Source organism: Hyunsoonleella sp. 2307UL5-6, from assembly GCF_047345485.1.
GTDB lineage: Bacteria > Bacteroidota > Bacteroidia > Flavobacteriales > Flavobacteriaceae > Jejuia.
On record NZ_JBLFEN010000001.1, the window covers coordinates 126603 to 184273 of the forward strand.

At 30.4% G+C, this 57671-nt stretch carries 58 protein-coding genes and 1 other RNA gene (2 of these 59 cut by a window edge); 34 read left to right on the forward strand and 25 right to left on the reverse strand.

Translation table 11 applies throughout. The annotated features are described in order from the left end of the window. The 3 genes from ACKGJY_RS00570 to ACKGJY_RS00580 all read left to right on the forward strand — a co-directional run. Window positions 1-1502: the 3' end of a non-ribosomal peptide synthetase gene (locus ACKGJY_RS00570; protein WP_413971898.1), read on the forward strand. It extends 1621 nt beyond the left edge of the window; the window shows 1502 of its 3123 coding nt (coding positions 1622-3123); its start codon lies beyond the left edge, outside the window; its stop codon occupies window positions 1500-1502. Beyond that, a complete protein-coding gene (locus tag ACKGJY_RS00575) occupies window positions 1495-1962 on the forward strand; it encodes a hypothetical protein (protein ID WP_413971899.1) in 468 nt (155 codons plus the stop codon). The genes ACKGJY_RS00570 and ACKGJY_RS00575 overlap by 8 nt, the downstream gene beginning before the upstream one ends. 70 nt (window positions 1963-2032) lie before the next feature. Further along, window positions 2033-4270: a TonB-dependent receptor gene (locus ACKGJY_RS00580; RefSeq protein ID WP_413971900.1), complete on the forward strand. Its 2238-nt coding sequence runs from the start codon at window positions 2033-2035 to the stop codon at window positions 4268-4270. Window positions 4271-4327: 57 nt separating this feature from the next. Here the strand turns inward: ACKGJY_RS00580 and ACKGJY_RS00585 are convergent, their stop codons facing one another. Beyond that, window positions 4328-5362, reverse strand: coding sequence for a glutaminyl-peptide cyclotransferase (locus tag ACKGJY_RS00585; protein WP_413971901.1), 1035 nt, complete (start codon window positions 5360-5362; stop codon window positions 4328-4330). Between the two features lie 88 nt (window positions 5363-5450). Between ACKGJY_RS00585 and ffs the strand changes: the two genes are divergently transcribed. From ffs to fsa, 4 genes are all read left to right on the forward strand, one after another. Further along, window positions 5451-5549: signal recognition particle sRNA small type (gene ffs, locus ACKGJY_RS00590), an RNA gene on the forward strand. Between the two features lie 68 nt (window positions 5550-5617). Beyond that, the gene (locus tag ACKGJY_RS00595; RefSeq protein WP_413971902.1) at window positions 5618-6421 is read left to right on the forward strand and encodes an SDR family oxidoreductase; all 804 of its coding nucleotides are present in this window, start codon (window positions 5618-5620) and stop codon (window positions 6419-6421) included. 45 nt (window positions 6422-6466) lie between these two features. Then, window positions 6467-6886, forward strand: a complete 420-nt coding sequence (locus ACKGJY_RS00600) for a hypothetical protein (protein ID WP_413971903.1) — start codon at window positions 6467-6469, stop codon at window positions 6884-6886. Window positions 6887-7160: 274 nt separating this feature from the next. Continuing rightward, window positions 7161-7814, forward strand: a complete 654-nt coding sequence (gene fsa / locus ACKGJY_RS00605; protein WP_413971904.1) for a fructose-6-phosphate aldolase — start codon at window positions 7161-7163, stop codon at window positions 7812-7814. Window positions 7815-7889: 75 nt separating this feature from the next. On the opposite strand, the gene ACKGJY_RS00610 is transcribed toward fsa, so the two are convergent. Together ACKGJY_RS00610 and ACKGJY_RS00615 are read right to left on the reverse strand one after the other, a co-directional pair. Continuing rightward, window positions 7890-8507 carry a tRNA (guanine-N1)-methyltransferase gene (locus ACKGJY_RS00610; RefSeq protein WP_413971905.1) on the reverse strand — a complete coding sequence of 206 codons (618 nt, stop codon included), beginning with the start codon at window positions 8505-8507 and terminating at the stop codon, window positions 7890-7892. Window positions 8508-8810: 303 nt separating this feature from the next. Continuing rightward, window positions 8811-10220, reverse strand: coding sequence for a trypsin-like peptidase domain-containing protein (locus ACKGJY_RS00615; protein ID WP_413971906.1), 1410 nt, complete (start codon window positions 10218-10220; stop codon window positions 8811-8813). Window positions 10221-10346: 126 nt separating this feature from the next. Here ACKGJY_RS00615 and dapF point away from each other — a divergent pair, with 126 nt between their 5' ends. The 5 genes from dapF to ACKGJY_RS00640 all read left to right on the forward strand — a co-directional run bounded on the left by dapF (window position 10347) and on the right by ACKGJY_RS00640 (window position 14370). Then, on the forward strand, window positions 10347-11120 hold the full coding sequence (gene dapF, locus ACKGJY_RS00620) for a diaminopimelate epimerase (protein WP_413971907.1): 774 nt from the start codon (window positions 10347-10349) through the stop codon (window positions 11118-11120). Continuing rightward, window positions 11117-11641, forward strand: a complete 525-nt coding sequence (locus tag ACKGJY_RS00625) for a GNAT family N-acetyltransferase (RefSeq protein ID WP_413971908.1) — start codon at window positions 11117-11119, stop codon at window positions 11639-11641. The genes dapF and ACKGJY_RS00625 overlap by 4 nt, the downstream gene beginning before the upstream one ends. Then, window positions 11642-12685, forward strand: coding sequence for an endolytic transglycosylase MltG (gene mltG / locus ACKGJY_RS00630; RefSeq protein ID WP_413971909.1), 1044 nt, complete (start codon window positions 11642-11644; stop codon window positions 12683-12685). After that, a complete protein-coding gene (locus ACKGJY_RS00635) occupies window positions 12685-13590 on the forward strand; it encodes a DUF2279 domain-containing protein (RefSeq protein WP_413971910.1) in 906 nt (301 codons plus the stop codon). Before mltG ends, ACKGJY_RS00635 begins: the two co-directional genes overlap by 1 nt. 114 nt (window positions 13591-13704) lie before the next feature. After that, window positions 13705-14370 carry a peptidoglycan-binding protein LysM gene (locus ACKGJY_RS00640; protein WP_413971911.1) on the forward strand — a complete coding sequence of 222 codons (666 nt, stop codon included), beginning with the start codon at window positions 13705-13707 and terminating at the stop codon, window positions 14368-14370. 13 nt (window positions 14371-14383) lie between these two features. Here ACKGJY_RS00640 and ACKGJY_RS00645 read toward each other — a convergent pair whose 3' ends face one another. Genes ACKGJY_RS00645 through dnaA form a run of 3 tightly spaced genes read right to left on the reverse strand, consistent with a single transcriptional unit; the run spans window position 14384 to window position 17035 of the window. Continuing rightward, a complete protein-coding gene (locus ACKGJY_RS00645; protein ID WP_413971912.1) occupies window positions 14384-15100 on the reverse strand; it encodes an SAM-dependent methyltransferase in 717 nt (238 codons plus the stop codon). Between the two features lie 27 nt (window positions 15101-15127). Continuing rightward, window positions 15128-15595 carry a low molecular weight protein-tyrosine-phosphatase gene (locus tag ACKGJY_RS00650; RefSeq protein WP_413971913.1) on the reverse strand — a complete coding sequence of 156 codons (468 nt, stop codon included), beginning with the start codon at window positions 15593-15595 and terminating at the stop codon, window positions 15128-15130. A gap of 12 nt (window positions 15596-15607) precedes the next feature. Then, window positions 15608-17035 (reverse strand): chromosomal replication initiator protein DnaA, encoded by a 1428-nt coding sequence (dnaA, locus tag ACKGJY_RS00655; protein ID WP_413971914.1) that lies wholly within the window; start codon window positions 17033-17035, stop codon window positions 15608-15610. A gap of 192 nt (window positions 17036-17227) precedes the next feature. On the opposite strand from dnaA, the gene ACKGJY_RS00660 reads away from it, so the two are divergent. Then, window positions 17228-17623: an acyl-CoA thioesterase gene (locus ACKGJY_RS00660; RefSeq protein ID WP_413971915.1), complete on the forward strand. Its 396-nt coding sequence runs from the start codon at window positions 17228-17230 to the stop codon at window positions 17621-17623. Here the strand turns inward: ACKGJY_RS00660 and ACKGJY_RS00665 are convergent. From ACKGJY_RS00665 to ACKGJY_RS00680, 4 genes are read right to left on the reverse strand one after another with little or no spacing between them, the layout of a single operon-like run. Continuing rightward, entirely contained in the window at window positions 17620-18231 is a 612-nt protein-coding gene (locus tag ACKGJY_RS00665) for an IMPACT family protein (protein WP_413971916.1), read from the reverse strand. The two genes, ACKGJY_RS00660 and ACKGJY_RS00665, sit on opposite strands and share 4 nt — an antisense overlap. Window positions 18232-18234: 3 nt before the next feature. Further along, on the reverse strand, window positions 18235-18846 hold the full coding sequence (locus ACKGJY_RS00670; protein WP_413971917.1) for an HAD family hydrolase: 612 nt from the start codon (window positions 18844-18846) through the stop codon (window positions 18235-18237). After that, window positions 18839-19843, reverse strand: a complete 1005-nt coding sequence (ribD, locus tag ACKGJY_RS00675) for a bifunctional diaminohydroxyphosphoribosylaminopyrimidine deaminase/5-amino-6-(5-phosphoribosylamino)uracil reductase RibD (RefSeq protein ID WP_413971918.1) — start codon at window positions 19841-19843, stop codon at window positions 18839-18841. Before ribD ends, ACKGJY_RS00670 begins: the two co-directional genes overlap by 8 nt. Before the next feature lie 2 nt (window positions 19844-19845). Beyond that, a complete protein-coding gene (locus tag ACKGJY_RS00680; protein WP_413971919.1) occupies window positions 19846-20247 on the reverse strand; it encodes an LEA type 2 family protein in 402 nt (133 codons plus the stop codon). Window positions 20248-20352: 105 nt separating this feature from the next. Here ACKGJY_RS00680 and ACKGJY_RS00685 point away from each other — a divergent pair, with 105 nt between their 5' ends. From ACKGJY_RS00685 to ACKGJY_RS00700, 4 genes are all read left to right on the forward strand, one after another. After that, entirely contained in the window at window positions 20353-20844 is a 492-nt protein-coding gene (locus tag ACKGJY_RS00685) for a GNAT family N-acetyltransferase (RefSeq protein WP_413971920.1), read from the forward strand. Continuing rightward, the gene (prmC, locus tag ACKGJY_RS00690) at window positions 20841-21686 is read left to right on the forward strand and encodes a peptide chain release factor N(5)-glutamine methyltransferase (RefSeq protein ID WP_413971921.1); all 846 of its coding nucleotides are present in this window, start codon (window positions 20841-20843) and stop codon (window positions 21684-21686) included. The genes ACKGJY_RS00685 and prmC overlap by 4 nt, the downstream gene beginning before the upstream one ends. After that, a complete protein-coding gene (gene ligA / locus ACKGJY_RS00695; protein ID WP_413971922.1) occupies window positions 21686-23686 on the forward strand; it encodes an NAD-dependent DNA ligase LigA in 2001 nt (666 codons plus the stop codon). Before prmC ends, ligA begins: the two co-directional genes overlap by 1 nt. A gap of 309 nt (window positions 23687-23995) precedes the next feature. Further along, window positions 23996-24514, forward strand: a complete 519-nt coding sequence (locus tag ACKGJY_RS00700) for a hypothetical protein (protein ID WP_413971923.1) — start codon at window positions 23996-23998, stop codon at window positions 24512-24514. 2 nt (window positions 24515-24516) lie between these two features. On the opposite strand, the gene ACKGJY_RS00705 is transcribed toward ACKGJY_RS00700, so the two are convergent. The 3 genes from ACKGJY_RS00705 to ACKGJY_RS00715 all read right to left on the reverse strand — a co-directional run bounded on the left by ACKGJY_RS00705 (window position 24517) and on the right by ACKGJY_RS00715 (window position 26609). After that, the gene (locus tag ACKGJY_RS00705; RefSeq protein ID WP_413971924.1) at window positions 24517-24897 is read right to left on the reverse strand and encodes a DoxX family protein; all 381 of its coding nucleotides are present in this window, start codon (window positions 24895-24897) and stop codon (window positions 24517-24519) included. A 67-nt stretch (window positions 24898-24964) separates the two neighbouring features. Beyond that, the gene (locus tag ACKGJY_RS00710; RefSeq protein WP_413971925.1) at window positions 24965-25885 is read right to left on the reverse strand and encodes a metallophosphatase; all 921 of its coding nucleotides are present in this window, start codon (window positions 25883-25885) and stop codon (window positions 24965-24967) included. A 4-nt stretch (window positions 25886-25889) separates the two neighbouring features. After that, window positions 25890-26609 carry a 5'-nucleotidase C-terminal domain-containing protein gene (locus ACKGJY_RS00715; protein ID WP_413971926.1) on the reverse strand — a complete coding sequence of 240 codons (720 nt, stop codon included), beginning with the start codon at window positions 26607-26609 and terminating at the stop codon, window positions 25890-25892. A 108-nt stretch (window positions 26610-26717) separates the two neighbouring features. Here ACKGJY_RS00715 and ACKGJY_RS00720 point away from each other — a divergent pair, with 108 nt between their 5' ends. The 13 genes from ACKGJY_RS00720 to ACKGJY_RS00780 all read left to right on the forward strand — a co-directional run bounded on the left by ACKGJY_RS00720 (window position 26718) and on the right by ACKGJY_RS00780 (window position 39280). Next, the gene (locus tag ACKGJY_RS00720; RefSeq protein ID WP_413971927.1) at window positions 26718-27236 is read left to right on the forward strand and encodes a DUF6913 domain-containing protein; all 519 of its coding nucleotides are present in this window, start codon (window positions 26718-26720) and stop codon (window positions 27234-27236) included. Between the two features lies 1 nt (window position 27237). Continuing rightward, window positions 27238-28116 carry a 4-hydroxy-tetrahydrodipicolinate synthase gene (gene dapA / locus ACKGJY_RS00725; RefSeq protein ID WP_413971928.1) on the forward strand — a complete coding sequence of 293 codons (879 nt, stop codon included), beginning with the start codon at window positions 27238-27240 and terminating at the stop codon, window positions 28114-28116. Window positions 28117-28421: 305 nt separating this feature from the next. Then, entirely contained in the window at window positions 28422-29249 is an 828-nt protein-coding gene (locus ACKGJY_RS00730) for an outer membrane protein assembly factor BamD (RefSeq protein WP_413971929.1), read from the forward strand. A 7-nt stretch (window positions 29250-29256) separates the two neighbouring features. Next, the gene (locus tag ACKGJY_RS00735) at window positions 29257-29580 is read left to right on the forward strand and encodes a DNA-directed RNA polymerase subunit omega (RefSeq protein ID WP_413972455.1); all 324 of its coding nucleotides are present in this window, start codon (window positions 29257-29259) and stop codon (window positions 29578-29580) included. 10 nt (window positions 29581-29590) lie between these two features. Beyond that, window positions 29591-30802, forward strand: a complete 1212-nt coding sequence (gene coaBC / locus ACKGJY_RS00740) for a bifunctional phosphopantothenoylcysteine decarboxylase/phosphopantothenate--cysteine ligase CoaBC (RefSeq protein WP_413971930.1) — start codon at window positions 29591-29593, stop codon at window positions 30800-30802. Continuing rightward, window positions 30795-31682: a DUF4835 family protein gene (locus ACKGJY_RS00745; RefSeq protein WP_413971931.1), complete on the forward strand. Its 888-nt coding sequence runs from the start codon at window positions 30795-30797 to the stop codon at window positions 31680-31682. Before coaBC ends, ACKGJY_RS00745 begins: the two co-directional genes overlap by 8 nt. Before the next feature lie 50 nt (window positions 31683-31732). Beyond that, the gene (gene recN, locus ACKGJY_RS00750; protein ID WP_413971932.1) at window positions 31733-33385 is read left to right on the forward strand and encodes a DNA repair protein RecN; all 1653 of its coding nucleotides are present in this window, start codon (window positions 31733-31735) and stop codon (window positions 33383-33385) included. Between the two features lie 80 nt (window positions 33386-33465). Further along, window positions 33466-34284: an enoyl-ACP reductase gene (locus tag ACKGJY_RS00755; RefSeq protein ID WP_413971933.1), complete on the forward strand. Its 819-nt coding sequence runs from the start codon at window positions 33466-33468 to the stop codon at window positions 34282-34284. An 84-nt stretch (window positions 34285-34368) separates the two neighbouring features. Then, on the forward strand, window positions 34369-35376 hold the full coding sequence (locus ACKGJY_RS00760) for a glycosyltransferase (protein WP_413971934.1): 1008 nt from the start codon (window positions 34369-34371) through the stop codon (window positions 35374-35376). Further along, entirely contained in the window at window positions 35373-36338 is a 966-nt protein-coding gene (locus ACKGJY_RS00765; protein ID WP_413971935.1) for a CdaR family protein, read from the forward strand. The genes ACKGJY_RS00760 and ACKGJY_RS00765 overlap by 4 nt, the downstream gene beginning before the upstream one ends. Continuing rightward, complete coding sequence (gene coaE / locus ACKGJY_RS00770; protein WP_413971936.1) at window positions 36335-36925, forward strand: dephospho-CoA kinase; 591 nt, start codon at window positions 36335-36337, stop codon at window positions 36923-36925. Before ACKGJY_RS00765 ends, coaE begins: the two co-directional genes overlap by 4 nt. 77 nt (window positions 36926-37002) lie before the next feature. Then, entirely contained in the window at window positions 37003-38571 is a 1569-nt protein-coding gene (locus tag ACKGJY_RS00775; RefSeq protein WP_413971937.1) for a sensor histidine kinase, read from the forward strand. Between the two features lie 4 nt (window positions 38572-38575). Next, complete coding sequence (locus ACKGJY_RS00780) at window positions 38576-39280, forward strand: response regulator transcription factor (RefSeq protein WP_413971938.1); 705 nt, start codon at window positions 38576-38578, stop codon at window positions 39278-39280. Between the two features lie 67 nt (window positions 39281-39347). Here the strand turns inward: ACKGJY_RS00780 and ACKGJY_RS00785 are convergent, their stop codons facing one another. The 5 genes from ACKGJY_RS00785 to ACKGJY_RS00805 are packed head-to-tail and all read right to left on the reverse strand — an operon-like array spanning window position 39348 to window position 44575. After that, on the reverse strand, window positions 39348-40004 hold the full coding sequence (locus ACKGJY_RS00785) for an alpha/beta hydrolase (protein WP_413971939.1): 657 nt from the start codon (window positions 40002-40004) through the stop codon (window positions 39348-39350). After that, window positions 40005-40343, reverse strand: a complete 339-nt coding sequence (locus ACKGJY_RS00790) for a hypothetical protein (protein ID WP_413971940.1) — start codon at window positions 40341-40343, stop codon at window positions 40005-40007. Continuing rightward, window positions 40343-41596, reverse strand: coding sequence for a dihydroorotase (locus tag ACKGJY_RS00795; RefSeq protein WP_413971941.1), 1254 nt, complete (start codon window positions 41594-41596; stop codon window positions 40343-40345). The genes ACKGJY_RS00790 and ACKGJY_RS00795 overlap by 1 nt, the downstream gene beginning before the upstream one ends. Beyond that, window positions 41593-43515, reverse strand: coding sequence for a BatA domain-containing protein (locus tag ACKGJY_RS00800; RefSeq protein WP_413971942.1), 1923 nt, complete (start codon window positions 43513-43515; stop codon window positions 41593-41595). Before ACKGJY_RS00800 ends, ACKGJY_RS00795 begins: the two co-directional genes overlap by 4 nt. Window positions 43516-43567: 52 nt before the next feature. Beyond that, window positions 43568-44575: a glycosyltransferase family 2 protein gene (locus tag ACKGJY_RS00805; protein WP_413971943.1), complete on the reverse strand. Its 1008-nt coding sequence runs from the start codon at window positions 44573-44575 to the stop codon at window positions 43568-43570. 93 nt (window positions 44576-44668) lie between these two features. Between ACKGJY_RS00805 and ACKGJY_RS00810 the strand changes: the two genes are divergently transcribed. Beyond that, window positions 44669-46564, forward strand: a complete 1896-nt coding sequence (locus ACKGJY_RS00810; protein ID WP_413971944.1) for a peptidase M61 — start codon at window positions 44669-44671, stop codon at window positions 46562-46564. A gap of 72 nt (window positions 46565-46636) precedes the next feature. On the opposite strand, the gene trmD is transcribed toward ACKGJY_RS00810, so the two are convergent. From trmD to ACKGJY_RS00825, 3 genes are all read right to left on the reverse strand, one after another. After that, window positions 46637-47314, reverse strand: a complete 678-nt coding sequence (gene trmD / locus ACKGJY_RS00815; protein WP_413971945.1) for a tRNA (guanosine(37)-N1)-methyltransferase TrmD — start codon at window positions 47312-47314, stop codon at window positions 46637-46639. Window positions 47315-47417: 103 nt separating this feature from the next. Next, complete coding sequence (locus ACKGJY_RS00820; protein ID WP_413971946.1) at window positions 47418-47603, reverse strand: hypothetical protein; 186 nt, start codon at window positions 47601-47603, stop codon at window positions 47418-47420. Between the two features lie 99 nt (window positions 47604-47702). Further along, the gene (locus tag ACKGJY_RS00825; protein ID WP_413971947.1) at window positions 47703-49112 is read right to left on the reverse strand and encodes a TlpA family protein disulfide reductase; all 1410 of its coding nucleotides are present in this window, start codon (window positions 49110-49112) and stop codon (window positions 47703-47705) included. 185 nt (window positions 49113-49297) lie between these two features. On the opposite strand from ACKGJY_RS00825, the gene ACKGJY_RS00830 reads away from it, so the two are divergent. Further along, the gene (locus ACKGJY_RS00830; protein WP_413971948.1) at window positions 49298-50923 is read left to right on the forward strand and encodes an ABC-F family ATP-binding cassette domain-containing protein; all 1626 of its coding nucleotides are present in this window, start codon (window positions 49298-49300) and stop codon (window positions 50921-50923) included. Here the strand turns inward: ACKGJY_RS00830 and ACKGJY_RS00835 are convergent, their stop codons facing one another. The 3 genes from ACKGJY_RS00835 to pheT are packed head-to-tail and all read right to left on the reverse strand — an operon-like array spanning window position 50924 to window position 54530. After that, a complete protein-coding gene (locus ACKGJY_RS00835) occupies window positions 50924-51154 on the reverse strand; it encodes a putative signal transducing protein (protein WP_413971949.1) in 231 nt (76 codons plus the stop codon). A gap of 60 nt (window positions 51155-51214) precedes the next feature. Continuing rightward, window positions 51215-52117 (reverse strand): phosphatase PAP2 family protein, encoded by a 903-nt coding sequence (locus ACKGJY_RS00840; protein WP_413971950.1) that lies wholly within the window; start codon window positions 52115-52117, stop codon window positions 51215-51217. Beyond that, window positions 52101-54530, reverse strand: a complete 2430-nt coding sequence (gene pheT / locus ACKGJY_RS00845) for a phenylalanine--tRNA ligase subunit beta (RefSeq protein WP_413971951.1) — start codon at window positions 54528-54530, stop codon at window positions 52101-52103. Before pheT ends, ACKGJY_RS00840 begins: the two co-directional genes overlap by 17 nt. A gap of 144 nt (window positions 54531-54674) precedes the next feature. On the opposite strand from pheT, the gene ACKGJY_RS00850 reads away from it, so the two are divergent. Further along, complete coding sequence (locus ACKGJY_RS00850) at window positions 54675-55889, forward strand: peroxiredoxin family protein (protein WP_413971952.1); 1215 nt, start codon at window positions 54675-54677, stop codon at window positions 55887-55889. Between the two features lie 290 nt (window positions 55890-56179). Then, window positions 56180-56962, forward strand: coding sequence for a hypothetical protein (locus ACKGJY_RS00855; protein WP_413971953.1), 783 nt, complete (start codon window positions 56180-56182; stop codon window positions 56960-56962). Window positions 56963-56976: 14 nt separating this feature from the next. Here ACKGJY_RS00855 and ACKGJY_RS00860 read toward each other — a convergent pair whose 3' ends face one another. Continuing rightward, a protein-coding gene (locus tag ACKGJY_RS00860) for an AraC family transcriptional regulator (protein ID WP_413971954.1) crosses the window boundary here: on the reverse strand, window positions 56977-57671 show its 3' portion. 172 nt of this gene lie beyond the right edge of the window; 695 of the gene's 867 nt are visible here — the last part of the coding sequence; the start codon falls outside the window, past its right edge; its stop codon occupies window positions 56977-56979.

Here is a 57671-nt window from a genome sequence, read left to right on the forward strand (position 1 = left end):
CAAAAGAAAGGTTACGTTTTATTTTGAATGATGCCAATGTTAAAGTTTTGTTTTATAATCACCAAATAGATGATACTGATTTAGAGATAACTGAAAGTTTTGATATTACTAAAATTGAAAGTGAAATTAAAGCACTTAGTAGTAATACACCACTTGTAAATATAAGTTCAAACGACTTAGCTTATGTAATTTATACCTCGGGTAGTACTGGGAAACCTAAAGGTGTAAAATGCCACCACGAAGGGATTTGTAATCGTCTAAATTGGATGAATTCTGATTTTACAATCCATAAAAAAGATACTGTTTTACAAAAAACACCAATTACTTTTGATGTATCACTTTGGGAATTATTCTGGCCATTACAACAAGGCGCACAATTGGTAATAGAAGTACCAAACGGACATAAAAACCCGGAACAACTTATAAGCACTATTAAGAAACATCAAATAACTTACATACATTTTGTACCATCTATGTTAAACGTTTTTCTTCAAACAGAAGGTGTTGAAACATGTACAAGTATTAATCAAATATTTTCTAGTGGAGAAGCACTATCTACAGCTACAGTAAAAAATGTATACAATAAATTAGATGTAGAATTATATAATTTTTATGGGCCAACAGAGGCATCTGTTGAGGTTACAAGTTGGCATTGTGAAAAGGCAGATTTAGACAACGAAATCCCGATAGGTAAACCCGTAGCTAATACGCAACTTTATATTTTAGATAAATATTTAAACCAATTACCAATTGGTTTAGTAGGTGAACTCCATATAGCAGGAAAACAAGTAGCTAAGGGCTATTTAAATAGGGAGACTTTAACAAATGAGCGTTTTATAAAAGATATGTTTTCTGATGATAAAAATGCTAAAATGTACAAAACTGGCGATTTAGCTAGATATAGAGCAGATGGTGCCATAGAATATTTAGGTAGAACTGATAACCAAATAAAATTAAGAGGCCTTAGAATTGAACTTGGAGAAATAGAAAAATGCATAGTAAATATAGAAGGGATTACGCAAGCTGTAGTTGCAGTTAATGAACACACTAACCTTTTAGCTTATTATACAGGAGAAGTTGTTGATGATTTTTTATTTATTAGTGAGTTGGAACAAAAATTACCAGAATATATGATTCCAAGATTATATGTTCATTTAGATGACTTTGAATTCCTTTCTAGCGGAAAAGTGGATAGAAAAAAACTACCTAAGCCAAATTTACGTAAACATATACCTAAACAAGAACATAAAATTGCTCCTGAAACAGAAATTGAAGAAATAGTACATAATGTTTGGGTATCCGTTTTAGAAATAGCACAAATAGGTGTAAACGAAAATTTTATAAGAATAGGGGGTAATTCATTAGATGGAATTTCTATAACCTCTCGTTTAAAGGCTCTTTTAGAGTTAGAAGTTTCAATTACAGATGTTTTTAATTATCCTACTATACGTAGTTATTCAAAACATATAGAAAATGTAATTACAGAATTATTGAATGAATAGTAATAGTAAAAAAGGCTTAAAGCCATTTGTTATTAAAATTATCGCTGTTGCGATGAGTTTTTGCTATTTATTAGGACCATCTCATCAAGAAGTTAAAACGTTTTTACACGCTGTAATCCATAATTTAGAAATGCCCGACAACATAATGGGGCATACATCAATATTAACGGAAACTACAATACATACCAATCACGATATTGTAAATGTGAAGCGTGCACATCATCACAGTTTAATTGATGCTATTTCTTCTGTAATAGAATCTTTTGATAATGAGAAGAATACCGAAACCCCAAGAGTGCCTATTAAAAAAATTGATAAGCATGTGAGATCCTACAAAGATTTCAAACAAAAAATACCATCTATAACTGTAATTATAGAACAAGAATTTGAAGTTGTTATTAAACAAACACAAAATGGATTTTTAAATTTTTTAGACCAACCTCCACAAGATTTTTCTTAATTAAATCGTGTATTACTTAAGTTAAAATACGATTGAGCTGTTATGCTTAATTGTCTAAAAAATATTAAAAATGAAAAAATATATACTATCAATAGTAGTGTGTGTTTTAGGTATGTCTTATACCTATGCACACGAGCTAAACGGAACAGTATTTTCCGAAGAAAATGAAAAACCAATACAAGGTGTTGGCGTTTATAACAAAAGTACAGGCGCTTATACATATACTAATGTATCTGGCTATTTTGAAATTGATGATATATCGTTAGGAGACGTTATATCTTTTTATCAACTAGGTTATAAAAATTACGAGTTAACTATAGATGAGTCTAACTTAGATGGTACCGTTAAGGTAATCATGGAAATATCATCTGCTTCATTAGATCAAGTATTAATTGTATCTAAAGTAAATGTGTTGAGTAATTTTGTTAACGTAGATTTAAAAACCAATCCTGTAAAATCCTCGCAAGAAATTTTACGTAAAATCCCTGGTTTAATTATAGGGCAACATGCAGGTGGTGGTAAAGCAGAACAAATATTTTTAAGAGGTTTTGATATAGATCACGGTACCGATATTGCCATAGATGTTGATGGAATGCCAGTAAACATGGTATCTCACGCACACGGGCAAGGGTACGCCGATATGCACTTTATTATACCAGAAACCATTGATAATTTAGATTTTGGAAAAGGATCTTACTATGCAGATAAAGGTAATTTTAATACTGCCGGATATGTTGATATTCGAACAAAAAATACGATAGATAAAAATCTTATTTCGGTAGAAGCAGGACAGTTTAATACAGTTCGCGCTTTAAGTATGCTAAAAATTTGGGATGGTGAAAATAGTAATGCTTACGTAGCAAGTGAAATGAATTTAACCGATGGTGTTTTTGAGTCTCCTCAAAACTTTAATCGTCTTAATATAATGGCTAAGTATAACTATAATAATTATGACGATCAAGAGTTTAATTTGTCGCTTTCTCATTTTCAAAGTAAATGGGATGCCTCAGGGCAAATACCACAACGTGCTGTAGATCAAGGTTTAATTAGTAGGTTTGGCGCTATTGATGATACAGAAGGCGGTAATACAAGTAGAACTAACATATGGATGAATCACATTAAGCACTTAGATGAGCATTCTAGTATAACATCGTCAGCTTATGTTACACAATATGATTTTGAATTATTTTCGAATTTTACATTCTTTTTAGAAGATCCTGTAAATGCAGATCAAATTCGTCAGTTCGAAGATAGAACTATCATAGGGGGAAAAAGTATATATGAGAAATCATTTCATTTAGACGATCACGATCAGCAATTAAAATATCGTGTTGGTATTGGGTTTCGTTATGATGATGTTAACGATGTACAGTTATCTAGAACAAAAAACAGACAAGAGTTACTAGAGCGATTAGCATTTGGTAATGTAGATGAATTGAATGCATTTTCTTTTGCAGATCTTAATTATAAGATTGATAAATGGACTATTAATCCTGGTTTAAGATTAGATTATTTTACATTTGATTATCAAGATTTATTATCTGAAACATACGATAGTAAAAGTGAAAATAAAACATTATTAAGTCCAAAATTAAACTTCATATATTCTGCCTCACCAAATACACAATTGTTTTTAAAGACAGGTTTAGGGTATCACTCAAATGATACACGTGTTGTAACCGCCCAAAGTGGAGAGCAAATTTTACCAACAGCTTTTAGTACAGATATAGGAACTGTTTTAAAACCTAATGATAAGTTAGTGATTAATGCAGCATTATGGTCTTTATTTTTACAACAAGAATTTGTGTATGTTGGAGATGCAGCTATTGTAGAGCCTAGTGGAAAAACAGCGCGATACGGTGTAGATTTAGGATTGCGTTACCAAATTGCAGACTGGTTGTATTTTAATACTGATATTAACTATACTTATGCAAGAAGTACGGAAGAGCCAGACGGACAAGATTTTATACCGCTTGCACCAGATTTAACATCTGCTGGAGGGTTTACGGTTAATAATTTAGGCAATTTTTCAGGTGGTATTAGTTATAGATATATTAAGGATAGGCCAGCAAATGAGGATAACTCTATAGTAGCTGAAGGTTATTTTGTTACAGATTTTAATCTTAATTATAACCACAAGAACTGGACGTTTGGTTTAATTGTAGAAAATTTACTAGATACCGAGTGGAACGAAACACAATTTGCTACAGAAAGTAGGTTATTTAATGAAGCAAACCCTGTAGAAGAAATTCATTTTACACCAGGAGCACCTTTCTTTTTAAGAGGAAAAGTTTCAGTAAGATTTTAAATTTCTTTAAATTATTAAAAAATAATAAAGGGACCTAGTTGCTAGAGGTCTCTTTTTTTATTTTATAATTTCTACTTCAAATAATTTATCCCAACGTTTTCCTGTTACAAAAATGGTTTTAGTCTCTGGGTTATATGCTATACCATTAAGTACATCTAATTTGTCGTGCTGTGTTACTTTATTTTTAAGCGGTGTAAAATCTATAACACCTTCAACAGCACCATTTTTAGGATTAATAATAGCTACACCATTACGTTGGTATCTATTAGTATAAATTTTGCCATTAATCCATTCCATTTCATTAATATCGGTAATTTTACCTTTATTGGTGTATACTTGTATGTTACTTTCCTCAATTAGTGTTTCTGGGTTTAGTAACCATATATTTTCACTACCATCGCTTTTATAAATATGTGTATCGTTATGTGTTAAGCCCCAGCCTTCAACGCTTTTTCCATAACTAAAACTGCTTTCTTTTTTAAACGTGTCAACATTATAAACAAAACCTGTTTTGGCTTTCCAGGTTAGTAAATAAATTTTATCATTTAATATCGTAATACCTTCAGCAAAATACGCATCAGCTAAATTGATGTTTTTTTCAATCTCACCCGTTTTATAATTAACCTGTCTAAGTTTAGATTCCTTGTATTGGCCAGTACTTTCGTAAAGTTTACCATTATAAAACTCTAAGCCTTGAGTATAACTTGTAATATCGTGCGGGTACTCATTAATAATTTTGAATTTATAAATATTAGGCGACTTGTTATTTAATATAGTGATTGATGAGGTTGCTGTTTGCGTTTCTCCACCATTAAAATACACAATAGCTTCAATAGGGTGTTTACCTAATTTATGTTGCTTTAAGTTGGTTTTTTCAGAAATAGTTTTACCGTTAAGCTTGTATATTACAGAGTCTATACTATGATTCTTTTTGTTTTCTACGGAAAGTTTTAGTGATTCATCAATAGAGATATTGCCTTTTTTAGCGTTAGTAGTTATGCTAAAAAAGTTTTTCTTTTGATTAGAGTTTGAACCACAAGAAACAATAATTAACAATAAAGATATGAAAGTGAGTAGTTTATATATTTTCATTAGTACGCTTATATTTTAGTCGAATATATTTATTAAAAATCGGTTTAAAAAATCATTGTGAAAATTTTAAAAGATTGTATCTTTGCCGCGGCAAGTCCTACACAACTAGCTCCTGTAGAATCCTCCAGGGCGGGAACGCAGCAAAGGTATATGGTTGTAGCAGTGTGATGTAGGTAGCTTGCCTTTTTTTGTACCCTAAATTTAAATTTTATATTCACTTCTCGATGTTGTAATTTGGCATTTTAAATCAAAAATATGTCTAAAGTAGTTTTAATTACTGGAGCATCTTCTGGAATTGGAAAATCTATTGGAGAATTTCTTCATCACAAAGGGTATACGGTATATGGCACCAGTAGAGACCCTAAAAATTACCCAGACAGTTTATTTGCATTACTTGCTTTAGATGTAAAAAATATAGCTACTATTAATGAAGCTGTAGGTAAAGTAATTGCTAATGAAGATAAGCTAGATGTACTTATAAATAACGCTGGCGCAGGCATTACAGGCCCTATTGAAGAAATTCCTGAAACAGAAATTAAAGCAAATTTTGATATTAATTTTTTTGGTCCTATAAATGTTATAAAAGCTGTTTTGCCACAAATGCGTAAGCAAAATTCGGGTTTAATACTAAACATTACATCTATAGCAGGCTATATGGGTTTGCCATATCGCGGTATTTATAGCGCTAGTAAAGGCGCCTTAGAACTACTTACCGAGGCGTTTAGAATGGAACTAAAACCTTTTAATATTAGTATGGCCAATATAGCTCCAGGGGATTTTGCTACTAACATTGCAGCAGGACGTTATCATGCGCCATTGTTAAAAGATTCGCCATATAATGAGAGTTATGGGAAGTCGTTAAACTTAATGGATGCTCATGTTGATGCTGGTAGCGATCCCGAAATGATGGCTAAAGCTGTATATAAAATTATTACTACAAATACACCAAAAATTCATTACAAAGTAGGGGAGTTTATGCAAAAATTCTCCATAGTATTAAAACGTATTTTACCAGATAAGGTTTATGAAAAATTATTAATGCATCATTATAAGTTATAAGCTTTGGTATGCTATTTGTGTTCTGTTTGCACAAATGTAGCCAATATGTACAAGAGAATTATTTCCCTAAGTGTTTTTATATTATTTTTTAGTATTACAGGTTGCCAAGATATCCTGGAATGTGTTATTAATAGAAAACCTATTTTGTCTGATAATACTTTAAGTGCAGCTTTTGTTAATCAAAATTATTCTGAATTAATAACTGCTGAAATACAAAATGAACCTAGAGATAATGCTTATTATTATGACTATTTTTTAACTGGCGATTTACCTCCAGGAATAGATGTGTTTTTTGATTTTAGAGATGTTATTATTGAAGGTATACCTCTAGAACGAGGGCGTTACAGGTTTACAATACATTTAAGTGTTGAACAAATTGATAATTATTGTGAAAATGATTTGAATGATTGTGATGGCCTTTGTGAAGAACGTACAGCTAGAACTTATATTTTAACGGTAAATTAATCTATTTCTTTTTATTTAAAAAATTACTCCGAAAACTTTTAGCAACTTGTTAATAGATTTTAGGCAAAGGTAATTAAGTAACAGCCATAATATTGTAAATTCGCTGCGTTAGGGATAGAAGCGGCATCCTTTTTTGATATTTCTTCAAAAAAGATATAGCGGATAGCCCGACCCTTTAGGGTAACGCCCAAAATAGTACTATAACGAAATATGTTGACTTTAGAGTTACCTAAATGAGATAAAAATTAAGTAAAATCTATATAATTTAATATACATGAAATTTTTTATTGATACTGCAAACTTAGACCAGATAAAAGAAGCTCAAGATATGGGTGTTTTAGATGGCGTTACTACAAACCCATCGTTAATGGCAAAAGAGGGTATTACTGGGCATGACAATATTATGAAACACTATGTTGATATTTGTAATATTGTGGATGGCGATGTAAGTGCTGAAGTAATTTCTACAGACGTGGACGGGATGATTAAAGAAGGAGAAGCTTTGGCAGAATTACACGAGCAAATTGTTGTAAAACTACCTATGATTAAAGATGGTGTTAAGGCGTGTAAATACTTTTCTAGTAAGGGTATAAAAACTAACGTAACTTTGGTGTTTTCTGCAGGACAAGCTTTGTTGGCGGCTAAGGCTGGGGCTACATATGTGTCTCCTTTTATTGGACGTTTGGATGATATTTCTACGGACGGTTTAAATTTAATTTCTGAAATACGCCATATTTACGATAACTATGGTTTTGAAACTCAAATTTTAGCCGCTTCTGTGCGCCATACTATGCATGTGCTTGATTGTGCAAAAATAGGATCGGATGTGATGACTGGGCCATTAAGCTCTATTGAAGGTTTGTTAAAACATCCTTTAACCGATAGTGGTTTGGCTAAATTTTTAGCTGACTATAAAAAAGGTAACTAATTAGTTTAGTTTAAAGCATAAAAAAAGCGCAATATTAAAATTTTAATATTGCGCTTTTTTTATGCTTAATAGTTACTATTTCTTTTGTTTATTAATTTCGTCTTGCAATTGGCGTCTTACTTTTTGTTCACGCTCTAAAGCTGTTTTTCTATGTTCATCAAACTCTTCTTCTATTTCTGATAAACTGTGTTTTGCTTTTTTTGTTACAGCATTACTATTTTTAAATTTGAAGATAAAGAATACCAATAATGCTAATAAACCAGCTATAATTGACCATAGTAAGGTGTTGTATCCGGCTTTACTCATTTGCAATCCAAATAGAGACATACTATCTTTTTCTGAATTGGTAGTATCTAAATCTGTTTGTGTTTTTGTAAGATTACTTTTTAATTCAGTAATTTCTTTGGCTTGAGTTTTTACAATTGCTTTTGTGCTATTTAAATCTTTTCTAACTTCTTTTAAAGAATCTTTTACATGGTTTCTTAGCATTAGTAACCAAGCAGTTTTTACGGCTTCGTAAGGTTGCCCATTTGTACCCTTAAAATTTCCAGATTTTCTAAAAATAAATTCGAATTGGCTATCTATAGTACCGTTGTTTAACGATAATGTTTCTGGTTGAGAGGTGGTTTGTGCAAATGATGTATTGAAAATAAATGCACATAATATAGTCATGAAATACTTTGAGGAATTCATTTGATTGTTTTTAAATAGGTTAACTAATTGGCACGAAAATATAAAATAAAGTTTAAAAACACAGTTATTTATTAAATACCCTATAAATAAAGAGTTTATTCGGTTAGATTTACGATAAATAAAAAGATTTAGATGTTTTTACAGTAGTACGTAAAATGTTTAATGTAGCTTTTATGTATTGCTAATTTAGATACTATTTAACTTATATGGTCTGTTAATTATTAAATACTGTACTTTTATAAAATATTTAATAAAAAAAATAGCATCCACTTTGGATGCTATTTTTTATAATTTTATGGACGTTTATCTAAAGTAATGACTCTCTTTTTCACCATTAGAATTTATAAGTTCTAGTACGAGAGGCTCATTAGATGATTTATTTTTTACGGCTTTTATAGCTTCATCAACGTTAGTTATTTTTATCCCGTTTATTTTTGTAATTATTGAACCCTCATCAACACCATTTTGTTTCCAGTAATTAGCAATTTGGGCATTACTATCTAATTGTACAATTTTAACTCCATTTTTGGCTTTGTACTTTTTTAAATCTTCTGGTTTTGCATTTTTAATCATTCCAACTAAAGGAAGAACAGCTGTGGAGTTTCTAACTAGTGTAACTGGCACTACATTTAGTTCTCCATTTCGAGAATATTCTACATTAACAATATCCCCAGGACTTTTAGTTTTTAAATGTCCAGTTAAATCAGCAAACTTAGAAATTTGCATATTGTCAACTTTTTTAATGATATCGCCTTTTTTTAAGCCTGCTTTTTCAGCACCAGAATCTTCAGTAACACTATCTATATAAAAGCCTTGCGTATCCTCAATATCTAGAGTTTTTGCACTTTTACTGTTTAATGCTCCACCTAAAACGCCTAAGATACCGTTTTGAACATTTCCAAATTCTATAATATCATTAACAACTTTTCTAGCAATATTACTAGGTACAGCAAACGAGTAGCCAACATAAGAGCCTGTTTGAGAAGTAATAGCTGTATTTATACCAATAAGTTCCCCATTAGTATTCACTAATGCACCACCAGAGTTACCAGGATTTACAGCAGCATCGGTTTGTATAAAAGATTGAGATGCGTTACCCGATAAATCACGTGCTTTTGCACTTATGATACCTGCGGTAACTGTTGATGTTAGACTAAAAGGGTTACCAACAGCTAATACCCATTCGCCAATTTTAGCGGTATCAGAATCTCCAAAAGTTACTACAGGAAGTTCTTCATCTGCTTCAATTTTTAAAAGTGCAATATCTGTTTTAGGATCAGTTCCTACTACTACAGCTTCGTAAGTTTTATTATTATTAAGGGTAACAGTAAGTTCTTGAGACTTATCAATTACATGATTGTTGGTAATAATGTATCCATCAGGAGTAATAATTACACCAGAACCTGTACCTAATTGGGCACGTTGTGGGCGTCTTCCAAAGAATAAATCATCAAAAGACATTTGTCCTGTACTAATAGTAACATTTTTTACATGCACAACCGCATTTACAGTATTTTCTGCTGCTAAAGTAAAGTCTGGGGTCTCATATAGTTTATTTGCTGTATGAGATACCGTTGTTGGAATTAATGATGGTTGCTCTTTAATAGAATCGGCCATTAAGGTTTTTTCTTCTTCAATAAACATTTTATAAGCTCCTAGTGTTAGCATACCTCCAAGAGCTGAAACCAAAACGAGAGTTAAAATCTTCTTCATAATTTATAATTTAAATATATAGTAATAACGTTTAAAATTAAATATTTATTGAATTCTAAATTCAACTTTAACTATGATTTAACAATCAAAAAAACAGTATAATATTCATATATTTGCAACCTAATTATGCTACAGAAATTTTATAAATATCAGGGAACAGGGAATGATTTTGTAATGATAGATAATCGATTACAAACATTTGAAAAAAATAACACAGAACGTATAGCACAACTTTGTGATAGACGTTTTGGTATAGGAGGCGATGGCTTAATTCTTCTTGAAAATCACGATACTTACGATTTTAAAATGGTGTATTACAATGCTGATGGTAATGAGAGTACCATGTGCGGTAACGGTGGTAGGTGTTTAGTGGCTTTTGCTAAACAATTAAACGTTATTTCTAATACATGTGTTTTTGAAGCTATTGATGGTTTACATCATGCAGAAATTACTAATGATATTGTAAAGTTACAAATGCAAGATGTTGCAACTATTGATGTAAAACCTAACCATGTGTTTTTAGATACAGGCTCTCCCCATCATGTTCAATTTGAAGATGCTATTGCCGATTTTGATATTAAAACAAAAGGTGCTGAGATTAGATATGGTGCACCCTATAATGAAGCAGGCTCTAATGTTAATTTTGTAAAAAAAATATCAGATAGTGCATTTAGAGTTAGAACTTATGAGCGTGGGGTAGAAGATGAAACACTATCATGCGGTACTGGTGTAACTGCTGTAGCTATTGCTATGCATTCGTTAAAAGAAACTTCAAACACTAGTATAGATTTAAAGGTTGAAGGTGGCGATTTGCAGGTAAGCTTTGAAGTTGAAAACGATATTTACAAGAATGTTTGGCTCATTGGTCCAGCAAAACTTGTTTTTGAAGGTGCCATATGAAAACATTAACAGGAGAGCATATTATACTTAGGGCATTAGAACCTGAAGATTTAGAATTTGTTCTTAACATTGAAAATAATGAAAGTATTTGGCACTTAAGTAATACACAAACGCCATTTTCACGTTTTGTGATTAAGCAGTATTTAGAAAATGCACACAAAGATATTTTTGAAGTAAAGCAATTACGGTTAGTTATTTGTGATAAAGCAGGATTATCATTGGGTTTAATAGATTTGTTCGATTTTGATTTTAAAAATAAAAGAGCAGGTGTTGGCATTATAATAAAAGATGCACTAAATAGAGATAAAGGTTATGGTTTAGAGGCCTTAAAGTTAACCATAAACTATAGTTTTAAATTTTTAGGCTTACATCAATTATATTGTAATATTTCAGAAGAAAATAGTACAAGTCTCAATTTATTTAAAAAAATTGGGTTTGAAACTATTGGATTAAAAAAGGACTGGAATTTTAATAATAACATGTTTAGTAATGAATATGTATTACAACTTATAAAAAAATAAATGTACATTAAAAAGATACTTTGGGCGATAGCTATTATAGGGTTGGTTGCAGTAGCTATTTTTGCATACTACGTATATGGTGCCATGTTAGCACCAAATACAAGTTTTAATAACAAAGAGGCTTATATTTATATTAAGACAACAGATGGTTACAATGATGTAAGAGCGCAACTAAAACCTTTATTAAAAAGCATTGATAAATTTGATGTATTAGCAAAACAAAAAAAGTATACCAGTAACATTAAACCTGGTAAATATGTTATTAAAAAGGATATGAATAATAATGATATTATTAATTCTATACGAAGTAACAATATACCAGTAAAAGTATCTTTTAACAATCAAAATTCTTTAGAAAAATTAGCAGGAAGAGTAGCAAATCAATTTGAAGTTGATAGTGTATCATTATATAAAGTGATGACAGATACTGCATTTTTAAAAGAACATAAATTTAATACTGAAACAGCCTTAGGAATGTATTTGCCTAATAGCTACGAAATATATTGGAATACAACTGCCGAAGATTTTCGAAATCGTATGCTAAAAGAATACAAACGATTTTGGAATGATAAGCGTGTAGCTAAAGCAAATAAAATAGGTTTGTCTCAAAATCAAGTGATAGCTCTAGCATCGATAGTTTATGAGGAATCTAAAGAACATACAGAACAACCTAGAATTGCAGGCGTTTATATGAATAGACTAAGAATAGGTATGCCGCTTCAAGCAGATCCTACCTTAAAGTTTGCAGCTTATAAACTTCCTAAATATAAAAATACTGTTATCAAACGAGTTTTAAATATTCACAAAGAAATAGTATCTCCGTACAACACCTATAAAAACCGAGGATTACCTCCTGGGCTCATTGCAATGCCAGATATTTCTGCTATTGATGCGGTTTTAAATTATGAGACTCATAATTATCTTTATTTTGCCGCAGATGCTAAGCGTAACGGCTTTCATAAGTTTGCAAAAACCTTAGCGCAACACAACGTTAATGCTAGAGCGTATCAACGCCATTTATCTTTACAAGGCATTACCAAGTAATGCTCAACAAATCTATCCATATTATATGTCTGTTATGTGTTTCGTTATCAGGTATTTCACAATCAGCTATATCTCAATTTTTAACTCCCAGTGACACATTACAGGTTAAGCGAAGAAATGCCGTAGTTATTTCTGAAGTAGCGTTATCTAGTGCTGCATTACTTGGTTTAAACGAACTATGGTATGCAGATTTTGAGCGTTCTAAATTTAAAACTATTAATGATAATGCGGAATGGCTTCAAATGGACAAAGTGGGGCATGTGTTTTCTGCATATCAAATAGGTAGGCAAGGGGCCAATCTTTTAAAATGGAGTGGTGTAAAAAAGCAGGACCAATTAATTTATGGCGCTACACTAGGTTTTGGGTTTTTAACAGCAGTAGAAGTTTTAGATGGGTATTCTTCTGAATGGGGGTTTTCGTGGGGCGATGTTGGCGCGAATGCCTTAGGAACAGGACTCTATATTTCGCAAGAATTAGTGTGGAATCAGCAGCGAATTGACGTAAAATTTAGTTTTCAGCAATCACGCTTCGCCTCGCAGCGTCCAGATAAATTAGGAGCCTCTTTTATAGAACAGGTTTTAAAAGATTATAACGGACAAACGTATTGGCTTAGTTTTAATTTACATTCTTTTTTTAAAGATAGTAAAATACCTAGTTGGTTAAACGTTGCTCTAGGTTATGGAGGTGAAGGTATGTTGTCTGGAATTGAAGTTGCTGACAATCAATTGTTAACAAATAATCAACGCTACAGACAGTATTTTATAAGTTTAGATGTAAATTTGACAAAGATTAGAACTAATTCGGCACTGTTAAAATCAATTTTTAGTGTGTTTAATATGATAAAAATACCGTTCCCCTCCCTAGAAATCAATAAAAAAGGAGCTGTTTTTCATATATTGTATTAAACAAAATTACACTTAAACGATTAATTTTGATATAATTAAAAATATGTGTAATTTTGCGCGCTCAAATTTTCAAGCATTTTTACTTTGTAATTTTGTTGAAGAAAGTTATAATTTATGGTTAAAAATATTGCAAGTTATCTAGTAGTAGTTCTTACAATATGTGTACTAATACAAGTTTCGTTTTTTAATAAAGAGACGGTAGACTTAAGTAAGTATTCCACTAACGGTTTAGTATATAACTATACGGTAAGTCCTAATTCAAGTATTATTGAAGGTATAGATGTATCAAACGATGATTACAAATGTTTTTCTCCGTTTTTAGGAAAATCATTTGTAGGTTTTAAAGAAGCAATTGCTTTCAAAGAGTCTGGAGGTAATTATGCAACCATTAATACATACGGTTATTTAGGTAAATATCAGTTTGGTAAAGAAACTTTAAAACTTATCGGTGTAAGAAATGTAAAAATGTTCTTAGACAACCCAAAACTTCAAGAAAAAGCTTTTATTGCTAATGCGCAGCGTAACAAGTGGATTTTAAGAAGAGATATTAATAGATTTGTTGGAAAGCGAGTTAATGGCGTTTTAGTTACAGAATCTGGAATTTTAGCTGCAGCACATTTAGCTGGTGCAGGTAGCGTAAAAAAATATTTAAGAAGTTATGGCTTAGATAATTTTGCTGATGGTTATGGTACAACAATTTCTAATTACATGAAGCGATTTTCCGGATATGATACTTCTTTTTTAAAACCCAATAAGAAAGCAAAAGTTAATACACTATAAGTTTTTTTAGCATTTAACTTTTATGAATAATAAATATAGTAGGTCTCTTATGGAGATCTACTTTTTTTTTGCTCCAAAATTTTGCAGGTAACGTTTTAATAAATTCAGACGGCAACGTAATATCACATGCAACGCAAACAGAAGTATTCGGGGTTACGGTATTACAAATATCCTCTAGCATTTTATTATTTCTGTATGGTGTTTCTATAAATATTTGAGATTGGTTTTGATCAAACGATACACGTTCTAAACGTTTTATTTCTTTTTTTCTATCATTCTTATCAATTGGTAAATACCCATTAAAAGTAAAGCTTTGTCCGTTTAAACCAGAACTCATAATTGCCATTAATATTGATGAAGGCCCAACAAGCGGTACTACTTGTATATCTTTATCATGAGCTAATTTAACAACATCTGCTCCAGGGTCTGCAACCCCAGGGCAACCAGCTTCAGATAGTAAACCAACGTCTTTTCCTTTTAAGCATGGATCTATAAACTCTGGAAGTTCTATAGGTTGTGTAAATTTATTGACAATAAATATTTCTAACGATGGTTGTGATTTATTCGGACTAATTTTTTTAATGAACCTACGTGCAGATTTTTCGTTTTCAACTATAAATACTGAAACGTCTTCTATCACTTTTTTTACCGACATAGGTAATACTTCATGAGGCGCATTGTCACCTAAAGTAGTTGGTATTAAGTATAATTTACCTTTATTATTCATCATTTAATAAATATAAAAAATATAGGTAATTTAACTATAAGTTTTTGAATTTAGTTTGGATACTATATTATTGCATGACTGATCTAACAATTTATACACATTTTCAAACCCTGCGTTTCCGCCATAATAAGGATCTGGAACACTTAAATTTTCATTGGGAGTCATCTCGTTCAGAATGAGTTTTACTTTTGATTTTTCGTCTTCTGTTTTAGCAATTTTTAAAATGTTATGATAATTTGATTCATCCATTGCAAAAATCAAATCAAAGTCATTAAAATCATTTCTACTAAATTGTCGCCCTCGTATATCAGTAATATCTATGCCATATTTTTTGGCTACAGCGATAGAACGAACATCTGGTTTACTATCAATATGATAAGCAGCAGTACCAGCAGAATCTATAATAAATTTATCTTTAGGAAGTTTTGATTTTAAGATACCCTCGGCTAATGGTGATCGGCAAATATTGCCCAAGCATACCATTAAAATTCTAGTCATTCGAAATTGAATTTATACTGAGAGTTTTTTAGAAATATCTTCTACGTATTTTCTAAATTGTTTATCAGTAGAGGATAGGTTGTCCACAGTTTTACACGCGTGAAGCACAGTAGCATGATCACGTTTACCTATTTGAGACCCAATGCTGGCTAGAGAAGCTTTTGTCATTTTTTTTGCAAAAAACATAGCTAACTGTCTTGCCTGTACAATGTGTCGTTTACGTGTTTTAGATTGCAGTGTATCTACATCCATTTGAAAATAGTCGGATACAACTTTTTGTATATAATCAATAGAAACTTCTCGTTTTGTATTCTTAACAAATTTTTCAACAATTTGTTTTGCAAGATCTATCGTAATTTCTTTTCTATTGAAAGATGATTGCGCAATTAAAGAAATAATGGCACCTTCTAATTCCCTAACGTTTGTTTTTATATGCTTAGCAACATAATCTACAATATCATCAGGCATTTCAACACCATCACGGTATAGTTTATTTTTTAATATAGATACTCTAGTTTCAAAATCAGGATGTTGTAATTCAGCTGATAAACCCCACTTAAATCGAGATAATAAACGTTGCTCTATATCTTGCATATCAACAGGTGCTTTATCACTAGTTAAAACTACCTGTTTTCCATTTTGATGTAAATGATTAAAAATATGAAAAAATACATCTTGAGTTCCAGATTTACCTGATAAAAATTGCACATCATCAATAATTAATACATCAATAATTTGATAAAAATGTATAAAATCGTTTCTGTTATTCTTTTTAACAGAATCTATATACTGTTGTGTGAATTTTTCAGCAGAAATATAAAGCACTGTTTTTTCAGGATACTTGTCTTTTATATCAACCCCAATTGCATGTGCTAAATGTGTTTTACCTAAGCCTACACCACCAAAAATTAATAAAGGATTAAATGATGTACCACCAGGTTTTGCAGCAACAGCTAATCCTGCGCTTCTAGCTAATCTGTTAGAATCGCCTTCTAAAAAGTTCTCGAAACTATAATTTGGGTTTAATTGCGACTCAATTTTTACATTTCTAATTCCTGGTATAACAAAAGGATTTTTTAACTCAGGGCTTTTATTGTTTAAAGGAATGTCTACTTCTTGAGATTTTACTGGTGATCTATTAGAACTTGGTATTTTTTCAGTAAAAGGTTGTTTGTTGCCATAAGTGTTTTCCATTTTAATAATGTAAACCAGTTTGGCAGTTTCACCTAACTCTTTTGTTAAAGCAACTTTTAAAATTTTAACATAATGCTCTTCAAGCCACTCGTAAAAAAACTTACTAGGCACTTGAATACTCAAGGCATTTTCTTGAAGCTTTACTGCAATTATAGGCTCAAACCATGTTTTGTAAGCTTGCGGTTGGATATTATCCTCTATAAAGTTAAGACAGTTGTTCCAAACCGATTGCGCAGTTGTAGCCATTTAGTTAAAATGTTTGGTTTTATAGTTAGTATATGTTTTAAAGAGAAGTGTCTCTTTAAATCCCCCTTTTATTCTGTGGCAAATATGTGAACAAAATTCTAAAAAAAAAAATGAATTTGTATTGAATTTCTAGAATTTTTTCCTCATGTTTAAGCTCTAGCCGAATCTACAAAAAAATATTGATATAAAGTTATGAAAATCGATGAAATACAAATTAGAGTGAGGTATGGTGAAACAGACCAAATGGGGGTGGTATACCATGGTAACTATGCATTATATCTAGAAATGGGACGAATTGAGTGGTTGAGAAAGCTAGGTGTTTCTTACAAAAAAATGGAGGCGGACGGTATTATGTTACCTGTAGTTTCTTTACATGTAAATTATAAAAAACCAGCAGGTTATGACGACCTAATTAATGTAAAAACTCAACTAAAAAACAAACCCACAGCAAAGATTGAATTTGAGTATGAAATTACTAATGAAAATGGAGAAGTTTTAACAACTGCAAGTACAACTTTAGTTTTTGTTGATATGAAAACTAACAGGCCAACTCGTGCACCCGAATATATTTTAGATGCAATTGGTTAGAGTTTTTTTATGCTAACACCATAGATGTTTTTAAAAGTCTCATAGATATTTTCTGCTATACTTTTTCTAACTAAAATGCTGATAGCACAACTTAATTCTAATTGCTGATTAATAATTTTAAGTTGTTTTTCTTTTACAATACGCATTACTTTATTCATGTTTTTGTATTCAAATAAAATTAAAAACTTAGTATTTATAGTTTTTTCAATTATTTTACAACTTTCTAAAGTTTGTTTTGCAGTTGTTTTGTACGCTTGTATTAACCCACCAACACCAAGTTTTATACCTCCAAAATAACGCACAACTATTACAAGAATATTGGTAACTTCAAAGGCTTGTATTTGTCCATAAATAGGCATTCCAGCTGAATTGTTTGGCTCGCCATCATCATTAACTCTAAAGGTAGTGGTTTCGGCACCAATTTGGTATGCGTAGCACCAGTGTCTTGCAGAATGATGCTCTTTTTTTACATGTTCTAAATATGTTTTAATGTGTTCTTCATTAGTAACATGGTACGCATATCCTAAAAACTTACTGCTTTTTTCTTTGAATAGACTATTCTCTACTGGGTTTATTATGGTTTTATATATGTCGTTAGTAGTTTCCAAATTTTAAAATAACTCTTTTTTGGTAGAAAATAAATTTACAACATCTTCTTTATAAGGTGTAATATGCCATGTATTAATATTTAAATGTTTTGCTGTTTCAATATTATCTGCATTATCATCAATAAACAAACAGTTTTTAGGGTTTAGATTATGAGTGTTTAACACAAACTCAAAAATATCAGTATTCGGTTTTCTTAAGTGTATTTCATGAGAAAGATAGAATGCATCAAAACAATTTTTAAAATCTTCATAAAAAGTAATATTAGCTTTAATCCAATCAATGTGTAGCGCGTTTGTATTACTTAGTAAAATCAGCTTATATTTATTTTGTGCTTTTAAAGCTTTTAAAAAATTTAAACGATATTCTGGAAAATCTTTAAGGATTATATTCCATAAGTCAATCAATTGGAATTTGGTTAAGTGTGGAAATTTATCGGTATAAAACTTAATAAAATCATCTGTTGAAATTGCGCCAATTTCGTAAGCGTCATTAGTAGCAATAATAGCTTTAGTAATCTCTTTAATTTTAAATATTTTTAAAGCGTAATCGTATGCCTTTTCTATATTTAGATTGATAAAAACATTACCAAAATCAAAAATAATAGTGTCAATCATTCGTATAGATTTTTAAAGTGTCATTTATGATGTTTTTTTCTAACTTTAATCTGCCTTTAAAAGTGGGTGCTGTTATACCTTCATTGAAATTAGAATTTCCAGTAAATACTCTCGCTTCATCCCATAGATTTTCATTAATAAACGTTTGTAATGTTTTTGCTCCTCCTTCAATAATTATTGATGTTATTTGTTTTTTAAATAAAATAGAACAGGTCTGTATGGCTATTGGTTTGCTAAAATCTATACTGTGATTATCGATAATTAAAGTTTCACTTTTGTTATTAAAAACCTCTAATTTTTTGGGTAATGTATTTAATTTGTCAATAACAATTCTAATAGGGTTTGTACCAGTCCAATCTCTCACTGTTAAACTAGGGTTGTCTTCTAAAACAGTATTTTTACCTACTAAAATAGCTTGTTCTTCTGCACGCCATTTATGTACTATTTGTCTAGAATAAGTAGTTGTAATCCAAACGGGCGCTTTTTTGTTTTTAGTTTTTGGTGCAATAAATCCGTCTTGTGTTTGGGCCCATTTTAATATAATATATGGACGTTGTTTATTGTGAAAAGTAAAAAAGCGTTTGTGATGTAATTTACATTTATTCTCTAAAACACCAACAGTTACATTAATACCAGCATTAATCAGTCTTTTTATACCCTTACCAGCTACCTGTTCGTTATCGTCAATGCATCCTATAACAACATTTGGGATATTATTTTTAATAATTAAATCGCTACAAGGTGGTGTTTTTCCATAATGCGAACAGGGTTCTAGGGTTACATATAATGTGGCTTGTTTTAAAATGGACTTATCGGTCACTTTATTTATAGCATTAACTTCTGCGTGGTTACCACCATAGGCACTTGTATAACCTTCGCTAATAATTTTGTTATTTACAACAATAATACAACCAACCATGGGGTTTGGTCTTGTTACGCCTAAACCATTTTTAGCTATTTCTAAACAGCGTTTTATATAAAATTCTTGACGAGTCACAGTTACAACTTAAATTTTACATCTTCGGTTTCATCAACATCATATCTGTATGAAAATCCTAAAGTTTTATAAATGATATCGCCTTTGTATTGCACTTTAATTTTTTTACTAAATAAACTTCCAATAAGTCCTCCTATATTTTTGTTACTAATTATGCTATCAATTGGTATAGTTGCTTTTAGCGGAATAGTAAATTCTTTTTTAGCTGGTACTTCAAAACGCTCTGTTGATACATAACCTACTTCATTATCATTCACATAAATTTTAATTTCATCGGTTTGTAAGGCACCACCAATATCATTAGGGTTCATAAAAAGTGCGCTTGCTGATAGTATTATGTTTTTAGAATTAGACTCTACTACTTTAATATTTTCAACATTTATAAAAAGTGGTTTTTCATTCACTTTACAGTTAAAAAAAGAAGTTAATATTGTTAATAATAATAAAACATGTGTGATTACCTTTTTTAAGAATTGCTGTATCTTCACTTTAAAAATATATTTATTTAAATGGATAAAGATACTACAGTTATTCGAGAAATTAAGTTGCAAGATAATAGTGCATTAGAGGCTGTAATTCGTGAGTGTTTCCATGAGTTTAAAATTCCTTTAGAAGGCACTGCGTATACAGACCCTGAAACTAAAGCGATGTTTGAGGCTTACCAAAACACAAACGACATTTATTATATAGTTGATAGAAATGGTGAAGTATTAGGAGGTGCAGGTATTAAGCCACTCAACGATTTTGAAGGTAATATATGCGAATTACAAAAAATGTATTTTTCTTCTAAAATTCGTGGAAAAGGTTATGGTAAATTATTGTTTGATACTTGTTTGAAAGCTGCTAAAAAATTGGGATATGAAAAGTGTTATTTAGAATCGGCACCGCAATTGAAAACTGCAATACATATTTATGAAAGTTTTGGATTTAAACATTTGGAAGGCCCTTTAGGAAATACAGGGCATTTTTCGTGTGGTATTTGGATGATTAAAGAATTATGAAGCTAAAAGAAGTACAATATACATTTCGGGAAACGTTAAATGTAAAATACGACGTAGCAGAAATTGATACATTCTTTTTTCTCCTTACGGATTACTTATATGATAAAAAACGTATTGACGTAGCAATGCAACCTGATATTGATATAGAAGATACTAAAGCGCTATTTGAAGCGCTAATGCAGCTTAAAGCAGATAAACCCATACAATATATTATTGGAGAAACTGAGTTTTTTGGTTTGCCATTTAAAGTGAATAAAAATGTGTTGATTCCACGACCAGAAACAGAAGAGTTAGTATCTTGGATTATAGATAGTGTAGATAAACATAAACCACTAAAAATTTTAGATATTGGTACAGGCAGTGGATGTATAGCTATCTCATTAGCAAAACATTTAAAAAATGCTGAAATACATGCTTTAGATGTAAGCACTAAAGCGCTAGATGTTGCAAAAATGAATGCAGTGTTACATAAAGCTAAAGTAAATTTTATAAATCACAATATTTTATCCGATACTTTTGATACAGCTCTAAAATTTGATATTATTGTTTCTAATCCGCCATACGTACGAGAACTAGAAAAACAATTAATGAAGCCAAATGTACTGGCGAATGAACCCCATATTGCACTTTTTGTAGCAGATGGTAATCCGCTACAATTTTATAAAGCAATAGTGCAATTTTGTAAAACGGCGCTACTAGAAAGCGGACACTTATATTTTGAAATTAATGAGTTTCTTGGTGAAGAAACTGTAAATATGATGATTTCAACTCATTTTAAAACTATTGAATTAAAACAGGATATCTTTGGAAAAGATAGAATGGTGAAAGGCAAAAAAATATAATGGATAGCATTAAACAAACTATAACAAATTTAAGAAACGAGCTAAGAGCGCATAATTACAATTATTATGTATTAGATACCCCTACAATATCAGATTACGATTTTGATACTAAGCTAAAAACGCTTCAAGAACTTGAAGAGAAGCATCCAGAATTTTTTGACGCAAATTCACCAACACAACGCGTAGGAGGAGAGATTACCAAAAATTTTGAGACTGTTAAACATAATTTTAGAATGTATTCTTTAGATAATTCGTATTCTAAAGACGATCTTTTAGATTGGGAAAAGCGTATTAAAAAAATGGTTGATGGCCCTGTAGAATATACTTGCGAACTTAAGTATGATGGTGCTTCTATAAGCTTAACATATGAAAATGGAAACCTTAAACGAGCAGTAACTAGGGGAGACGGTTTTCAAGGTGATAATGTAACTGCTAATGTAAAAACCATTAAGTCTGTACCACTAAAATTAAAGGGTGACTATCCAGAAGTATTTGAAATTCGTGGTGAAATTGTATTGCCTTTTGAAGGATTTAATAAAATGAATGAAGTTAGAATTGCCAACGGCGAAGAACCTTATCGAAATCCAAGAAATACTGCATCGGGGAGTTTAAAATTACAAGATAGTAGTGAGGTAGCTAAACGCCCATTAGAATGTTTATTATATAATTTAACAGGCACTAATTTAGGCGTTACAACACAATTTGAAAGTTTAGAAAAGGCAAGGTCTTGGGGTTTTAAAGTGCCAGAAGTTGCTGTACTAGCAAAATCTGTAGACGATGTATTAGAGTTTGTAAACTATTGGGATACCAAACGCCACGAACTGCCCTATGAAACAGATGGTATTGTAATAAAGGTAAATAATTTACAACAACAAGAAGAGTTAGGCTATACAGCAAAAGCACCGCGTTGGGCAATGGCCTATAAGTTTAAAGCAGAACAAGTCTCTACTTTATTAAATGAAATTACATATCAAGTAGGACGTACAGGAGCCATAACGCCAGTGGCTAATTTAGAACCTGTGGAGTTGGCAGGCACAACTGTAAAACGCGCTTCTATTCATAATGCAGATCAAATAGCAAAGTTAGATATAAGAGAACGCGATGTGGTTTTTGTTGAAAAAGGAGGAGAAATTATTCCTAAAATTATAGGTGTAGACGTATCTCAAAGACCCTTAGATTCAGAGCCTACAAAGTATATTTCAGAATGTCCAGAGTGTAATACGGTTTTAGTAAGAACAGAGGGTGATGCTAAGCATTATTGCCCTAATTATAATGGTTGTAATCCACAAATTATTGGGCGTATACAACATTATATTTCTAGAAAAGCCATGGATATTGAAGGTTTAGGTGGAGAAACGGTAGCACTTTTGGTAAATGAAGGTTTAATTTCTAATTATTCTGATTTATATGAATTAACAAAAAGCCAAGTTATTCCATTAGAACGGATGGCTGAAAAAAGTGCTGTGAATTTAGTTAACGGTATAAAAGCTTCTACAGCTATTCCTTTTGAAAGAGTTTTATATGCTATTGGGATTCGTTATGTAGGTGAAACTGTTGCAAAAAAACTTGCAAAACACTATAAATCTATTGATAACTTAATAAAAGCATCTCAAGAAGATTTAGAACAAGTTGATGAAATTGGTGTAAAAATTGCAGAGAGTGTAACACTTTTCTTCTCATCTGAAGAAAATCTAGTAATTATAGATAGATTGAAAGAATATGGTGTACAATTAAGTATAACAGATGAAGAGTTAGAAGGGCAAACAGATATATTAAAAGGGCAATCTATCGTTGTTTCGGGTGTATTTGAGCATGTTTCCAGAACAGAACTAAAAAAACTCATTGAAAATAATGGTGGTAAGGTGAGTAGCTCAATCTCTTCAAAAACCAGTTTAGTTGTTGCTGGTGATAAAATGGGACCAAGTAAAAAAGAGAAAGCAGAAGCGCTAGGTATTTCATTAATTAACGAAAGTGATTTCTTACTAAAATTAAAATTATAAATATTATTTATTGATTAAATGCATTTTTAAACGATTAAGTGTAAATTTTATGTATATTTGTATGATAAACACGTAATTATTTTTATGTACAAATCAAAAGTTCTTAAAGGACTAACTCTTTTATGTTATGTTTTGTATGCCGTTTTTGCGTTTAGTGGTGAACAATTTTTGTCAAACACCTTCAATTCCTGTATAGTTTTGCTTGTTTTGCTCTTGTACGTATTATGCGCTAAGCAAAAAAATAAATTTTTATTATTATTTTTAATATTTTATTCTCTAGCAGATGTATCTTCTTTTGTTTTAAGCATTGTGTCAGAACGTTTTGTTTCACAAAAATTTTACGATTTTGAGTATTATTTTACTAATGGATTGTATATATTGGCATACGTATTTTTAATTATTAAGATTATTGGTCATCTTAAATTCTCTACTGTTTTAAAGCATTTTAAAGTATATTCAGTAGTTTTAATTGCTTTAAACACCTATTTATTATATACATTACATTCCGTAATAAGCCCTCATTTGGTTATTCCAAGTGATTATTTTTTGGAATTAATTTATAATTTTGTGGTGCTAGTTCTACTTTCTTTAGCATTACTCAACTATTTTTATAGAGACAACAAAAAAGCGTTATACCTATTTTTAGGAACTCTATTTATAGTTTTTTCAGAAGTATTTTTAATAGCAAATATTTATGTTTACGTAGATAATATTTTGCTTAATTTTATTGGAACTACATTTGCCGTTATTGCTTTTTACTTTATTTATCAGCAGTCCAAATTATTAAGTTTTGTAAATACTAATGGAAATTTTGTTGTTAATAAATAGCCTTATGCTTTACTTAAAAATGGAATATCTTTTCTGTATATATATGCAATAATTGCAGAGAGTATAAATGTTATTACTGCCATACCAAATAGTAAACCACCATCGCCTTTAATATCTATTCCTAATTGAGTTAGGTGCATTATTATAGCGCCACCAATAATACCAATAGTTAGTAATGCGCCAGCCCACGCAGTCTTTTTAATAAGTAATAAAATACCCGCTATAAGTTCTAAAATGCCAATGCCTATTCTACCATAAGGTTCTAACCCTACAGTTTCAAAAATATAAACACTATCTGGGTGTGCTAAAAATTTAAATCTCAAAGTTTGTATCAAAATTAAAGCTACAATAATTCGCAATGCTAAAGGCAAATATTTTTTCATGTTATTGAGGTTTGATAACATTTTAGACGCAATTAAACATTAAACTTATCAGACTTAAAAAAAAAGGTTATACAACTATAGAAGTTCCGTTTGCTGTTATACTCTTGTTTACGTCAAAATAAAAATCAATTTGGCCAAGATATAGCCCATAACATCCCACTTGATTTACTAGTACATTTCTATCTTCACTATTTTTTAAAATGGTAGGTTTAGATAAAAACGTATGCGTGTGTCCACCAATTATTAAATCAATATCCTTTGTTTTTTCAGCAAGTTTTACATCACATATTTTATCAGGATTATTTCTATAGTTATACCCTAAATGCGATAAACATATTATTAAATCGCATTTTTCGTCTTGCTTTAAAATCCTTGTCATGTCTTGTGTAATTTCAAGAGGGTCAAGATATTTAGTTTCCTTATATAGTTTTTTTTCAACCAACCCATTAAGTGCTATACCTAATCCAAAAACTCCAATTTTAATACCGTCTTTTATAAAAATACGATATGGTTTTACATGTGTATCCATTACTGTATTAGAAAAATCATAATTTGCAGATACAAATCCAAAATTAGCATGTGGTAATTGGCTGTATAATCCATTTATGCCATTATCAAAATCATGATTACCAATGGTAGCTAAGTCATATTTTAATTTACTCATTAGTTTAAGTTCTAATTCACCTCCATAATAATTAAAGTAGGGTGTGCCTTGAAAAATATCGCCAGCATCTAATAAAAGGGTATTTTTATTTTGATATCTAATAGCTTCAATTAATGATGCGCGTCGTGCCACGCCTCCTTTATTTGCATTTCTACCCTCATCTGCACCAAATGTATCAATATGGCTATGTACATCATTAGTATGCAGTATAGTTATTTTTGTGGTTGTTGGTTTTAAGGCGAAAGACTGTAAACCAAAACTACCAATAGCAGCTAATGCAGTTGTTCCAACAGATACTTTTTGAATAAAATCTCTTCTTTTCATCTTTCTATTGTATTATAAACCTATTATCAATCACAGGGTTAATAGTATCAGTTTTTTTAAAATAATCAATCATGGCGTTCCTTATCTTGTAATCCAAGTCATAAACACTTTCGTTAGGTTGAAAAAACGTCATATCATCACCTCGATTGTATAAATAATCGCTAGTAGCAACATAATAGATAAGGTCATCATTAATAGGTGTATTATTAACTAAAGCTTTTATAAGCTTGTAATCGGTATCAAGTATAATTTTTAATCCTGAAAAAGGATGCGCACGTTTTGCATCTGCTAAAAACGATACTATACGTTTTATTTCACTACCCTTTAAAGCCACAACAACAATTGAATTTTCAAAAGGCATAACGCTGTAAGCAGTTCTAGCACTTAAAGGGCCTTTATGTATTTCTGCTCTAATACCTCCATGGTTTAAAATTACTACATCAATATTTTTACCTGTTCTTTTATTAAATATTGGGTTGCCCTCGCTTAAAATAATATCTGCCATTAAATTTCCAATGGCAGTATTTAATTCACCATCGTTTTTAGAATATGTATCAACCGCATAGGCTAAAACACTATCTAAATCACTTTCAATACGGTTTTTATAAGGTGCTATAAATGCTTCAATATCAGCACTTGGTGTTAGTTGTGTATTAATATCTAAACGTTGAGCTTCAATTTTATTTAAATTAAGTTTCTTTGTTTTACAGCTTATGCATATCATAAAGATAAATACAATTAAACCTAGTTTGTAAGTGGTAGAATTTACCATATTAAAAATGATTAAATTTTGAATGTACTTTTGCTACCTTTGCGCAAAGTGTAAATTTAAATGATTTTAAAAGCTTTTAGGGAAAAATCGAATAAAAAGTATTTGAATAAATTGTTATCTAAACGTAAGGTAAATGTTGATGATAGTAAAATTAAAAGCTTAGGTGTTCTTTTGAATTTTGATGAGATTGAAGATTTTAATGCATTTAATGTATTGGCCTCTCGTTTAAAAATACATACCAATAAAATTAAGGTAATAGCTTTTACTACTGATGTTAAAAGCCATGGCAATTCTTGGGACGCCTGTTTTAACCCAAAAGATTTGGGTTGGGGTGGCGAAGTTAAAAATGTAGAATTACAACGGTTTTTAAACGAATCTTTTGATGTTTTAGTCAGTTATTATACAAAAGAACATTTAGAACTAAAATTATTAACAGCATTATCTAAATCTCAATTTAAAATCGGAATTTTGCAAAGCGACATCAGACTAAACGATTTAATTATAAAAACAGGTATGAAGGAGATTGATGTGTTTGCTGAAGAAGTTGTAAAATATTTAACAGTATTAAATAAAATTTAAAATGAATAATAAGTTTCTTGGAACAGGAGTGGCTTTAGTAACGCCTTTTAAAAGTGATTTAAGTGTAGACTATGATGCACTTAAAAAGATAGTGGAATTTAATATAAAAAATGGTGTAGAGTATTTGGTTATATCTGGTACAACAGCCGAAAGTGTTACTATTACCAAACAAGAAAAAAAGGCTATTACCGAAGCTATTGTTGAAATAAATAACGGGCGTGTGCCTTTAGTTTTGGGTATTGGTGGGAGTAATACAGCACTGGTTATAGAGGAAATAAAAAACACAGATTTAAGTGCTATAGATGCTATACTTTCAGTTTCTCCTTATTACACTAAGCCTACACAAGAAGGTGTTTATCAGCATTTTAAGGCTATATCAGCCGTATGCCCAATAGACATCATATTATATAACGTGCCAGGGCGAACTTCAAAAAATATAGAACCAGATACTATTATTCGTTTAGCTAATGAATTTGAGAATATAGTTGGCGTTAAAGAAGCAGGAAATAGTACTTACCAATATTTGCAATTATTAAAAAACAAACCAGAAGATTTTTTGGTAATATCAGGTGATGATGATTTAGCTTTGGGGGTTACACTTGCTGGTGGCTCTGGCGTTATTTCTGTTATAGGGCAAGCATTCCCAAAGGAATTTTCAAAAATGATACGCTTAGGCCTAAAAGGAGATGCTAAACAAGCCTATAAATTTCATTACCGTTTAATGGATGGAATAGATTATATTTTTGAAGAAAATAATCCAGCTGGTATAAAAGCAGTTTTTGAGGCTTTAAATTTATGTTCTTCTGCTGTGCGCTTACCATTAGTAACTGCTTCTGAAGCATTAAAATCTAAAATATCAGATTTTATAAAGGCATTTTAAATCGGGCAAAAAAATAAAAAACCTGAAATTCTTCATACTAAATAAAATTAAAAATCAATTTTAAATTTTTGAAACCTATTATTATAATTTAAATGGGCAAGCGACATTAGATCATATACTTTTTACAACATAAAATTTATAAAAAGTTAAATATAACTTAAACCTTATGGCTACTGTATTTGAAGATTTATTTTAGCTATAAAATATTATTTTTAAATTACGTTAAATAAATGTAGTTTTGCACCTTGTTTAAAACCTACATAATTAAAATAGTATTTGGTGATAAACACAATTCAAAAAAATACATGAAACACCTTTTTGCCATACTATTATTTGCTTGCGCTTTAACATCATGTAGCGAATATCAAAAAGTTTTAAAATCCGAAGACATCGCTCTTAAATTTAAAGTTGGTGATTCCTTATTTCAGCAAGGTAAATATGAAAAAGCAAACAGATTGTTTGCACAAATTGTACCTAAATATAAAGGGAAACCTCAGGCTCAAAAGTTGATGTATTTGTATTCTAAATCTTTTTTTGAAATGAAAGATTATTACGTGTCTGGTTATCAATTTGAAAGATTTGTAGCTAGTTATCCAAAAAGTGAGAAAAAAGAAGAGGCTGCGTTTTTGAGTGCTAAGAGTTATTACATGTTATCGCCCAGATATTCTAAAGATCAAAAAGAGACAAGAGATGCTATTGGTAAGCTACAAGATTTCATCAATTTATATCCTAACTCTCAGTATTTAAGTGAAACTAATAAGCTTATTAAAGAGCTTGATTATAAATTAGAGAAAAAGGCGTTTGAAATAGCAAAGCAATACGATCATATTTCAGATTATAAAGCATCCATAAAATCATTCGATAATTTTATTTATGAATTTCCAGGATCTGCATTACGTGAAGACGCATTATTTTTTAGGCTAGATGCTGCTTACAAATTAGCCATAAATAGTGTGGAATTAAAGAGAACTAACGCTGGTATTGTTAAATTAAAAAAAGTAAGATTATTACAAGCAAAAGAATATTTTGATGTCTTTAAGAAGGCATATGCAAATTCTAAGTATATTGCAGATGCAGAAGACATGTTTGAAACAATAAATAAAGAATTAGAAACATATAGCGTTAAAAGTTAATAAAATGATGGATTTAAAAAAGACCACTGCTCCCGTAAATACGGTAACTTATGATAGAAATCAAGTAGATGAACCAACAGAGAATATCTACGAAGCTATATCTATTATATCGAGAAGAGCTGAACAAATTAACACAGAGATTAAAAAGGAACTTATCGATAAATTGGAAGAGTTTGCAACTTACAATGATAGTTTAGAAGAAATCTTTGAAAATAAAGAACAAATTGAGGTCTCTAAATTTTATGAAAAATTACCAAAACCTCACGCTTTAGCTGTTCAAGAATGGCTTACCGATAAAATTTATTTTAGACATACTGAAGAAGACGTTTAGTAATTTAAATATGAGTATACTAAGCGGCAAAAACGTTCTGTTAGGCATTACTGCAGGTATTGCCGCTTATAAAACTGCGGCATTAGTGCGCTTATTTATAAAATCTGGAGCACAGGTTAAAGTCGTGATGACGCCAGCTTCAAAAGATTTTATAACACCTCTTACACTTTCAACACTTTCTAAAAACCCAGTACTTTCTTCTTTTACTAATGAAGATGATACTGATGCGGTATGGAATAACCATGTAGATTTAGGACTTTGGGCTGATATTTTCGTAATAGCACCAGCTACTGCAAATACAATGTCTAAAATGGCTAATGGGTCTTCAGATAATCTGTTGTTAGCCACATATTTATCGGCCAAATGCCCTGTGTATTTTGCACCAGCAATGGATTTAGATATGTATAAGCATAACTCCACAAAAGCTTCATTTGATAAATTACAATCCTTTGGCAATGTTATGATTCCTGCAACTAGTGGAGAGTTAGCAAGTGGCTTAGTAGGAGAAGGCAGAATGGCAGAACCTGAAGATATTATTACTTTTTTAGAAAATGATATTTTAGGTAAGTTGCCATTAAAAGGCAAAAAAGTTTTAATAACCGCAGGACCAACCTATGAAGCTATAGATCCTGTACGCTTTATAGGAAATCATTCTAGTGGTAAAATGGGTTTTGAAATCGCAAAAGCATCTGCAAATTTAGGTGCGGAGGTTATCTTAATAACTGGACCAACTCATCAAAAGATATCACATAGCCTTATAAATGTAGTACCTGTAACTAGTGCAGAAGACATGTACCAACAAGTACATAAGTATTTTGATACTGTTGCTATCGCAATTTTGTCTGCAGCAGTAGCAGATTTCACACCAAAAGAGGTTTCAGCAAAAAAAATCAAAAAAACATCCGATACTTTAAAATTAGAGCTAAAACGAACAAAAGACATATTAGCATCAATAGGAGAAACTAAGAAAAATCAGTTTTTAGTTGGGTTTGCTTTAGAAACGCATAACGAATTAGAAAATGCCATTGGGAAATTAAAAAAGAAAAACTTAAATTTAATTGTTTTAAATTCGTTACAAGATAAAGGTGCAGGTTTTAAAGGCGATACTAATAAAGTAACGTTTATAGATAATAAAAGTACTGTAACAGAGTTTCAATTAAAATCTAAAGCTGAAGTAGCGGAAGATTTATTAAATGAAATTGTAAAACAAACCCATGCGTAAATTTTTAATCATTTTACTTTGTAGTTATAGCTTATTGAGTTTTGCTCAAGAGCTTAACTGTACTGTTGTTGTTAATGCACAACAAACTGGTAACGAGAACCTGCAAATATTTAAAACCTTAGAAAAACAACTTACAGAACTTATTAATAATACTAAATGGACCGATAGAACTTTTCAACCTCAAGAGCTTGTTAACTGTAGTATGAATATCATAGTTTCAGAATATAGTGGAGAGTTTTTTAATGCTACAATTCAGGTGCAATCATCACGCCCTATATATGGCTCTTCATACAGCTCGCCCATTTATAATTTTAACGATAAAGATTTTTCATTTAGATATACAGAGTTTCAAAATTTAATTTATAATCCAACTCAATACACCTCAAATTTAATTTCAGTATTAGCATTTCATATACATATGGCTTTAGCCTTAGACGCAGACTCTTATGAGCAAAATGGAGGTGAAGATTATTATAAGCAAGCGCAAACTATATTAAATTATTCTCAACAAGAAAACTTTAGAGGTTGGAAATTAGAAGATGGTTTACAAACCAGATTTATTTTAATTGATAATGCTTTATCTACTACATTTAAAGAGTTTAGAAATGTAATTTACGAGTATCATAGATTAGGTTTAGATGAAATGAGTAATGACTTAAAAAGTGGGAAACAGCAGATAGCTTCAAGCTTATCTAAGTTTAAAGCTATGAATAGTAGACGACCAAATTCTTTTCTACTTAGAACATTTTTTGATGCTAAAGTTGATGAAATTGAACAAATTTTTACTGATGGTCCTCAAATTAAAATTGCAGACCTTAAAGATATACTAATAAAAGTAGCGCCAATTCATTCTGCTAAATGGCAGAACATTACTTTTTAATTAAAGCACAGTATATTGAGTACTAAAAACTGAATGCACAATACTTAACTATGCTATCATCACTAACCATAAAAAACTACGCTTTAATAGATCACCTTCAGGTAGATTTTAATAATGGTTTTACAATTATTACAGGTGAAACCGGTGCAGGAAAATCTATTTTATTGGGTGGATTATCTTTAATTCTTGGAAAACGTGCTGATTTAAATAGCCTTAAAACAAAAGATGTTAAATGTGTAATTGAAGCTGTTTTTAATATTTCTAATTATAATTTACAGTCTCTTTTTAAAGCTAATGATTTAGATTATGAAGCGCAAACTATTATAAGAAGAGAAATTTTACCATCTGGCAAATCTAGAGCATTTGTAAATGATTCTCCGGTAAATCTTAACAGTTTACAACTATTAGGAGAGCAACTTATAGATGTACATTCGCAACACCAAACCTTACAGTTAACCCATAACGAATTTCAGTTTCAAGTTATTGATGCCTTAGGAAAAAATGAAGCTAGTTTAAATTCATACCATAAATTATTGCAACAGTATAAAAAATTAAAGCAAGAACTAACAGCGCTTCAAAATTTAAAATCTGATGCTATAAAAGAATATGACTATAATTCGTTTTTATTAAGCGAATTGGTAGATGCTAATTTGGTGGACGGAGAACTAGAAGCTTTAGAAAAAGAATATGATACCTTAAATAATGTTGAAGCTATAAAAGAGCGTTTGTCTGAGGCATATCAGTTATTAAATGATGATCAAATAGGCGCTATTACTACAATTACGAATTTAAAAAATAGCTTTCAAAAACTAAGTGATGTTTCTTCTAAATATAAAGATTTATTCCAACGTATAAATAGCTGTTTAATAGAAGTAGATGATATTTATAATGAAGTAGATATGCTACAAGGTGAAGTAGAGGCAGACCCAAATAGATTAGACACTGTAAATTCTAAACTTCAAATAATAAATAACTTATTACAAAAACATCAGGTTGCTACAGTTTCTGAACTACTAGAAATTAGAGAAACACTTACCCAAAAAGTTGAAGTAACAGAAAATTTAGATAGCACTATTCAAAATAAAGAAGAAGCCGTTTTAAAAGCAGCTACATCACTTGATAAAATTGCAAGCACATTACATGAAAAGCGAAGTAAAGCTATTCCTGTTTTAATTCATAAGCTTCAGCATATTTTAACAGATTTAGGAATGCCCAACGCGCAGTTTAATATTGAATTATCAAATTCTGACACGTATTTTTCTAATGGAAAAGACGAATTATCGTTTCTGTTTTCAGCAAATAAAGGAGGTAATTTTAACGAATTGAAAAAAGCCGCTTCTGGAGGAGAATTATCTAGAATTATGTTGGCCATAAAGCTCGTACTCTCAAACTATACACAGCTACCTACAATAATGTTTGATGAAATTGATACAGGTGTTTCTGGTGAAATTTCTAATAAAATGGGCGATATTATGCTGCAAATGAGCAAAAATATGCAAGTATTTTCTATAACACATTTACCACAGGTTGCGGCCAAAGGACATTCGCATTTTAAAGTTTATAAAGCGGATGTGGATAACGTAACTCAAACTAATTTAATTAGTTTAAATCGTGATGATAGAATTGTAGAAATTGCTCAAATGCTTGGAGGTTCAGAATTATCAACTTCTGCAATAGCACACGCTAAAGAATTACTTAATTAAAAAACAATTTAATTTAACGTTGAAAGTTTAGTACTTTTGACACGTTAAAGTGAATAAAAAACAATAACTGACATAATAGTATGGCTTATAATTTATTAAAAGGAAAAAAAGGAATCATTTTTGGAGCATTAGATGCAAATTCTATAGCTTGGAAAACCGCAGAACGTGTGCATGAAGAAGGTGGGCAATTTGTATTAACAAATGCTCCTGTGGCAATGCGTATGGGGCAAATAGATGAATTGGCTAAAAAAACAGGCTCTGAGATTATTCCAGCTGATGCAACTTCAGTAGAAGATTTACAAAATTTAGTTGAAAAATCTATGGAGATTCTAGGTGGAAAAATTGATTTTGTATTACATTCCATAGGTATGTCTATTAACGTTAGAAAAGGAAAACACTATACAGATCAAAATTATGCGTGGACACAAAAAGGTACAGATGTATCTGCAATGTCTTTTCATAAAGTAATGCAAACACTTTATAAAGCTGATGCTATGAATGAATGGGGAAGTATTGTTGCTTTAACCTATATGGCTGCACAACGCGTTTTTCCAGATTATAATGATATGGCAGACAATAAAGCGTATTTAGAAAGTATTGCCCGTAGTTTTGGATATTTCTTTGGAAGAGATAAAAAAGTACGTGTTAACACGATTTCACAATCACCTACACCAACAACAGCTGGTAGTGGTGTAAAAGGGTTTGATGGATTTATTTCTTATGCTGAAAAAATGTCGCCACTAGGCAATGCCACAGCAATGGATTGTGCTAATTATACCGTTACATTATTCAGTGATTTAACTAAACGCGTAACATTACAAAACCTTTATAATGATGGCGGTTTTAGTAATATGGGTGTAAGCGATGCTGTTATGAGCACTTTTACAGGCGAAGAGTAAATAAACGAATATTATATATTTTAGACCTGTCAGGTTTTTAAAACCTGACAGGTCTTTTTTGTTAGGAATAGTTATTTTTGTGTTATGCAATTACAATATTCATTTATTATTCCTGTATATAACCGTCCAGATGAAGTGTATGAGTTATTGTCTAGTTTTAAGGCTATGGACACCAACTTGGATTATGAGATTGTTATTGTAGAAGATGGCTCTACTGAAACTTCACAAGCGGTTATAGAACGCTATACTAAAGATTTAAATATCTCCTATTTTTTTAAAGAAAATTCAGGTCCTGGAGATTCTAGAAATTATGGTATGCAGCGGGCTAAAGGCAATTATTTCATCATTTTAGATAGCGATGTAATTATGCCTAATAATTATTTAAGTGAAGTTGATAAAAGTCTTAAAACTGAATATGTTGACTGTTTTGGCGGACCAGATGCTGCACACGACTCTTTTAGTGATTTACAAAAAGCGATTAATTTTGCAATGACTTCGTTTATAACAACGGGAGGTATTAGAGGTCATAAAAATGCTGTAGATAAATTTCAACCTAGAAGTTTTAATATGGGGCTTTCTAAAAATGCTTTTTTGGCTTCAAAAGGCTTTGGTAGAATTCATCCTGGTGAAGATCCCGATTTGTCTATCCGTTTATGGAATCTAGGGTTTAAAACAAAACTAATACCTAATGCTATTGTTTATCATAAACGTCGTATTTCTTGGCTTAAATTTCAGCAACAAGTACGTAAATTTGGCTTAGTACGACCTATTTTAAATAAATGGCATCCAAGTACTAAAAAATTAACCTATTGGTTTCCTAGCTTATTTAGTATAGGTTTTTGTATATCAATTTTAATGGCTGTATTTGGATATATTTGGTTTATAAGTATATATGTCTTGTATTTTGTTCTAGCTTTTATTTTAGCATTTTACACAACAAAAAGTAGTAAAGTAGCAGTTATGGCGCTTTGGGCTATTGGTGTTCAGTTTTTAGGCTATGGTTTGGGGTTTATTCAATCTACTTTTGCCGTTAATATTCAAAATAAAAACCCCGAAACACATTTTCCTAAATTATTTTTTAAACTAAAATGATACGAAAGCTAAAATCAGAATTAGTAACCTCCATTAAGAATAAGCGGCTTAATGTGTTTTTGTTATTTCTATTCTCAGCTTTTATTATTTTAATTTTCACTAAACTTTCAAAGGATTATACAAGTACTTTAAACTTTGCTATTAAAAAAGTAAACGTACCACGAGATAAAGTCATTTTAAACGATTCTTCACATAAGCTACAAGTTACGCTTAAAACACACGGCTTTAAATGGTTAAAATATTATTTTACCGAACCTGATATTAGTATAGATTTTTCAAATGAAGTTTATAAAAAACAAAATACGTATGTTTATACTAAGTCAGTATCTTATTTAAATGAGAAGAAACCATTTAGAAGCGAAGTAAAATTATTAAATATTAATCCAGATACACTTGTTTTTAGATACGACACTAACTTGGTTAAAAAAGTTGCTGTAAACATAGAAACAGACATATCATTTTTTCCAGGGTTTGATATAGTTGACGATTACAAAATAACCCCAGATTCTGTAACTATAATTGGACCAGAAGAGTTAGTTAATGCTATTAACGTAGTTAATACAGAAAAGATTATACTAACTGAAATTAAGAGCAATATTTCTATTAAAGCAAAACTTAATTTACCTAAGAATACTGCTGATTTAAAGTTTTCTGATAATGATGTTCAATTTACTGCCAATGTTGAGAAATTTACAGAAGGTGTAGTTACTATACCTATTCAAGTTATCAATTTACCTCAAGATGTTTCTATAAAATATTTTCCAAAAGAAGTAAAAGTATCTTATTATACAAGTTTAAAAAACTTTAATAGTATTAGTGCCAAAGATTTTAAAGTGAAGTGCGATTTTAATAAAGTAGATACAAAGCAATCTGTTCTTATTCCAGAATTAGTAAAGTTGCCCAGTAATGTAAAGCACATTAAACTAAATCAAAAACGAATAGAGTTTATAATTTTAAAATGATAGTAGTTGGATTAACAGGAGGTATTGGTAGTGGTAAAACTACAGTTGCTAAGGCATTTAAAGCCTTAGGTATTCCTATTTACATAGCAGATATAGAAGCAAAAAAATTAATGAATCGCTCTAAAGTTATCAAACGAAAGTTAAAGTTACTTTTAGGCGAAGCAGCATATACTGATGCTGGTAAGCTAAACAAACCTTACATAGCAAATATAATTTTTAATGATGAAAGTTATTTAAAAAAAATGAATGCTATTGTACACCCAAAAGTAGCTAAACATTTTAAAAAATGGACAGAAAAACAAAGTGCACCATATGTGATAAAAGAAGTAGCTGTTTTGTTTGAAAATGGAGGGAATACAGCATGTGATTTTGTAATTACTGTAACAGCCCCAAAAGCATTACGTATAGAGCGATTATTAAAACGAGATAATACTTCAACAGAAAAAATAGAAGCTATTATAAAAAACCAATGGAGTGATAGCGAAAAAATAAAGCTATCAGATTACACTATAATTAATAAAACTCTAGAATACACCATACTTCAAGCTAAAAAAGTACACAAAAAAATACTTTGTCAAATACAATAAATATTGAGTATTAACATTTTTGTTAATGTAAGGTTAAATGACTGCTTAACTAAATGTTAAAATGTTAATTTTGAATAATGAGCAAAAAAGTATTCGTACTATCAATAGTATTAATGAGTCTATCGTTAATAGGAATTATTTTTGTTCAGGCTTACTTTATAAATGACTCTTATGAGAATCAAAAACAGCGATTTTCATCTGATGTAAAAAGTGCTTTAAGTTTTGTATCAAATGCAATAGAACAAAATGAATTTGATAAGTATTTTGCTGGTTTACAGAATTTAGATGGCGAGGCAATTAATGATACAACTGCGATAGAAGAACTTTTTCTTTACAGAAAGAACACTAGTACAAAAGAGACGTTAATTTATAAAAGTGATGTGTTTGAAGTGGATTATAAATTATCCGCGTCGCTCTTTGACATTGGTTATGATAGTATTAATGTAAAAAACATTATAGGCAGTTCTGAGCTTCAAATAATTAATAGTAGCGGTCAAGCAGAAAAAGATATCGGTGAAGCTTCAGTTTTAAAAATGAAAAGTAGGGAACGATTAGAGGATGCTACTCGTAATTATTTTTATAAAAATTTAAGAGCGTATACAAAAAAAATTCCTGTTCATAAGAGAGTTTCAAAAGATAAAATTTCTAATTTATTGGCCTTAAAATTAGATGAAAATAATATAAATACTGATTTTGAATTTGCTGTTTACAGCAGAGACTTAGCAACAAAACTGTATAGTGAAGGGTTTGAAAAAACAGAAGAGTCAACATATAGCGTTCCAATATTTTATGATGAAAACAACCAAAGTAATTATAAGCTTCTGGTTAATTTTCCTGATAATAAATATATTTTTTCCTCAATTTTAGGAATGGTTTTATTGTCTATCGTGTTTACATCTATTATAATTATTGCGTATTCTAGTGCTGTATTTCAGTTAATAAAACAAAGACAAATTTCACAAATAAAAACAGACTTTATCAATAATATGACACATGAGTTTAAAACACCTATAGCTACAATTAATTTAGCTTTAGATGCTATTAAAAACCCTAAAATTATAGATGATAAAGACAAGGTTTTGCGATACCTTAAAATGATTCGTGAAGAAAATAAGCGCATGCATGCACAGGTAGAAAATGTTTTGAGAATATCTAAACTAGAAAAAAATGAGTTAAATATTAGTAAGGATAGGGTAGATTTAAACGACTTAGTTGAAGATGCTGTAACACATGTTGAATTAATAGTTGAAGATAGGCAAGGGTATATTAAAACACATTTAGAGGCGCAACAAACTTCGGTTTTAGCAAACGATACACATTTTACCAATGTGCTGGTTAATATTCTAGATAATGCTATAAAGTATTCTCCTGAAGCGCCAAAAATTGATGTTTTTACTGAAAATGTTGGAACTAATATTTTATTGAAAATTAAAGATCAGGGTAGTGGCATGAGTAAAACAGCTGCTAAACGTGTTTTTGAGAAGTTTTATAGAGAACATACTGGAGATATACACAATGTAAAAGGGCATGGATTAGGTTTAGCATACGTAAAACGTATGGTTGATGATCACCAAGGCTTTGTATCAGTAGAAAGTGAAAAAGGTAAAGGAAGTACCTTTATAATAAGGCTTCCCTTAATATCATAAAATTATGGAAGAACAAAACAAGAAAATTTTATTAGTAGAAGACGACCCAAACTTTGGGACAGTTCTTAGAGATTATTTGATGATGAATGATTATGATGTCGTACATGCTAAAAATGGTATGGAAGGTTTTGAGAAATTTAAAAAAGATGATTACGACTTATGTATTTTAGACGTAATGATGCCTTATAAAGATGGATTTACCTTAGCGAAAGAAATTCGAGAAAAAAATACTGATGTACCCATTGTTTTCCTAACAGCTAAAGCTATGAAAGAGGATGTCTTAAAAGGCTATAAAGTTGGTGCAGATGATTATTTGAACAAACCGTTTGATAGTGAAGTATTGCTTATGAAAATTAAAGCAATTATACAACGTAAAGCAACTGAAACTATAGCAGATAGTAAGCAGTTTGAATTTGAAATTGGACGTTTTCACTTAAATTCTAAACTACGGTTTTTACGTTTTGATGGTGGAGAACCGTCTAAGCTTTCACCAAAAGAAAATGAATTATTACGATTATTAGCTTTACATGAAAACGATTTAATGCCTCGTGAATTAGCACTTACAAAAATATGGAGAGATGATAACTATTTTACATCAAGAAGTATGGATGTGTATATTGCTAAATTGCGAAAATATTTAAAACCAGACGAAAAGGTAGAGATATTAAATATACATGGCGAAGGTTTTAGATTGGTAGTAAATACTTAAATTTAAAATATAACACAAAAATAAAAATCCAGCATAAAGCTGGATTTTTTGTTTAATAACATTGTAATTATATGCGTTTACTTAGCCACTCTTTAAACTCATAAAAATTTTGTGGCGCAACACCATGACCTACAGGAAATTCAGAATAGGTGTTTTTAATATTTAGCGTATTTAAAAATGGTGCTGTTTGTCTTGCCCAGTCTGGAAATATTACTTGATCTGCACTACCATGAGAGCAATAAAAATCTAAGTGTGCGTAGTTTTTATCAGTTAATTTCTCGGGTAAAATATCTTTATTTATATAACCACTAAGTGCAATAATATTTTTTACTTTTTCAGGATAGGTTAACGCCACAGCATAACTTAAAATACTGCCTTGGCTAAACCCTAAAAGCGTAATGTTATCTTTATTTACATCATAGGTAACTATAACTTCATCTATAAATTTTGCTATTACATCTACAGACGATTTTGCTTGTATATTATCGCTCCATTTTCCTTTTTCAGCATCAAAATTTATAGCATACCATGCATTACCATATGGCTCCATTTTATATGGTGCTTTCGCAGATATAATTAAAAGTTCTTCTGGGAGTTCATTAGCAAACGAAAACAAATCGTTTTCATCACTACCATAACCATGAAACAAAATAAGTAAAGGTGCATTTTCTTTTAGTGATGATGGTCTTGTAATATAATCTAGAGATAAAGAAGTATATAGCATTTATGAGCCTATATTTGAAAAGATTTTTTGGTAAAGTTTACCAACTAAAGGTACTGCATTTTGTTTGCCGGTTGTGGCTCCAATAAAACCATAAAACCATAGTGTAATAAAAAATACATATACAGAAACTCTAAGCATAAAAACGTCAAAATTTCTAACTATAGATAAATTTATAATTATAAGAGTTAACCATAAACCTAAAGATTGTCTGATATGAAAGTATGTAAAAGGATTCTTTTTTTCGCCATTAAGGTAATAAGCTATAATGATTCCAAACACTGTTAAATAGCTTATAATTGCATTTTTTTTTCCTTTTTCTATTATGTCTTGCGTCATCATTATTTTAAAACTAAAGTATTGTTTGCTATTACACCATAAACTTCACCTTTAAGAGTTTCATCCATAAAAATGGCATTATAGGATTTAGAATGTATATGCGCTTTTGAAAACGAGTATTTTAAAGCAGGATTAAATAAGGTAGCATTAATTTTTCCACCTATTTTTATAGGATTTTCTGATGCTCCAAAACGCTGTTTACCTCGTGTTAAAATTTCTATTGTTTTCTTTAGGGTAAATTTTTGTAGAAGTGCTCCAAATGCGCTTTCTAATCCAATAGTACCATATTCAGCATGATCAAATTCTATTTTTTTTAGCTCAATATCAAGAGGGTTGTGGTCACTTGTAACCATATCAATAGTACCATCTTTTAAACCGTCTATTAGTGCTGTAATATCATCTAGTGTTCGTAAAGGTGGTTTTACTTTAAAATTAGTATCAAAATGTGTTAAGCTTTCATCTGTAAAATACAGGTTATGTACAGCCACACTACAACTAACATCTAGTTTTTTTGCTTTTGCTTCGCGAATTAGTGCAACGCCTTTTGCTGTAGATATGGTTGGTATGTGTAATTTTCCACCGGTGTATTCTAATAAAAATAAATCTCTAGCTATTTGTAATTCTTCAGCTAAATCTGGATTTCCTTTTAAACCTAAAGATGTACTTGTTACATTTTCATTCATTACCCCTAATCCTGCAATTTTGTTTTCTTGTGGATAAGAGCAAACCAAACCATTAAAATTACTCGCATATTGTAAGGCGATTTTTAAAAGATTTGGGTTAGAAATTGGTTTTTTATAGTCGTAAAATGCTGTGGCTCCAGCATTTTTCATATCATATAACTCTGCTAAATCTATACCTTTACTGCCTTTTGTTAAGGCGCCAATTGGTAGTAACTTTACAGCTTTGTTAACCCCTTTAGACTTAAGGTAGGATACATCAGTACTCGTATCAATTATAGGGTTTGTATTGGGGTTTAAAGCCACAGCCGTAAAACCTGATAATGCGGCTGTTTTTATACCATTTTCAATAGTTTCACGTTCTTCAAATCCTGGTTCTCCAAAACACACACTACTATCAAACCATCCTTGAGAAATATGAAGGTCTTTAAAAGCAATTTCGGTATATGCATTAGGATTTTTAAGATGAGAACCTATTTTGGTAATTAAGCCATCTTCAACTAAAATATCTTGAACTGTATTATGAAAATCACTTTTTGTATCAAGTATTTTAGCAGATTTTATAAGTATGTTCATTTAAAATATTTTAAGATGAGCATTTCTATTAGTAATAGAATTAATGCAAAAATAATAAACCATTTCCATAAGGCATTAACTTTAGTCTCACTTTTTAATGTATCAAATAATTCTGATAGCGATGTATTAGTTTTTACATTGGGTAAATTATCCATATTTTGATAGGTTAAATTACTCTCGCTTCTATCATAATTAAAAGCTATATTTTTGATATTTACATCAGCATTCATCACATTAAATATACCAGCTTGTGTAGGTAACTCATCAGTAGTTACCACAACTTTAGTATTAAAACTTTGCTGTTTGGGAATAATACTTTCGTTTTTATGCTTTAGAGTTAATACACCATCTTGTTGCACAGTAGTTTTAATTTCAAAGCTATTCTCTTTCCCAATATTATAATATAGCTCTGGTACTTTAAAACTGTTTTTGGCAATATTGTAAAGCGTAGGCACAATTAAGGGTGAGCGTATAAAATTTGAGTTTTCACTATTTAAAGCAGCTGTAAACAGATAAATTGCCTTGTTTGATGTTAAAAAAGGTTTATTGTCTTCAAAAGATAAAATAGCACTGTTTGCTTGTTTTAAATTAAAAAACGAAGCTACTTTTGGGTATTGAAAATTAGTAATTCGTTTTTCAAAAACCCCATTGTTATAAAGCGGGTGGCTGTAATTAATAGTTGTAATTCTTTTATTTGATACTGTTTTAGCGCTTAAACTTAATTTGTAGTTGTTAAGTAGGTTGTTGTAAGAATTTATATTGGTGTTTTCTGAAGGTATCATCAAAAGCGTTCCGCCATCAGATACAAATGATGTTAATACTGTGCTTAAGGCATTAGGTATATTATCTAATTCATTTAAAATAATTAAATTCTGATCGTTAATACGATTATAATCTAGCGTATTTATGTTGTAATTGGTAAATATAAATTCATCTTCAGTAAAAATACGCTTTAAAAAATTTGAAGGCTTTGCATCAATTGAAAGAACATTAATTTTTTCGGTTGTATTTACAGTAAAAAAAAGAGAGTTATCAAATTGTAAATGTGAGTCTTTAATTTTAATCTCACCATTAATTATTTCTTTTGAAGACAAATCAAAAGTCACTTTAGTTTTATCTTCAATTTTTGTTGATGTTTTTGCAATTAAAGTATCATTATTTAATAGCGAAACAGGTAGGTTTTCAATAGGATTTCCACTATTTAGCAATAAAACACTTAGTTTTAATTTTGTTGGAGTTATAGTTGAAATGTAAGCCGAATCTATAGCTATATTTTGTGTGTTAGTTGGTTTTAATTGTACAGGATATATATTGATTAATGAATCTGTACTTGGTGTAAAATCTTCACTTATATTTTGAAAATCAGAAATATAGATTAAGTTTTTTAAAGTGTTTGTTTCTTTACTAAATAAGCTTTTACTTTTAAGAAGTGATGTTTTAAAAGCTAAACTATTTGCAGTATGTTTAAGCTGTAATAGATTATTTTTTATGGCATTTAATGTTGTGTTTTTATATGTGTCAGAATTTGTAAGTACTGAAATGTTTTCATTTTCAGGTACGTTTTCTATGATATCTTGAACTGCCCGTTTTAATAATATACCCTTCTCTCCTTTGGCTTGCATACTAAAAGAATTATCAAGATATATAACCGTTTCTGTACTTTTATTTAGTGTATTATTTTTTGAAAAGTAAGGTTGTGCAAAAGCAAAAATAATAGCGGCAAATAATAATAATCGTGTAATAAGTGTAAGCCATTTTTTTAACTGAGCACTTTTACGCGTTTGTATGGCTACGTTTTTTAAAAAGGCCACATTAGTAAAAGGTACTTTTTTAAACTTACGAAGCTGAAATAAATGAACAATAATAGGAATTACTAGTAAAATTAAAGCGTAAAGAAGTTCGGGGTATTTAAACTGCATTTATGTTTTTAGTTTATCAAACCTACATAATTTTTTTCATTACTTGTAAAAGTTAACAAAAGAAAATATAGTCTTTTACTACTTTTAAATTTAAGTTTGTTAAATAGGCTCTAATATCTTTCTGCGCTTGTTTATTTCCAACGGCTATTAAGCTTTGCGAATTTTTAATGGTTTTTAGAGTATTAAAATTTAATAGTCGCTTTCCATAAATATCTTTACCTATTTTATTTGGGTTATCACAAATCCATTCAAAAGGAATATTGTGTTTAATTAACGCACTCGCTATAAGTTTTCCTTTAGTTCCAGCTCCCCAAATTACTAAGGTTTTAGAGTTATCATAATCAATATTTAAAAAATACTTCACCTTTAATCTCGTAAAATGGTTTTGGGCATAATGTATATGTGTTCTAGAGGTACGCGTACTATAATCTCGCCATTTATGTATCACATCGTCACATGGTATACATTTATAATTGTGTTTGTAAAATCTAAATGTTAAATCGTAATCTTCTGGATATACATCAGGGTTAAAAGCATCACAGGCTTCTAAATCTTCTCGGTGCAACATCCAACATGGCGATGGGATTACACATTCTTTATAAATTTCACTGTAATTATCACCTGCTTTAGTTAGTTTATTTAACCATAACTCATAACTTTTGTAGCCAGGACCTATACCATTAGCGTTAAAATATTCTACTAAACCAACTGCTACATGTTTTTTACCATAAGTAACTAAATTGTGTGCCAAAACGTTTAGTTTGTTTGGTAACATAATATCATCACTATCCATTCTCGTTATAAAAACGCCGGTACTGTGTTTATATCCAAGTTTTAAAGCATCTATAATACCGTTGCCATTTGTTTTTAGTAGTTTTATTCTGCTATCTTTTTTAGCAAAAGTTTTTACTAAGTTATAGCTATCGTCAGTAGAGTGGTCATCTACAATTAATAACTCCCAATTTGTATAGGTTTGTTGTAAAATAGAATTTAAACATTCAGCTAAAAAGCGTTCTGTATTTTTAAATGGTGTTATTATACTTACTAATGGTTTTTGCATAAGCGAATATAGCATCTTTTAACACAATGTTATGAAAACATCATTTAACATAATCTTATTTTTGACCCCACTTATAATTTAAATTATTTTAAAATGAATATTAGAGTATTTATAGCATCTGCAAGTTTAAGTATGATGCTTTTTGGTTGTGGAGTAGGAAAAAATAATACAAACGATTTAGCGGTTAATCTACCAATAGAATCTCACATTGATTTATCTAAAGTTGTAGATGATAAAGCGCCAGTTATAATAAATCCAGGACGTTTTACTGTTGAGACTGTAACCTATAGGTTGCCACGTGTTGTCCAAGGTACATACTCAGTAAGTGATTTTGGTAAGTATGTTGATGATTTTAAGGCCATTGATTATAATGGTAAAGAATTACCAGTAATAAAAGTAGATGATAATACTTGGACTATTGAAAATGCAAAAACTTTAGACAAAATAACATACAGTGTTAATGATACTTATGATATTGAAACGAAAGGCGGTATTGGAGGAGAACAACCTTTTTCTCCTTCTGGTACAAATATAGAATCAGAAAATTATGTGCTTAATTTACATGGTTTTATTGGGTATTTTGACACTCTTAAAAACAACCAATACAAATTAGATGTTACTGCTCCTGCAAATTTTGTGCGTACTTCCGCATTACAAAATATGGCATCAGCTACTAGTGATGATGGTAAATATATAACCACAAGTTATGCTGCACCTCGTTATTTTGATATTACAGATAACCCTATGATGTATGGTAATCTAGATGTTGAAGAATTTCAAGTTGGCGATATAAAAATTGTTTTAAGTATATACTCTCCTAATAAAGTACATACTGCAGCATCTTTAAAAGAAACTATTTATAAAATGATGAGTGCACAAAAAGCGTATTTAGGTGATATTAATTCAACATCTCGTTATGATATCTATTTGTATTTATCAGAAGGAAAACAAGACTCTCCAAAGGGCTTTGGTGCTTTAGAACATCATACATCTACTGTAGTTGTTTTACCAGAATCTATGGATAAAGATGCACTGGAAGAAAGTATGATTGATGTAGTATCTCATGAGTTTTTTCATATTGTAACACCATTGAGTGTACATTCAGAAGATGTTCATTATTTTGACTATAACACACCAACATTCTCTAAGCATTTATGGATGTATGAAGGTGTAACAGAGTATTTTGCTACATTATTTCAAGTAAATCAAGGTTTAGTTGATAAAGATGATTTTTACAATAAAGTTATGGGTAAAATTAAAACTTCAAAGCGATATAATGATGCTATGAGTTTTACTATAATGAGTGAAAACGTACTTAAAGATGCATACAAAGACGAATATGTAAATGTATACCAAAAAGGGGCGTTAATTGGTATGTGTATTGATATTTTAATGCGCGAAGCTAGTAATGGTAATAGAGGTATTTTATCATTAATGAAAGAGCTCTCTAATAAGTATGGTAAAAATAAACCTTTTGAAGATGATACATTAATTGCCGAAATTACTGAAATGACTTACCCATCCGTCGGAGAATTTTTAAATACGCATGTAGTAGGTGATTTGCCAATAAATTATAATTCTTTTTTTGAAAAAGTAGGATTGGTTGTAGGCGAAACAAAAATTAAAGCGAATTATATTATGATGAATGGTGCGCCAATAGTTAGTGGTGACGGACAAAAAGGCACTATTTTCTTTACAGAAGCGGCATTACAAAATAGCTTTTGGGCAGAACAAGGTGTAAAAGCTAATGATGTTATAACATCTATTAATGGCACTGCATTAACACTAATTAATGCAAACCAAGTATTGCAAGACGTATTTATGTGGAAACCAGGAAAAGAAATAAACGTTGTTTTAGATAGAAACGGTGAGAGTGTTGTGATTAAAACAACCACTACTCAAGGCTATACAAAAGGCCAAGGTTTAATTGAAAATGATGATGCTACAAATGCACAAATTGCTTTAAGAAAAGCTTGGATGAAGGGCTAGTTTATTCTAGTAATAATTTAAATAAAAAAGCGACTAATTTTAATTAAAATTAGTCGCTTTTTTATTCAAAAATTAGTCGTCTAATAAGTCAGGGCGACGTTCTTTAGTTCTTTTATACGCTTGTTCTTCTCGCCATAATTCAATTTTTGGTAAGTTACCGCTAAATAATAGTTCTGGTACTTTCCAACCATTGTATTCTCTAGGTTTTGTATAAATGGGTGGCGCTAATAGATTATCTTGAAAAGAATCAGTTAGAGCAGAAGTTTCATTACCTAAAACACCAGGAATTAAACGTATTACTGCATCACACAATACTGCAGCTGCTAGTTCACCGCCAGAAAGCACAAAATCGCCAATAGATATTTCTCTTGTAATTAAATGGTCTCTTACACGTTGGTCTACACCTTTATAATGGCCACAAAGAATAATAATATTTTGAGTAATAGAAATTTGATTTGCAATACTTTGATTTAAGGTTTCGCCATCTGGTGTCATATAAATCACTTCATCATAGTCTCGTTGAGATTTTAAGGCATCAATACACTTATGTATAGGTTCTACCATCATTACCATACCTGCACCGCCACCAAATTGTGTGTCGTCAATAGATTTGTAATTGTCTGCTGTATAATCTCGTAAATTATGAAAGTGTATTTCAACTAAATTTGCATCTATAGCGCGTTTTAAGATAGAAGCTTCAAAAGGACTTTTTAGTAGTTCTGGTAAAACAGTAATAATATCTATTCTCATAATTATAATCTTGCAACAAATATATACTAATTAGTATAAAAAAAGGTTGCCATTATTTGGGCAACCTCATACATTCTATCTAAAATTGTGTAGTAATAGATAACTATGCAGATTTTGATTTTTGACACTGTTTTTTTGTTAGATCTACAAAATTATACATGTCGCTATTTTGCATTTTTAAGTATAAGTTTTTGTTTACAGAAACAGGGATTTTTAAATTGGGAAATTTAATAAGATATCTATCTCCTAAATTACCAACTAAAGCTACTTTTGTTTGAGATTTTTCCATAATTTAAATATTTAAGATTAAACTATAAAAGTTGTTTGTATTTATTTTTCAAATATTAGACCGAAATATAATTTTTTTTAAAATTGTAAAATTGTCAGTTTATCTATTTAATAAACCTAATAGCTCTTCCTCAAAACCATTAGCAAACATATTTGCATGCCCATTAACTATTTTACGATTATGGTTAACTAGTATGGCTTTATTTAAAGGGTAGATAGCTAGTTTTTTCACCGATTCGTCTGGTGTTTCAAAAATATATTCATTAAGTAAAATGTGTTTTTTACTCTTTATAGTGGTTATCCAACGGTCTTTACTATAATCATCTATATTAACCGATATAAACTCTACTTCAGGATATTTACTAGTAAGCTCATTAACACGTTTATGGCTATCTTCAAAAAAACCTTTATATAAATGAGACCAAAAGTAAACCACAGTTGGCTTATTTATCAAATCATTGATAAACACTATATCATTTTGGATGTTTCTAACCTGTAAATTAGGTAAAAATTCTCCTGGTTTTAATTTGTTTATAGATTGATTATAAGTGATCAAGCGATCATTATTTTTTTTATCTGTGCTTTTAGAAAGTATGTATTTAATAACCCTATCATTATCTTCCATCTTTTTGTTTTTAGATAGAAATTTCATGCCATAGTGAAAGAGTAATTCGTTTTTAATTTCTGCATTATGTACTAAACTATCTATGGCTGCCATTTTATCTAAATTGTAGCAACAATTCATCCATATATTGTATGGAGACTTAGTGTGTTGAATATGTTTTTCAAGTGCTATGTTATTAAAACTACGCTTTAAAAATGAGGTATAATTAAAATAGTCTTTAAAAAACTCGTCGTTATAGTTTATAGTTTCTCTGTAGCTATAAAAGTCATCAGGTAGTGCTTCAATAATTTTTTTCTTATTTCTACCATAATGCACAAAAGGATATACTTCTTTACTGGTGTAATAATCATAAACTATGTTAGCCTTAGCAATTTTGTTAAAAAGTGCAGAAGTATTGTGCTTCTCTTTGTATAAATCTAGATTTTTAATCTTAATAGCCTTAATTGAATCGATTTGAGTTTGAAAATCTTCAGGAGGCAATTGGCATAATTTAAAGACCTGTTTTTCTTCTTTTTCGCTTTTAAGAAAGTCATTAATTAAGTAATTATTTTTTTTAGCGCCTTTACCAGTGTATACTAAAGATTCATCAAAATCAAAAGTATTTAAGCGAAACATTATACTATCACCTGGCTCTAGCAGTACCATTTGTATTTCTCCACCATGCCTAAAAGTGTAAAAACCAGGAGTTAAATTATCTATTTGGTATGAAAATCTGTTGTTGCCATCAAGTTTTAAAGTGTCTATAACATCTTTAGAATCAAAAAGCACAACATAATCGGTATTCTTGTTTATAATTTCTCCTCCAATAATAGCGTATTTGCATGAATTTTTTCCGCAACTAATTAAAGTGAAAGCAATACATAATATGTATATAAACAATTTCATAAATCCCTCATCAAAAAGGTAGACACTGTTATCTACCTAAGCAAAAATATAAGTTGCTTAATTAATACCCTGTTAATGCGTTGTTAAATGTTATAATATCATTAGTTCCAGGACAAAAATTTAATTCATAATACAACAACTAACGTTTATATTTTTTTACTTTTGCAAAAATTTAAAATTAGGTTATGTTATCAGTTTCAAATCTTTCAGTGCAATTTGGCAAACGTGTATTGTTTGATGAAGTAAGCACTACTTTTAATAATGGTAATTGTTATGGTATCATTGGTGCCAATGGTTCTGGTAAATCTACGTTTTTGAGAATTATATCAGGTAAACAAGAGCCAACTTCTGGACATGTATCTCTAGAAACAGGAAAACGTATGTCTGTTTTCGAACAAAATCATAATTTATATGATGCGCATAACGTATTGGAAACCATATTAATGGGGAACAAACCTCTTTTTAAAATTAAAACTGAAATTGACGCACTATATGCTGATTATTCTGATGAAAATGCTGAAAGAATAGGTGAGTTACAAGTACAATTTGAAGAAATGAATGGTTGGAATGCTGAGAGTGATGCTGCCGCTTTATTATCAAATTTAGGTATTAAAGAAGAGCTGCATTATACCCAAATGGCAGATTTAGATGGTAAACAAAAAGTACGTGTGTTATTAGCTCAGGCATTATTTGGAAATCCTGATGTATTAATAATGGATGAACCTACCAACGATTTGGATTATGAAACAATTACTTGGCTAGAAACGTTTTTAGCTAATTATGACAACTGTGTTATTGTAGTATCTCACGACAGACACTTTTTAGATGCGGTATGTACACATATTTCTGATATAGATTTTGGTAAAATATCTCACTTTTCTGGAAACTATACATTTTGGTATGAGTCTTCTCAATTAGCTGCAAAACAGCGCGCACAACAAAATAAAAAGTCAGAAGAGAAAAAGAAAGAATTAGAAGAATTTATCAGGCGTTTTTCAGCTAATGTAGCAAAAAGTAAACAAGCTACTAGTAGAAAAAAAATGATTGATAAGTTGAACATAACTGATATTAAACCATCAAGCCGTCGTTATCCAGCTATAATTTTTGAACGTGAAAGAGAGGCAGGAGACCAAATATTAAATATTGATGGTTTATCAGCATCTTTAGATGGAGAGGTGCTATTTAGTAAAGTAGATTTAAATTTGGTTAAAGGAGATAAAGTAGTTGTGTTTTCTAGAGATTCTAGAGCAACAACAGCTTTTTATCAAATTATTAATGGAAAAGAAGATGCTGATTCTGGAAAATATTCTTGGGGTGTTACTACAGCACAATCTTATTTACCGTTAGATAATAGTGAGTTTTTTCAAAGCGATTTATCCTTAGTGGATTGGTTACGCCAATGGGCAACTACCGAAGAAGAGCGTGAAGAAGTATACATTCGTGGTTTTCTAGGTAAAATGATTTTTAGTGGGGAAGAAGCATTAAAAAAATGTAATGTACTTTCTGGTGGAGAAAAGGTTCGTTGTATGTTAAGTAGAATGATGATGATTAGGGCCAACGTACTAATGCTTGATGAACCTACGAATCATTTAGATTTAGAAAGTATTACTGCATTCAATAATTCTTTAAAAAACTTTAAAGGCACAGTATTATTTACTACGCATGACCATGAATTTGCACAAACCGTAGCAAATCGTGTTATAGAATTAACACCTGGTGGCATTATAGATCGTTATACTACATTTGATGAATACATGCAAAATCCAAAAATTAAAGATTTAAGGGATAAAATGTATGCTGTTAATGTATAACTACATCTCTTGTTCTGAAGTTAAGTTTTCAATTAAAGGTGTAGCGCGTTCTAGTTCATCTTTATGTACATGAATTTCTTGAAAACCCAAAATGCTTGATGCAAAACCAGCCAATCTTCCAGATTCTGTTTCATCTTTAATTATTGCGCATATATTTTGATTTTGAAGTGTTTTAAAAACACGTTGTACTTCAATAAAATTGCCTGAGAAAACTTTTATATAATTAGACATTGCTATAAATTATTAAGGATATCTTAATAAATATAGTGAAAAAATATTAATATCACAAATTTAAAAGTTTCCTCTAATACCAATTTTATTTCCTGAATACATAAAGTTCCACGATATTTTCTTTGGAGATTTGGTATAACCATATGCTTTAGATTGAAATAAAAATTTATCAATACTGTCTACCACTATGATACTTAGAGCTGTAGAAAAAGCTATATCTGTTAACCAATGTGCATCATCTACTAATCTTGATATAGGTGCAATTGCGCCAATACTGTATATACCTATTTTTGCCCAAATATTATTAAATTGTTTTGCAATAGCATGAGACATTGTAATTGATAACACAGTGTGCCCTGAAGGAAAAGAATGAAATCCAGCTTGAGAAGAAAATAATCTAAAATCATCAAATTCGTTACCACTATTGGGACGTGCTCTTCCTATCGCTGTTTTTAATGTGGTTTGAATTAACCCAGATGTTATAGATGACGAAATAATTAAAACACTAGTTTTTCTTATTTTTTCATTTTTAGTTAATAGTCCAAATCCATATAAACCAGCATTAGCCATAAAATAATTTTGCGGACTTCCAAAATACCATCCAAAATCTCTAAGGGGTTTTGGAAAACCGTCTTTATTTCTTGTAAAAAGCCTATTTGTTTCATTATCTAAAGTTGATAACGCAACCGTACTAACTAATAGTCCGCCAAGTTTTCCAAAGTCTTTTCCTTTCCAATATAATGGTCTAGTAAAGCTATGGCCAACACTTTTTAGAGTTTGCTTAGTATCGTATTTAAGAAGCTCAAATGTTGATTCTTTTTCGTTTTTTTCCTTCTCTGCATAAGTGTTTAGTTTTGCAATTTGAGCGTGCAACCTGTTACATGTATTGAATACCAAAACAAAAAAAATAACACTTGGTATTGCTATTAGTTTATTATAATATATTTTATCGTAGTTCTGCACCTAATTGTTTTTCAAAATTAAACTTAAGCTTATTCATTATTTTATCAATTTGCTTATCATTAAGTGTTTTATTTTCGTCTTGCAACATAAAGCTTACCGCATAACTTTTTTTACCTTTTGGTAAATTTTTACCTTGATACACATCAAATAAATTCACCTGTTTTAATAACTGCTTTTCGGTTTGTTTAGCAATTTTATAAATAGATTCAAAAGTAATAGCATCATCTAACAATAAAGCAAAATCTCTCCGTACTTCAGGATATTTAGGTATCGATTTAAAAGTAATTTTATTTCGTTTTACCATATCTAGGATACTATCCCAATTAAAATCAGCGCACACAACTTCTTGAGAGATATCAAAATGTTTTAAAACACTTTTACTAATTAAACCAAAATCTACCAATTTTATTTTACCTAAAGTTAAAGATATACCCTCGCTAAATATATCGTTTTTAATAGGAGATTCATTATATCTAGTAATACCTAAACGCTCAAGTATGCTAATTACAGTACCTTTTAAAAAGAAATAGTCACTTTTTTGTATACCGTTAAAATTCCAGCTTTCCTTATTTTGGTTGCCAGATGCAAAAACTGTTAAGCGTTTACTTTCGGTTCTAGTATCAGCGTAATTGTGATAGGTTTTACCAAATTCAAAAAGCTTTAAATCTTGGCGTTTTCTATTTATGTTATAAGATATAGCTTCTAATCCCGAGAAGATTAAAGATTGTCTCATTACAGATAAATCATTACTCAATGGGTTTAGCATTTCTATATTGTGCGTTTCGTTTAGTTGTGTGCTTAATGCAGCGTAATCGGGTGTTGTTAAGGAGTTTGATAGTATTTCTAAAAAACCTTGTCCAGCCAACTGGTTGCCAACAGTATTTTGCACTTTAAAGTCTTCAAAACGCGACATACTAGATATTGATGCGTTCAGTTTTTCTGAAATATTGATGTTGTTATAACCATAAACTCTCAATATTTCTTCGATAATATCAGCTTCTCTTTGTACATCATTTCTAAATGCAGGAACCGTTAAACCTAGTCCGGTTTCGGTAACATTATTCACTTTTATATCAAGAGAGGTTAATATACTTTTAATAGTTTCTTTCGGTATTTCTTCGCCTATGATTTTTTTAGCATTTTCAAAACTTAATCGTACTTGAAAATCATCAATTTTTTTAGGGTAAATATCAATAATATCACTAGTTATATCGCCACCAGCTAATTCTTGAATTAATAATGCAGCACGCTTTAATGCGTATTCTGTAATATTTGGGTCGATACCACGCTCAAATCTAAAAGAGGCATCAGTATTTAAAGCATGACGCTTAGCAGTTTTTCTAACACTTACAGGATTAAAATATGCACTTTCTAAAAAGATACTACGTGTTTGGTCTGTAACACCAGAATCTATACCTCCAAAAACACCAGCAATACACATTGGTTTTTCAGCATCACAAATCATCAAATCTTCTTCGTGCAATTCGCGTTCTACACCGTCTAATGTAATAAATTTGGTGCCTTTTTCTAAGGTTTTAACTTCAATTTTATCACCTTCAATTTTACTAGCATCAAATGCATGTAGCGGTTGCCCTAACTCGTGTAGTACATAATTAGTTACATCTACTATATTGTTAATAGGACTTAAACCTATAGCTTGTAAACGATGTTTGAGCCAATTTGGAGACTCAGTAACTTTAATACCAGATATGGTAACACCACAGTATCTTGGTGCTAAATCTTTATTAACAACATCGATATCAATTTTAAGTGTTCTGTTTTCAACATTAAAAGCACTTACAGACGGTGTAATTAACTCTACTTTAACCTCTTTATGGCGTAAACCAGCCTTTAGATCGCGAGCGGTACCATAATGGCTCATAGCGTCTGCTCTGTTTGGTGTTAAACCAATTTCAAAAACGCTATCATTTTCAATATCAAAAATATCAGCTGCTGGCGTTCCTATGGTAAGGGATTCATCTAAAACCATAATCCCATCATGAGATTTGCCTAATCCAAGTTCGTCCTCAGCACAAATCATTCCATGGCTTTCCTCACCTCTAATTTTTCCTTTTTTAATAGTCCAAGCTTCCCCTTCATCTGTATATAATGTAGTACCAATTGTTGCAACAGGTACTAGTTGTCCAGCTGCTACATTAGGGGCGCCACACACAATTTGTAGTGGTGTTTCTTCCCCTAAATCTACGGTGGTTATTTTAAGTTTATCAGCATTTGGGTGCTTTTCACAGGTTAAAACTTTTCCAACTATTACACCTTCAAGTCCGCCTCTAACAGATTGGTATTTTTCTAAGCCTTCAACTTCAAGTCCTAAATCTGTTAATAATTCGCTGGTTTGTTCTGGTGTCCAATCAATATTAATAAATTGCTTTAACCAGTTATATGAAATCTTCATAAATCAATGTCCTATTTATAGCTTACAAAGATAATTTTTTGAGGTTACTATTCAAATAAAGCCTTATGTTTTGTGGTTTTAAAATTAAAGTTAGAAACTTGTTTGGTATCTTGCTTTAAATTCAACGAATTCCTATTTATAATTATGAATATTAAACTAGTGCTAGCATTACTAATTTTTGTTTTTGCATGTAAAGAAGTACAAAAAAACACCAAACTAGAAAAAGGAAACTACAGAGCAGAATTAAAGATAAATGATACGCTAAGTTTACCTTTTATTTTAGAAGTAGTATCAGAAAAAAAGTTAATAATATACAATGCTGAAGAAGTTATAGAAGTTACCGAAATTAATTACAAAAACGATTCTGTATACATAAAAACACCAGTTTTTGAAGGTTTTATTGTTGCCAAAATTGAAGACGCTGTGTTAAAGGGGAGTTTTGTAAAACCTGATTTGAATCGTATCATGGAATTTAAAGCAGAAGTAAATAATACAAGATTTATAATAAATGAAAATACGACTAAATATGATGTTTCCGGCAATTGGGCAGCTGTTTTTAGTCCCAATTCTGATGAAGATAAATATGTAGCTAAAGGTATTTTTAAACAACATGGAAATAAAGTTACTGGCACCTTTAGAACAACTACGGGTGATTACAGGTATTTAGAAGGCGTTTTAAATGGTAACCAATTACAACTATCAACTTTTGATGGTGCTCATGCTTTTTTGTTTACTGCAGAAGTTAATGATAGTGTAATGCGTGGTATGTTCTACTCCGGAAATCATTGGAAAGAACCTTTTATAGCAAAACGAAACCCAGATTATAAATTACCTGATGCTGATACGTTAACATTTTTAAATGATGGGTACGATAATGTTGAATTTACGTTTCCTGACGAAACAGGTAAAAAGGTATCTTTAAGTGATAATAGATTTAAGGATAAAGTAGTTTTAATTCAAATAATGGGAACTTGGTGCCCAAACTGTTTAGATGAAAGTAAATTTTATGCCAACTATTACAGCATGCATGCTAATAAAGGTTTAGAGATAATAGGTTTAGCTTTTGAGTATGCTAAAACTAAAGATAAAGCTTTTAAAAACATCAATCGTTTAAAAGAAAGTATAGGAATAAATTACCCTGTGTTATTGGCACAGTATGGTTCTGCAAGTAAAGTAAAGGCGCAAGAGACGTTACCCATGCTTAATCATGTGCTGTCTTACCCAACAACAATATATATTGATAAAAAAGGTGCAGTTAGAAAAATACATACTGGGTTTAATGGACCAGCAACTGGACATAAGTATAAAGAATTTAAGCAAGAGTTTGATAGTTTTGTGAATCGGCTATTAGCAGAATAATGTTATTTTAATTATGTTGTATTAATTGTTAATTAACATTTACTATACATTAATTAACAAAACCCTAACGTAGAGGCGATTAAATTAATTTTAATTTGCTATAAGTAAATTTTTTATTTTATTTATCGTCAATCAAACCAAACAATCAGTAAAAAAACTCAATCTTAATTTTAAGATTGAGTTTTTTGTTTAAAACTAAGTGGTTTATTATAATACTTATTGTTTTTGAAGTAAAATTACTACCTTGTACATACACTCAAAATCAAATCACTTAATTCAAAAATAAACCTATGCCACAAGATAATCTAAGTATTAAGGGTAAGATGAGTAAAATGTTTAATGTAGATTTTCACTCCACCAAAGATGATATTTGGTTACAAAACGCTAATACTTTAAGTCGTTTAATTGGGTATTTAGGAATACTGCTTCCATTTTTACTTTGGGGGTTTTTGTTACTCATCAATGGGCATTTAAAAGTGTTACCTTCTATAAGCCATTATTATTTTACACGATCTAATGTTATTTTTATTTGTGTAGTTAGCTTAATAGCTATTTTTTTATTGGTGTATAAAAGTAGTAAATCTGGATTTATATGTTCTACCTTGGCAGCAATAGGCGCATTACTTTTGCTACTGTTTCCAACAAATGCTCTTGTAGACAGTTGTTGCAAAATTTGTAATTCAGTAAGTATTGCATATGTAGATGATAACCCTTACAGAAATGCATTTCATTTTATAAGTGCTGCGCTTTTTTTAGGGAGTTTAGCGGTAATGAGCTTATTGGTTTTTCCTAAAGATAATCTCCTGCGTATAAAAAAGGAAAGTTTGTTAAAAGACGAAGCTATAAAAACGTGTAATCCAGATAAAGCAAAAAAGCAAAATAGCGTATATTTAGTTTGCGGTATAGTAATGGTAATAGCGTTACTTATAATTGCAGGAGGCTCTAGTATTGATAGTGTTTTTAATGGATATTACACTAGAAATAATCTTACCTTTTGGATGGAAGCTATTGCGGTAGAAGCTTTTGGTATTTCTTGGTTGGTAAGAGGTGAGCGTATATTTAAGAGTAAATAATCGTATGTTTTAGGTCATTTTAACCTATCTAAATTATTCAATATAGAAGCTTTAAACTTTGTTGGCGATTGTTGTTTATAAACTTGAAATTGCCTATTAAAATTCGAAATATTATTGTAACCACTTTGTTCAGCAATAGTGGCTATAGAGGTATCGGGATTACTTAATAAAAGTTTGCAAGCATGTTCAATTCTTAACTCTGTCAAAAATTTAAAATAAGTTTTATTAGTGCGCTTTTTAAAATATTTACAAAAGGCATTCTTCGTCATATTAGCAACATAACTTATAGTATTTAAGGTGATGTCTTTTGTAAAATTATTCATGGTATATTCATAAACATCGCGCATTCTATGTCCTTCATTATCCGAAAACTTTTTAGAATAAATAAAAGAAGATAAAGTTTCATACTTCGCATTAGAGCAAATTTTCAGTATTTTAAATAAAATAATAAGTTGGTTTAGTTTTGTTGCTTCTTCAAGTTTAAAAAATAAATCTGTAGCTGCTTTTAATTTTGATGTTATTTTAAATCCATGCAATGCACGTTTAAAAAATGATTTTATTTCATGCAATTCTCCAAGTTCAAAAAAACTATTTCCAAAAGATGTCTTTGTAAAAAATAGCGTAAGCATATAAGAATTACGGTATGTTTTAGCATCACTTTTAAAAACATGGGGGATATTGCTACCAATTATTATAACCTCTCCTTTCT

Bases quoted from the DNA above. Each gene is read 5' to 3' on its own strand.
- ACKGJY_RS00575 (WP_413971899.1), top strand. From the start codon at position 1,495: ATGAATAGTAATAGTAAAAAAGGCTTAAAGCCATTTGTTATTAAAATT.
- ACKGJY_RS00580 (WP_413971900.1), top strand. From the start codon at position 2,033: ATGAAAAAATATATACTATCAATAGTAGTGTGTGTTTTAGGTATGTCT.
- ACKGJY_RS00585 (WP_413971901.1), bottom strand. From the start codon at position 5,362: ATGAAAATATATAAACTACTCACTTTCATATCTTTATTGTTAATTATT.
- ACKGJY_RS00595 (WP_413971902.1), top strand. From the start codon at position 5,618: ATGTCTAAAGTAGTTTTAATTACTGGAGCATCTTCTGGAATTGGAAAA.
- ACKGJY_RS00600 (WP_413971903.1), top strand. From the start codon at position 6,467: ATGTACAAGAGAATTATTTCCCTAAGTGTTTTTATATTATTTTTTAGT.
- fsa (WP_413971904.1), top strand. From the start codon at position 7,161: ATGAAATTTTTTATTGATACTGCAAACTTAGACCAGATAAAAGAAGCT.
- ACKGJY_RS00610 (WP_413971905.1), bottom strand. From the start codon at position 8,507: ATGAATTCCTCAAAGTATTTCATGACTATATTATGTGCATTTATTTTC.
- ACKGJY_RS00615 (WP_413971906.1), bottom strand. From the start codon at position 10,220: ATGAAGAAGATTTTAACTCTCGTTTTGGTTTCAGCTCTTGGAGGTATG.
- dapF (WP_413971907.1), top strand. From the start codon at position 10,347: ATGCTACAGAAATTTTATAAATATCAGGGAACAGGGAATGATTTTGTA.
- ACKGJY_RS00625 (WP_413971908.1), top strand. From the start codon at position 11,117: ATGAAAACATTAACAGGAGAGCATATTATACTTAGGGCATTAGAACCT.
- mltG (WP_413971909.1), top strand. From the start codon at position 11,642: ATGTACATTAAAAAGATACTTTGGGCGATAGCTATTATAGGGTTGGTT.
- ACKGJY_RS00635 (WP_413971910.1), top strand. From the start codon at position 12,685: ATGCTCAACAAATCTATCCATATTATATGTCTGTTATGTGTTTCGTTA.
- ACKGJY_RS00640 (WP_413971911.1), top strand. From the start codon at position 13,705: ATGGTTAAAAATATTGCAAGTTATCTAGTAGTAGTTCTTACAATATGT.
- ACKGJY_RS00645 (WP_413971912.1), bottom strand. From the start codon at position 15,100: ATGATGAATAATAAAGGTAAATTATACTTAATACCAACTACTTTAGGT.
- ACKGJY_RS00650 (WP_413971913.1), bottom strand. From the start codon at position 15,595: ATGACTAGAATTTTAATGGTATGCTTGGGCAATATTTGCCGATCACCA.
- dnaA (WP_413971914.1), bottom strand. From the start codon at position 17,035: ATGGCTACAACTGCGCAATCGGTTTGGAACAACTGTCTTAACTTTATA.
- ACKGJY_RS00660 (WP_413971915.1), top strand. From the start codon at position 17,228: ATGAAAATCGATGAAATACAAATTAGAGTGAGGTATGGTGAAACAGAC.
- ACKGJY_RS00670 (WP_413971917.1), bottom strand. From the start codon at position 18,846: ATGATTGACACTATTATTTTTGATTTTGGTAATGTTTTTATCAATCTA.
- ACKGJY_RS00685 (WP_413971920.1), top strand. From the start codon at position 20,353: ATGGATAAAGATACTACAGTTATTCGAGAAATTAAGTTGCAAGATAAT.
- prmC (WP_413971921.1), top strand. From the start codon at position 20,841: ATGAAGCTAAAAGAAGTACAATATACATTTCGGGAAACGTTAAATGTA.
- ligA (WP_413971922.1), top strand. From the start codon at position 21,686: ATGGATAGCATTAAACAAACTATAACAAATTTAAGAAACGAGCTAAGA.
- ACKGJY_RS00705 (WP_413971924.1), bottom strand. From the start codon at position 24,897: ATGAAAAAATATTTGCCTTTAGCATTGCGAATTATTGTAGCTTTAATT.
- ACKGJY_RS00710 (WP_413971925.1), bottom strand. From the start codon at position 25,885: ATGAAAAGAAGAGATTTTATTCAAAAAGTATCTGTTGGAACAACTGCA.
- ACKGJY_RS00715 (WP_413971926.1), bottom strand. From the start codon at position 26,609: ATGATATGCATAAGCTGTAAAACAAAGAAACTTAATTTAAATAAAATT.
- ACKGJY_RS00720 (WP_413971927.1), top strand. From the start codon at position 26,718: ATGATTTTAAAAGCTTTTAGGGAAAAATCGAATAAAAAGTATTTGAAT.
- dapA (WP_413971928.1), top strand. From the start codon at position 27,238: ATGAATAATAAGTTTCTTGGAACAGGAGTGGCTTTAGTAACGCCTTTT.
- ACKGJY_RS00730 (WP_413971929.1), top strand. From the start codon at position 28,422: ATGAAACACCTTTTTGCCATACTATTATTTGCTTGCGCTTTAACATCA.
- ACKGJY_RS00735 (WP_413972455.1), top strand. From the start codon at position 29,257: ATGGATTTAAAAAAGACCACTGCTCCCGTAAATACGGTAACTTATGAT.
- coaBC (WP_413971930.1), top strand. From the start codon at position 29,591: ATGAGTATACTAAGCGGCAAAAACGTTCTGTTAGGCATTACTGCAGGT.
- ACKGJY_RS00745 (WP_413971931.1), top strand. From the start codon at position 30,795: ATGCGTAAATTTTTAATCATTTTACTTTGTAGTTATAGCTTATTGAGT.
- recN (WP_413971932.1), top strand. From the start codon at position 31,733: ATGCTATCATCACTAACCATAAAAAACTACGCTTTAATAGATCACCTT.
- ACKGJY_RS00755 (WP_413971933.1), top strand. From the start codon at position 33,466: ATGGCTTATAATTTATTAAAAGGAAAAAAAGGAATCATTTTTGGAGCA.
- ACKGJY_RS00760 (WP_413971934.1), top strand. From the start codon at position 34,369: ATGCAATTACAATATTCATTTATTATTCCTGTATATAACCGTCCAGAT.
- ACKGJY_RS00765 (WP_413971935.1), top strand. From the start codon at position 35,373: ATGATACGAAAGCTAAAATCAGAATTAGTAACCTCCATTAAGAATAAG.
- coaE (WP_413971936.1), top strand. From the start codon at position 36,335: ATGATAGTAGTTGGATTAACAGGAGGTATTGGTAGTGGTAAAACTACA.
- ACKGJY_RS00775 (WP_413971937.1), top strand. From the start codon at position 37,003: ATGAGCAAAAAAGTATTCGTACTATCAATAGTATTAATGAGTCTATCG.
- ACKGJY_RS00780 (WP_413971938.1), top strand. From the start codon at position 38,576: ATGGAAGAACAAAACAAGAAAATTTTATTAGTAGAAGACGACCCAAAC.
- ACKGJY_RS00785 (WP_413971939.1), bottom strand. From the start codon at position 40,004: ATGCTATATACTTCTTTATCTCTAGATTATATTACAAGACCATCATCA.
- ACKGJY_RS00790 (WP_413971940.1), bottom strand. From the start codon at position 40,343: ATGATGACGCAAGACATAATAGAAAAAGGAAAAAAAAATGCAATTATA.
- ACKGJY_RS00795 (WP_413971941.1), bottom strand. From the start codon at position 41,596: ATGAACATACTTATAAAATCTGCTAAAATACTTGATACAAAAAGTGAT.
- ACKGJY_RS00800 (WP_413971942.1), bottom strand. From the start codon at position 43,515: ATGCAGTTTAAATACCCCGAACTTCTTTACGCTTTAATTTTACTAGTA.
- ACKGJY_RS00805 (WP_413971943.1), bottom strand. From the start codon at position 44,575: ATGCAAAAACCATTAGTAAGTATAATAACACCATTTAAAAATACAGAA.
- ACKGJY_RS00810 (WP_413971944.1), top strand. From the start codon at position 44,669: ATGAATATTAGAGTATTTATAGCATCTGCAAGTTTAAGTATGATGCTT.
- trmD (WP_413971945.1), bottom strand. From the start codon at position 47,314: ATGAGAATAGATATTATTACTGTTTTACCAGAACTACTAAAAAGTCCT.
- ACKGJY_RS00820 (WP_413971946.1), bottom strand. From the start codon at position 47,603: ATGGAAAAATCTCAAACAAAAGTAGCTTTAGTTGGTAATTTAGGAGAT.
- ACKGJY_RS00825 (WP_413971947.1), bottom strand. From the start codon at position 49,112: ATGAAATTGTTTATATACATATTATGTATTGCTTTCACTTTAATTAGT.
- ACKGJY_RS00830 (WP_413971948.1), top strand. From the start codon at position 49,298: ATGTTATCAGTTTCAAATCTTTCAGTGCAATTTGGCAAACGTGTATTG.
- ACKGJY_RS00835 (WP_413971949.1), bottom strand. From the start codon at position 51,154: ATGTCTAATTATATAAAAGTTTTCTCAGGCAATTTTATTGAAGTACAA.
- pheT (WP_413971951.1), bottom strand. From the start codon at position 54,530: ATGAAGATTTCATATAACTGGTTAAAGCAATTTATTAATATTGATTGG.
- ACKGJY_RS00850 (WP_413971952.1), top strand. From the start codon at position 54,675: ATGAATATTAAACTAGTGCTAGCATTACTAATTTTTGTTTTTGCATGT.
- ACKGJY_RS00855 (WP_413971953.1), top strand. From the start codon at position 56,180: ATGCCACAAGATAATCTAAGTATTAAGGGTAAGATGAGTAAAATGTTT.